This window comes from Deinococcus radiotolerans, assembly GCF_014647435.1.
In the GTDB taxonomy this organism is placed as follows: Bacteria; Deinococcota; Deinococci; order Deinococcales; family Deinococcaceae; genus Deinococcus; species Deinococcus radiotolerans.
The window spans coordinates 1-57,671 of record NZ_BMPE01000017.1; the positions used below are offsets into that span (position 1 = coordinate 1).

The window sequence follows — 57,671 nt, forward strand, 5'->3', positions numbered from 1 at the left end:
CAGTGTGCTCGTCCCTCTCTTCGAAAGGGTCAGATTCTGGAAGTCATCTCTGGAGCACTACCCCTGAAGCACTGCGCGCAGTGCCGGGGCTACATCTGTTTCCACGTTCAATGGCATCAGACATCTATCCCACGGCCGGCCCAGAAGAGCGTCAAGTCGAGTAAGAGGACGGGAAAAGCGGTGATGCAGCGTCATGCCAGCTTGCTGCCCGGTCTCCCCTTTTCACCTTCCCGATTCATCTGCCTCTCTCTACTGGGGACCATTGCCAGTAGGTCAGCGAATACCGTGTCAGGTCACAAGTGATTCAGTTACCTCACTCGCTCTGATGTGATGATTTTTTAAGAATTTAAAAGAATTAAAAAATATGATTGATCATCATCAAGCGGCCAACATGGTCACGTCCCAGACGCGTTTTTTTGGGTTCATCCCTCAGAAACTACGGGTATTCCACCCCGCTTTCCCTCAGAAACTACGGGTATTCCACCCCGCTTTCCCTCAGAAACTACGGGAGAGGAGCATGCCTTACCCCTCGGAAACTACGGGTATTCCGCCCCGCTTTCCCTCAGAAACTACGGGCGTGTCTAGGTGTCCATTCTCCCCTTGTACCTCAGAAACTACGGGAAGGAAAAGCCCAAAGCGATTCTCTTCCCTCAGAAACTACGGGATGGGCGATTGGGGCATCGAAATGGCGTTTCAGACGCCATAAAACGTCTGATCCCCTCAGAAACTACGGGAAAGTCAGCAGGAGCGTCAGGGCATCCCCTCAGAAACTACGGGAAGGAGCGCGGCATCTGTGTACCCCCTACTCACCCTCATCCGATCGCCTCACTGTGGCGCGATCAACAATCGAAGGTCAGCAATTGCGTCCTCGATCGCCAGTCCACCAGCGTGCAAACGCCGCGTCATCTCCCGAACTACTTGGCGCCCATCCACGCGGCCATCCCGGAGTGCCGCCTCCAGCAGACCGCGCTCGTGCGGACTGAGGCGCTTCATGACGCCCAGTACTGACAACTGCCGGTAGACCCACTCGTACAGCTCCGGGCCGGTCAGACCCTCCACGTGCGCCTGAACCTGGGCTTCAAAGACTTCGATGTCTTCTTCAACTTTGCCGTGCCGTTTGCCCGGATGACCTACGTCCCCCTTGGACACTGGTGCGGACGGCTTCGAGGTGGATGAAGTATAACCAGGCAGATTCGCGAAATCCTCGGGACGCTGCACCATCGAGACGAGCAGACCACCGCGGTTGTGAATCGGCCGCTGCGTGGTCATCACGTAATGATCAAATCGCCGTGCCGCCTCCTCAATCCGGTCCGGGAAGACCAGCGTCAGTCGCACGGCCACGCCCTGCTTCACGCCACGGTCCACCAGCAACTGCACCAACGCCGGGTGTTCAGATTCAGGAGGCGGACCGAACACATACCGGATTAGCTTGTCCTTGCCCCTGCCGGTGATTTCCACCTGCCGCACGTAATTGTTCGCCAGCAATTCCTCATGGGCGGGACGAAGGGTCCGTTCAACGTTGTCCGGCCGGTCGCTGACGATGCCCAGTCGGCTGGCCCAGCCCATCAGTGGAAACTGCAACTCCTTCACGAGACCGTTAGGTGCCGCGTCATCAAATTGCAGGGTATCCAGCTGCCGGTAGACTGCACGGACCAGTGGCTGGCTGAGGGTACGGTAGAACTTCAGGTCTAGGGGTTTGATGTAGCCCGACCGCAGGCTGTCCATGATGGGCGGCGCGAGCTGCACCGTGATCACACTGGTGTCCCGGATGCCCGCAGTGGACCGGTGGTAGGCCAGGTAACTCACCTGCGCGAACGACTGTGTGGTCCACCGCTGCGTTCCCTGCGCGTACCACCCTTCATCAATGGTGTACTGCGCCTTGTTGAGCCGCACTAAGCTCTCCTCCAGGGAACGGTAGTACTGCGCCGTGTCGGGAAAGCCAGCCGCTTTCAGAAGGCCGTAAGCCGACAGGGTAAACGGCCCGTCGGGGAGCCCTGCCTCAAAGCACAGGTTCAGCAGTCCCACCATAAAGTCGTTATCGAGTCCGTGTGGAACTACCTGCTGATCAATCGTCGAGCACGTAATGATGACGGGTCGGCCGTCCGGAGTCACGATGTTCTTCTGCCAAGTGCGCAGGCTTGCCGGTACAGTTTTCTGCCCACTGATCAGTGACAGCCGCCCGAGGTTTAACTCGTCGTACCCGCTGCCGTTGTCGATCATCACAGGCTCGCGGCTGACCTTCTTGCGGGGGGGCATGACCCTGATTCTACGGGACGGTCGAGCTGCGCACAGCGTCCGCGACACGGCTCAGTGTGTTTGTAGGAGCCCAGCCCGAATGCGGCTTCGCTGAGAGCTGAAATGGAAATCCAGTTCGTTCGCGCAGCCTGTCCAGGGAAGCAACGGATGATGCTCTCGTCGTCGATTACCACAAGTATGTTCAAGCAGCGTATGGGTGCGCGAGCCTGACCTTTCAGTTAAGCCAAGCAGGGGCTGGATGTGTCCCCCCACGTCGGCTATACATTGAAATTGCCAAGTCCGGCACACCTCAGAGCAGTCTGAAGCGGTTTGCTCCATCTTAACCGCCATGACCCATGACCCCATCGCGCAGCGTCTAAACGACGTCTCCAAGAAGGCTAGAGCAGACGTTTCACCTCTCTCATGAGAGCGGGCCAGGGCGCTTCCTACGCTGAACTCAGGGGCCGGGTAAACGTTTCCGTCCCTCTTAAATGACACCGAACGCGCGTATTGACTGGAGTCAATCATTCCTGCCCAGAGATCAACCCCAGTAAGACAGAAGAGTACCTCGGTGCAAAACGCACTTGGATACGGCGATCTGAGTGGACGAAGACAACCTCGGGGGCTCGCTGGCTTGGGATTGGTCAAACTGCTCTATGCCTCAAGTGATGTCCTGACGCGGGGCAGCCATGAACTGCGCACTGGCTGTGGGACCCAGATTCAAGTCGAACTTTTTGGGTCGTCCAGCCTCTATGGCGGATGCTTGTTGCCCGGCGTATGCAGGTAAAACGTGGGTCGGTTCTCCGACCACTGCCATGGGCTGAATGTTATTTGATGAAATAACCATAGGATCTGGAGCGATAGAGATAAGCCTTGAGCTTGTGAGTCGAAGGCCCAATCGGCTGCTGATGTCGTGACAGGCACCCTGCCAATCATTCAGTATTCCCAGCCATAACCCCTCAGAAACTACGGGTACGTGTCCGGTCAAATAGCTCATCCAGGGAGTCGATGGTTGTACACGCATACTCTCTGGTAGATAGCGTTAGACCCCTTGCCCGGCTTGCTTTGACCCCCGCTTTGTGACACCCGAACTGCCAGTTCAACCTCAGCTAAGTCGGAAAACAATCGCGCGCGGCACAAGATTGTCGGTCGAGAGATTCAGAAACCGATATTAACCATGGTGATGCCAAGGCGTAATGCAGTAGTCCAGTCGAGGAGTTTGCATGGTCGGCATTATCCTCTGAAATTGAGCGGGGCACACTCATACGGCTGCTTCGGCCCGTCTGAGGGCTTATCTCGAGGATTGCGCTGAGCCGTGGTAACGATCTGAACGTACTCGACGGCCCGGCGAGCATGAATGATTCGGACGCTGAGGACGCAGTGCCACAGCCGGCCAGTTGAGACCAGCGCCAGCCTGTCGTCTTCCGTCTTGAGGCAGACGAACCAGAAAATGGCCGACTCATCATTACGGTGCGGTCGAAGCTGACCTTCAGTCAAAAGCTCGTCATCATCCGTGGCCATACATGATCCAATTGAACGCCGACCCGCTTGAGCGCCTACTCAGGGCCCCGTCGAGATCCTCAATGGTGCAGATCCTGTGTCAGCAACTGTACGAAAGCAATATATCAATTTTGTCAAGCGGCTGATACGTATATCGCGCTCGTTGCGCAGGTCCTGAAGAGCAAGGTGGTTGAGCTGACATCGGCGACACGGTCATAGGCTGTAACTGAGGCTGCTCAGGAGGTACTGCTGGCAGGGGGCGTACTGGGCTATCGCAGCCCAACAGCCTACCTACATTCAGGTGCCAGAACCGAGCACATGGAACTTGGCCATACTGTCGTACTGCCGCTTAGAGAAACCCGATTGCACATGCTCCCCGTGCTCGGGTCGGTTCTGGCAGCTCAGCCGGTCAGACGGGACTCAAATCGCCAACGGTCTGCTCCAGCCCACCTTGTGCCCTGACGGTGATCCGCAAGCAAGGCGAACTCAGCATCAAACTGCCCTCCATACGGAAGTGTCCTGCCAACTGTCCTGGGCCAACCGGACAATAACTGCATGAATCCGCTTCGTGTTCGGTTTCGCCCACGCACTCTGACTCTCAGTAGCATCCTCATGCTCCTGCCCACTGCGACCGCGCAGTCATCATGGCCGCCCGCCCTTCAGACCGGGCAGGTCTGGACGGTGTCGGCCGCCGGTGAAACCTGGACCGCCACGGCCGGCGCAGTGGACGCCGACGGTGACCGTGAACTGCAGGTCAGCACGCCGCGCGGCGCGTCCAAAGGCTGGTTCATCCTGAACAGCGCCAAGACGGTCCTGTCTCTGCTCACCCTTCAGGGTCCCGACAGCTACTGGGCGTGCCGGCTGGACCAGGGGTCCGGCCCTCTCTACAAGGGCAGCCTGTCGTTCTACGCGAAGCGGGACGGCCCGGCTGAGGCGCGCGGCACCTGCACGGCGCAACTGCGGGTCGCGGGCGTCAACCCGTCGTCCCGGTGGCCGTATCCGCTGGCAGCAGGTCAGGTCTGGAGTGTCCGGACCCCATCGGGTACCGTGACAGCCACCCTCGAGAACAACGCAGGCAACTGGAGTGGCGTGGTCTCCCGCACGCCTCCGGTAGTGATGGGCGTCACGGCGCAGACCGAGGATCTGAGTTTCATGATCGTGTCGTCCACGTCTGAGCAGGTCTGCGTAATCGAACAGGGCGGCGCGGGCGGCGCCGTCCTCACGGGCACGGCGTACGACATGAACAGTGAAGTGGCGCTGGGAGGCTGCAGCGCCACCCTCGGCCCCGCCGCCGCGCTGGCGGGCGTGCGGGCCGCCGTTCGTCCGGTCTGGCCGGTGGCGCCGCAGACGGGTGACCAGTGGACAATCACGACCCCGCACGGCACCTGGACGAGCACCGTCAGGCCCTCGGAGGGCATCTGGATGGGCCGCGCGGCTGGGCCGGCCGCTGGCGACGTGGGCATCCAGATCGGGAAGACGACCGTGGTGGCCGGCGTCTTCGCGGATGACGGCCGGGTGTTCGCCTGCCGGGTGGATCAGCTGGGGATCGGACCGGCCAGCTTCACTGGCACCGCCCTGTACAGCCCCAACGGCACGGCGACGCCGACCGAGGCCGGGACGTGCACCATCACCCAGCACCGCTGAGGCCCGGGCACAGCGGGAGACTGGTGAGCGGGTCCGGCTCGCCAGCCTCCCGCTGTGCCCGGCGCAGTTCGGCTGGGACCTCACCGACCGCAGCCAGGAAGGCCTGCCGGGCGCGGGTGAGGCAGCGGACATGCTCACGCAGGTCACCACACGTGCGGTACACCTGCAACAAGGCCACAGTGGCCTCCAGGTCCAGTGGGTCCTGTGCCACGCACCGGGCCAGGTGAGGGGCGGCGGCCGGTGCGTCCGTCAGCGCGAGGGTCAGGGCGGCGTCCCGCCACTGCACGTTCAGCGCGTCTCGCAGGGCCGCCGCGGCGTCCAGGTCCACGTCCGCCAGGAAGGGCGCGGTGACCTGCTGCGCGGCCTCGCAGTACCGACCGGCGTGCAGGGCGGCCAGGAAGTCGTCCACGTCCGCGTGCACCGCCTGAAGGCCGTAGCGGCCCTGCGGGTCCCGTGTGATGAGCGCGGCGCCCTGCAGGGTGTCGCGCAGGCGCGTCAGGGTCTTCTGGAAGTTGTACTCCGCGCTGCGTTGGTCGGCGTCCGGCCAGAGGGCCAGCATCAATGCGTCCCGGCTCAGCGTCCCGCTGCCTTCACCGTAGTGTGCGCAGACCAGATGCGCGAGCAGTTCCTTCACCTTCCGCGCTTTCCACGGCCGGACACTGCCGGCCTGCTCCAGGTGCAGCGGACCGAACAGTCTCAGCCGGGCCGCCGGTGGGGGCGCGTCGGGTACCGCGCTGAGTGCCGCCGTCTCCGCCGGGAAGAGGGTGCGCACGAACTGCAGGTGGCCGCGTCCGTCCGTTGCCAGCAGTGACCTCTGCCCGTCGGCCCACACCCTCTGCGCGCTGTCCCGCCCGGCGCGGCGCTGCAGCACCGCGTCCGTCAGCTGAAGTTCCGCCTGCACGCTGATCAGGTGCCCCGCCGCCGCGAGCGTGCGCGCGTCGTCGAGCGCGCGCTCCGCGGCCCCCTCATCACCGGTCATCAGGTACGCCTGCGCCCGCACCAGCGCGGAGCGGGCGCAGGTCCCCGCGCCGTCCTCGGGGCGCGTCCGTTCAGTTTCCCGCAGCGCGGCGTCTGGTTCGCCCAGCAGCAGGTGGACCCTGGCCCGTGAGCTGGGATGCTCGCAGTAATAGTCGTGATCGGTTTCCCCCAGCATCTGGCGGGCTTCGTCGAGTCGCCCTTGAAAGGCGAGCGCTTCGGCGAAATCAGTGGCGTTGGCACTGCCGACACTCGGCCAGAGTTCCGCAGAACGCTGCATCAGCGTCAGGGCCTGCGCGGGGTCACCGCGCCACAGGCGGCAGATGCCGACGTTCCACATCAGGGCGCCGTGCACGCGGGCGTTGCCGCTCTGCTCCGCGCGGCGCAGCTGCGTCCAACTGCTGGCTTCCGCTTCCGGGTACTCGCCGCGCATCAGGTGGATGTACGCGAGGTTGCCTTCCACCAGCATCAGCCGTGACGTCATGGCGTGACGCACCACGAGTTCGCGCGCGGCTGTCAGGTGCGCGGCCGCCTCGTCCCACAGAGCGAAGTGAATGGCGCTACCGCCCGCACTGTTCAGGGCCCAGAATCCCTGCTCCGCGTCCCGTGGGTCCAGACTCTCGAACAGCTGCCCCGCCTGCCCCACGTGGACCGCCTCGCGGGCCAGCCGGAGCGTGCCGGCGTAATCGCCCCGCCGGTGACGCGCGAGGGCCGTCAACTCCAGCAGCAGCATGTGCCGCCCCACGCGGCCCTCGCCGAGGCTGGCGAGAGCCTGCGTCAGGCCGCGTTCGGCCTCGTCCAACTGCCCGTCGTGAATCATCGCGCGGAACAGCACGTCCTCCAGCAGTTCTTCCTCCAGCGTGGCGGGTGGCACGCGCGTGAGGGCGTCACGGGCGAACGCCTGCGCCGCCGCGAGCTGGCCCAACTCCATCAGGGCCTGCGCCCGCGCGGCGTACAGCCGCGGCGTCCACGCCGCCGGCGCAAGCGTGTCCGTGAGGTCCAGCACCTCCTGCAGGGCACCGCTGAACGAGAGGGCGCGAATCAGGGCGGCCGTGACGTCCGGATCGCCGGGTTCCGCAGCCAGCAGCGCGCGCGCTTCCTGAATCACGTCGCTGTGCGCGCCCCGGGCGGCCGCCGCGTGCACCGCCTGCCGCGTGAGCTGCGCGGCGTCCGGCGTCTCGGCCCGCCGGGCGTGCCGGGCGCGCGCCACGGCCTCCAGGTGCGCCAGGCCAGCGGCGCGGCGGTGCAACTCGGTGACCTCCGGCCAGGGCAGGTCCGCCTGCATGAGCGGCCCATACAGCGGGTGCCCCCAGGTGTACGTAGGGGCGCCGCCCCCCGGTGCCAGGCGGACGAAGTCCCGGTGTTGGAGCCACGCGGCCGCGGCGTGGAACACCTCGGCGTTCACCTGCGCCACCGCCTGCCACGTTCGTTCATCGGCCGTGTCCAGCACCGCCAGGGCCGCCAGGAGGCGCCCCGGTCCGGACGCCGCCGGCACGCTCTGCAATCGACTCAGGATGGCGGCGGTCAGGGCCGTGGGCACCGCGCCCTCAGGCGGCGGAGTGAACTTCCAGCCGGACGCGCCCCGCCGCAGGGCGCCCACATCCCACAGGAGCCGCAGCACCTCAAGGATGGTCAGCGGGTGTCCGCCGGTGCGGTCCAGGAGCCATGCGGTGAGCGGTTCTGGCACGTGCCCGGCCAGATGCGACTCGGCCAGCGCCTCGATGCCCGCTCGGTCAGTCGGGCAGAGCACCTCGCGCCGGCACGGCGCGCCCCGGATCATCTGCGAGGTGTGCTCCACGGCGCGCTGCAGGTCCTGAGCGGCAGGGTGTTCCGGCAGCGGCCGGGTCGTGAGGACCAGCAGTGCGGGGCGCGCGCCGAGCAGCAGGCGCGACCAGAGGGCCTGCACGAACGCCTGCGCCTGCCCGCTGTACCTGTGCACGTCCTCCAGCAGCAGAAGCAGCGGCGCGGCGGTGGTGACCGTGTCACTCAGCGCGCGGGCGATCACCACGTCCGGCGCTTCCCGGCTGGGGCGCCCCACCACGTTCGGCCACGGGTGTTCCGGCAGAAAAGGGCGCCCCGCCGCGATGAGCGCCGCGTCCCGCGATTCCAGCAGCCCCAGCTGCCCCTGAAGCACCTCACGCAGGGGGTCCGAGCGGACGATCAGGACCGTGCCGGTGTCCACAGCGGCCGCGCGGGCGAGGTCCCGCAGCAGGTGCGATTTCCCCAATCCAGCCGCACCTTCGAGCAGCACCAACTCCGGGCCACCGCGCCTTGATGCCTGCCACGCCTCACGCAGGCTTTCAGCTGTCTGGGAATGAATGTGCATTCGCCCTCTCATGACCGCGGAGTCTTACTGCGGGCATCCGGTGTGTAGTTACGGCCATGATGCAACTCTCTGTACACATCAGCCTGCCAGGTTGAGTCGGCGCCTTCGTTCGGGGCCCCTTCAGCCAGCGAGGCGTATGGTCTGAGGTTGGTGCATTGATGACATGGATCAAGAGGGGCGAGGCATCCGGCAGACCGTTGTGCTGAACCGTCCATTCCGCAAGAGGGGAAGAGCGGCCGTCGCTCAGTAGTGCGACACCAGCCAAACTACCTCCTGCGTCCCCTCCTGGTTCTGGTCGGTCAAGAGCTTCTGCTGAGTGAGGCGGGTGAGGTACTCCTGCACTCAGACCAGGTAGACGAGTGGTGCCGTTGGCCTGCGCACATGAGGTTGCCCACTCGTGGAATAGGGAAGTGTGAGGTAATCCTCCGCATATGGCGGGCTCTTGTGGAATGTGGAGGACTAGGGTTTAGGGGTTCAGTTTGTTCCTTATAGAGTCGGGCATCTTTGACAGCCAGCCATCAAGCTCCTTCTGTTCCGCAGCGGAGAGGCTTTTGAGCCACCGCGTGCTGGCGAGGTGGCGGGCCACCTGGTGCGTGGGTGTCAGTGCTGATGCCCGCTGTTGGAGTGTGCGGATTTCTTCGCGCAATTGCGCGCGTGTGATCCCGGTCCGGGCCAGGGCGATGAGGCCAGGATGGTGTTCCGCGCTGACCTGAGCGATCTGCTGCGCGGCTGTGTACGCGAGTCCCTGCCGGACGGCATCCAGGAGGAGCGGTGACCATTTCAGGATTTTGAGTTTGTTGCGTGCGAAGGACGTCCACTGCTCCCCGAGGGTGCTGAACAGGGTGTCGAGGGCCACATGGTCGGGCCCAGGCGCTTCACGGAGCATCTGCATGAGCCGCGTCCGCGTTTCTGCCAGGGGAACATTCAGCACCTGAGAGACGAGCTCCAGTTTCGCGTCGACCTCGTCCAGGGTGTTCAGGTCGTCGCGCTGCAGGTTCTCGATCAGGGCTAGGCGGCGGGCCTCCTGATCATCCATTTCCCGGATGACGACCGGAATCTCCTGAAGTTCAGCGAGCTGGGCGGCACGCCAGCGCCGCTCGCCGGCCACGATCTCATACTGTTGTCCGACCGGTCGCACGAGGATGGGTTGCAGCACGCCGTGCTCGCGCACACTCTGGGCCAGAGAGTCAAGGGCGTCCTGATCAAACGCACGCCGGGGCTGCGTGGCCCCGACCGTCAGCTGGCTGACTGGCAGGTGCCGGTCTGGTAGTGCGCGCTGCGTCAGGTCCGGCACGTCTGTCCCAAGGAGCCCCTCAAGGTCGCGGCGGCGCTCCGGTCGTGGACGGCGCGTCATGCTTTCACCTGGTACGGCAGGTTCAGGGCGGCGGCCACGTCTGACGTGACCTGCTGAATATCCCGGTGGACCGGGCTGCCCGGGGCGTACGCGCCGACAGGGGCCCCCTGCGCGGTCGAGTCCAGCCACACCGCTTCCCGCTGGGGGATGGGAGCGGCCAGTGGAGAGAGGGTTTTTTGCAGGTCGGCCAGTACTTCCCGGTCATGCAGGCGGCGACCGTCGTAGAAGGTCGGAACGTACAGAGCGACGGTGAGGTCGGGCCGCACCTCCTGGTACTCGGTGAAGGCGCCGTGCAGTCCGGGCATGGCGTCCAGCCCCTTCTGCCGCGTGGGAATCGGAACGACCATGTGGTCGGCTGCCAGGGCCCCGAGAATGGAGAGTTGCCCCAGACTCGGCGGACTGTCGATCAAGACGACGTCGTACTGGGTCTGGACTTCGTGGAGGGCCCGCCTGAGGCGCATCTGTGCGCCGACGCGGCCCATCATCTGACCTTCAGCGACCGCCAGGCTGACGTGCGAGGGAATCAGCCCGAGGCCATGCACGTGTATGGGTGGGGGCAGGGGGAGGCCATCAACGGCGACGGGATACACCGTCTGCTGGCGTTGGACGCCATCCACGCCCAGCCAGCCCGTGAGGTTTGCCTGGGGATCGAGATCAATAAGGAGCACCCGCTGCCCTCCCTGCGCGAGTTCATAGCCGACATCCCGGACGAGGCTGGTCTTGCCGGCGCCTCCCGCATGATTGAACACGGTCACTGTCTTCACGCCGCCAGCTTATCCCCTCAGGGCCCTGCGTGTTATTTGATGAAATAACAGAGCGACCTGAGCGATCGGGTAACCGAATCGGATGAGCATCGCAGACGCTATATTTTGTTAGGCTGTTGACCGGTGTGGCGGGAAAGCCCAACCGTTGACCCAAATCGCCGATGACATTCCCCTCAGAAACTACGGGTCCTTTTACCCTAGTCCTTTGACTCCACAGAGACAGCCGAATGCCAGGTGAGCGGCTGATGCTGCCCCATCCCAACGGTGGCCAGCCCGCCCACGAGACCGTAGGGTGGACGAGGGCGTCCTCAAAACTCACCACCGGAGAGCCCGTGCTGTGCACCCCACTTGGCTACAGCCTGAGAGTCTTGAAGGCTGCAACGGGGCCGCCATCGTCCACCAGATGTGAGCCGCTATGCCCTCAATCAAAGAGTGCTGCTCAGACGCACGGCCCGTTTGGAATGTCCGCGTACGAGTCCGCGTCGACCAGACGGCGGCCCAGGCTCCTTGATTGGATTGAGCTGAAAAACAAAGATTGATCACTCCGTCTCAAGCTCAACAATGGTGGGCGGAGCCGAGGTCTGCGGGCGCAGACGGTATGGTAAGGCCATGTCGTCGCCGTCTGGCTCCGCCCGGGAGCCGTCCGTTTCTCTGGCCGAAATCCTGCAGCAGACCACTAACATGCTCGTCACCCTGGGCACCGCTTCGGAAATCGCCAGCACGGTGGTGGCTGCGGCGCTTCAGGTCACAGGCGTGCGGGCAGGGGAGATCCTGATGGCTGGAAGCGGTGGGCCAGTCGAGACCGCGGGCGTACAGGAAGATGATCCACCCGGGTTCTCTGACCTGAGCTCCCTGTCTGAGGCCTACCCGTTGACCCCCGAGCAGGTGGACCTGAGGAACGCCCAGTCCACTGATGAACGGCGTGAGGTCCAGCTGACGTTCCCGCTTCCTGCCCGCCCTGATGGTGACGACCTGCGTCCGTCCGTGCTGCCGATGACCCTGAGCGGTCAGTCGTTCGGCGTCCTGATTCTTCACCTCAGTGCGGAGCAGTCCATGACGCCTGAGGAGGGGCGCTTCCTGCGCACGCTGGCGGATGTGGGAGCGCTCGCCCTCGGACGGTTCAGCGCAGCGGGGGAGACCCACGAGCTGGAGGTGCCGTCCGCGCTGAACGTCGAGCAGACTCGGCAACTCGAGGAGGAGCGGGCCGCGCACGCTGCCTTCGTCGCATTCACGGAAGCGGTGGGCAGTGAAACTGACCTCGCCACCCTCGTCGGGCGGGCCATCACGCTGCTGCACGAAACCTGTGACGTGGAAGCCGCCTACTTCGAGCGGAGCGGGGAACTGTTCAGTGCCACAGCCTGGAGTCCATCGGCTGATCCTGGCCTGCTGCCCCACCTGCAACGAGGCTTTCCACTGGAGCATTCCGGCATTGCCCGCGGCCTTCAGCAAGGCACCGCCACGTACATTGATCACTGGCGTGACACGGGCCTCCTCATTGAGGCGTCCGGGATCTATCAGGCCGTCGCGGGGTACCCCTACTTCGTGGATGGCACACTGGACACCGTCCTGATGATCGGTTCGCAGACCGAGGTGGTCTGGGATGAGCGGCGCAAAGGCATCTTCCGCGCGGTGGGCCGCAGCCTCGACCTTGCGCTCGACCGGGCGCGGCAGACGCGGCTCGTGACGGCCCAGCGTGACGCGCTGGACATCCGCACGCAGGAGCTGGCCGAGAGCGCCGCGGAACTCCAGGCGTTTTCGTATTCCGTGTCGCACGACCTGCGCACGCCAGTGCGGCACATCACCGGCTTTTTGGAACTGGCCCGCAAGACGCTGGGGGACCGTCTGGACGCCCGCAGCGCCCGCTACCTCGGTATGGTCGAGCAGTCTGGACGGCAGATGAACACCCTGATTGATGGGCTGCTGGACCTGTCGCGCGCCGCGCAGCAGACCCTCACGCCGGGCGTGGTTGACCTGAACAGCGTCGTGGCACGCATCCAGATGACGCTGCTGCCGGACCTGCTGTCCCGCGACGTCGAGTGGACCGTGGCGGACCTGCCGGCCGTGTGGGGCGATGAACGGGCGCTCAGTCAGGTGCTGACGCAGTTGACGGAAAACGCGCTGAAGTTCACGCAGCACCGGGAGCCGGCCCGCATTGAGATTTGGGCGGAGGTGCAGGGCGGCGGCTGGAAGGTCTGCGTGAGAGACAATGGGCTGGGCTTCGATCCCCGGTACCAGGATCGGCTCTTCCAGCTGTTCCAGCGGCTTCACCGCGCCGACGAGGTGCCGGGCACCGGGGTCGGACTGGCCAGCGTGCGGCGCCTGGTGCTCAAGCATGGTGGTCAGGTGTTCGCCGAGGGACAACCTGGGGAGGGGGCCACCTTTGGCTTCACCCTGCCCCGCGGCCGGGTGTCCTGAGCGGCCCGGGTATCGGATAGACGGCGCGAGTGACAGGGCACGTGACGGGCGGCGCGCACTGCCGAATCCAGTCGTAGCTCACCTGGGTCCGCAGGCGGTGCCGCGAACCCTCGATCAGGGACTCCGCGCAGTGGTGACGGAACGATCTGGCCGGGGTGCACGTCAGGTCTTTGAGGCTCGAGTCGCTGTGCAGGGACTTCCATCAGCTGACGGTCGCCGCAGTGGCCTGCTAAGGGGTCAGGAGCCGGAGGTCTAAGCGGTAGATCCTCTTGGTCGCTTCAGTTTGTGCAGCACTGACGATCTGATGTCACACGTCGGCCAGCGATGAACCCTTCGACCAGTGGGAAGAGAATGGGGGAGAGCGGCGTGACAGAGGGGGCTGGGGGGCCGGCACAGCAGGCCGGGGGCAGGGAGCGCGTCATCAGGTTGCTCCTGTTGCGACCTGAGATTCGGTCACGGTGAGGGGACCAACGTGATCCCGGGTCAGCGCGGCGGGGTCCGTCGGGATCTCAGGAGGCCACTGGCGATCAGGCTCAGGAGGCCCAGCGCGCCCGCAACGAAGGAGGCGCGGATCATCCAGGGTGGCGGTGAACTGGCGTTCCGCCGGAACTTCACCGCCGCGGCCGTGGTCAGCGCGCCTCCCTCACTAGGCAGCGTGAGGTCCACGGCGTACCGTCCGGGCGCCGGCACATTGAAGGTGCCCAACGAGGATGATTTCGCCGCAGCTGTGCGCAGAGCCGTGCTGCCGGACGACTTGAAGCGGAGGTGCGCCGAGTTCCGCAGCACGGGTGTGCCGTTGAGGCTGATCTGCACGGTGTAGTCACCCGTCTGCCGGACCCGGGCAGTCCTCCGGTCGCTGCCGGTGAACACCACGCGGACTGGGTTCATGTCCGGTGTCAGCTGCACCTCGAAGTGGCTGGCGGCACCTGCGGTGAGGCTGGTGGCGCGGTAGATGGCCAGGGGGTGGCCGCTCCCGTACTCCCAGAAGACGGCCCCCGCGATGCCCAGGACGAAGAGCAGGCCGCCACAGAGAGCCGCGAGGTTCATGCACTCAGCATAGGAGTCTGCGCCGCGTGGGTGGGTAGGGAAGGGGGAGCGGGGTCGGGCCGGGGGCTGAGACGCCCATGCAGGCAATTCCGAACCAAGTTGGGCGAATCACTGGTGCTGGTCCCTGGGGGTCTTGTGACAACCTCTCTGTAGTGTTATGGTTTCCCATAACAAGAACAAAGGGTGTTATGCCCAGCTGGGAGGGAGTGCTATGAAGCGACTGACCCGTGTGACCCTGACTCTCGCGGCCGCGCTGGTGTGCGGCCAGGCCCTGGCGGTGACCCGCGGCGGACAGCTCGTGTACGGCCGCTACGCCGACTCGCTGTTCCTGGATCCCGTCCTGAACGACGCCAACCTGGACATCTGGATCCTCACGAACCTCTACGACACCCTGCTGCAACCCACCGCCGACGGCAAGGGCGTGCAGCCCGGCCTGGCCAGCCGCTACACCGTCTCCAAGGACGGGAAGGTCATGACCCTGACCCTGCGCTCTGGCCTGAAGTTTGCCGACGGCAGCGCCCTGACCGCGCAGGACGTGAAGTGGTCCCTTGACCGCGCCCGCCAGCCCGACGCAGGCGCCTGGAGCAGCTCCCTGGCCAGCATCACCAGCGTCACCGCCAGCGGCTCGACGGTCACCCTGAACCTGAAAACTCCCGACCCCACCCTGCCCGCCGCCCTGGCGACCTTCAACGCGGCCATCATGCCGCAGAAGCTGTTTACGGCCGCGCCCGGCAAGAACGACGCCGAGAAAGCCAAGGCCTTCGCGGAAAAACCCATCGGCTCGGGCCCCTTCGTGCTGAGTGAATGGAAGCGCGGCTCGTACATGGTCCTCAAGCGCAACCCCTACTACTGGAAGAAGGGCGAGGACGGCAAGGCGCTGCCCTACCTCGACAGCGTGCGCTTCGAGATCATCCCGGACGACAACACCCGCATCCTGAAACTCCAGGCCGGTGAGCTGCAGGGCGCGGAATTCATTCCGCTCAGCCGCGTGGCGGAGCTCAGGGGCAACCCCCGCCTAAACATGACGCTGTTCCCCTCCACCAAGGTGAACAGCATCCTGATGAACAACCGCCCCACCCTCAAGGACGGCACCGTCAACCCACTCAGTGACGTCAAGGTCCGCCAGGCGCTGAACTACGCCACGAACAAGCAGGCGCTCATCCAGGTGGTCACGTACGGCACGGGCAAGGAAATGAAGTCGTACATGTCCTCCACCACGCCCCTGTTCGACGCGTCGGCTAAGGGGTACCCGTACGACCTCGCCAAGGCCAAGGCGCTGCTGGCCTCCTCGAAATTCAAGAGCGGGTTTGACGTGACGGTCCTGGCGACCAGCGGCAGCGCCGACGACCTTGCGCTCCTGACCGCACTGCAGCAGATGTGGGGCGCGATCGGCGTGCGCCTGAAGATCGAGCAGCTCGACGCGGCCACCAAGACCGCCCGCTACCGCGCCAACGACTTCCAGATGCGCACGGCCGCCTGGACGAACGACATCAACGACCCCTCGCAGATCACGAGCTACTACGCGCTGTTCAGCAACATCGAATCCGTGCACACCGGCTTCAAGAGCAGCGAGGTGGACAAACTGTTCGCGCAGAGCCAGCAGGAGACCAGCCGCGTCAAGCGCGCCTCGCAGTACCGCGCCATTCAGAACATCTACCTAAACGCCGCGCCGATCATCTACCTGTACGAGACGCCCTACCCGGTCGCGCTGGCCAAGAACGTGCGCGGCTTCGTGCAGATCCCGCTGGGCAACAACATCTTCGCGGGCGCGTCCCTGGAGAAGTAAGCCGGGATTCTGACGCCGGGCGCCGCCTCCAGGCCACTCGGGAGGCGGCGCGTCACGTGACGAGAGGGGGAGGGGTATGCACAGCCATTACGTCCTGAAGCGTCTGCTTCAGATTATTCCGACCTTCCTGGCGGTCATGCTGGTGGTGTTCCTGCTCGTGCGGCTCCTGCCGGGCGATCCCGCCAGCGCGATCCTCGGGGACCGCGCCACGGCGGACATCGTGGAGCGCACCAACCGGCAGCTGGGCCTCGATCAGCCGCTGCCCACGCAGTTCGCGCTGTTCGTCTGGAACCTGCTGCAGGGCAACCTGGGCGACAGCATCTCGCTGAAGGTGCCGGTGCTGCGCCTGATCGGCGAGCGCCTGCCGGTCACGCTGTTCCTGACCGTCTACGCCGCCGCGCTGGGCCTGCTGCTGGCCGTGCCGCTGGCGGTGCTGGCCGCCGTGCGCCGCAACACCTGGGTGGACGCCCTGATCCGCGGCGTGTTCCAGGTGGGCCTCTCGCTGCCGGTGTTCTACGTGGCGCTGCAACTGCTGACGCTACTGGGCGCGCGCCTCGGCTGGTTCCCGATCGGCGGGTACGGCAGCGGCACCCTCGGGCACCTGTACCACCTGTTCCTGCCGGCCCTGACGCTCGGGCTGAACCTCGCGGCCGTCCTGGTGCGGACCCTGCGCAACAGCGTCATTGAGGTCATCACGGCCGAGTACGTGGAGTTCGCGCGCGCCAAGGGCCTGCGGCCGCGCCTGATCATGACCCGGCACGTGCTGCGCAACGCCCTGATTCCCACCGTCACCCTGCTCGGCCTGAACATTGGCGCCCTGATCGGCGGGGCCGTCATCACCGAGACGGTGTTCGCCATTCCCGGCGTCGGCCGCCTGATGGTCGACGCGATCTTCGGCCGCGACTACCCCGTCATTCAGGGCCTGACCCTGACGTTCGCGGTGATCGTGTCCCTGGTGTTCCTGATGACCGACCTGATTCACGCCCGCCTCGACCCGCGCACGGAGCTCTCGTGACGGCCACCCTGACGCCCGCCGCTCCGGCCGCTCCGCGTGTCCGGCGGCGCTGGCCCAAACCTACCCTCCTGATCGGCCTGGGGCTGCTGGCCCTGCTGCTCATCGCGGCGCTCTTCCCGGCGCAGCTTTCACCGTTCAGTCCCACCGAGTTCGACTACAACGCCATCCTGCACGGTCCCACCGCGAAGCACCCCTTCGGCACCGACAACTTCGGGCGGGACGTGCTCAGCCGCGTGATCTACGGCACGCGCATCGACCTGCAGATCGCGCTGTTCACCACGCTGTTCCCGTTCATCTTCGGGACGCTGCTGGGCGCCGTCACCGGGTACGCCGGGCGCTGGAGCGACGCGCTGGTCGGCCGCGTGGCGGACCTCGTGGTGGTCTTCCCGTTCCTGGTGCTGGTCATCGCGATCGTGGCCGTGCTCGGGCCGGGCCTGACCAACCTGTACGTCGCGGTCAGCGCGGTGGGCTGGGTCAGCTACTGGCGCCTCACCCGCGGCGAGGTCCTCACACAGAAGAAAGCTGAGTACGCGCAGGCCGGCCGGGTGCTGGGCTACAGCCCCACGCGCATCCTGCTGCGCCACCTGCTGCCCAACGCCGTCACGCCCGCCATCGTGTACCTGATGACCGACATGAGCCTGGGCATCCTGCTGGGCGCCTCGCTGGGCTACCTGGGCCTGGGCGCGCAGCCCCCAACGCCCGAGTGGGGCGTGATGGTCGCCGACGGGAAGAACTTCATGGCGACCGCGTGGTGGATCAGCACCTTCCCCGGCCTGGCCCTGACCCTCGCGGGCGTCACCTTCAGCCTGATCGGGGACGGCCTGGCGGACCTCCTGAGGCCCCGCACGTGAGCGCGCCCACCCCCCTGTTGCAGGTGCGCGACCTGAACGTGCGCATCCCCACCCCGGCCGGCGCGCTGCACGTGGTGCGCGGCGTGAACTTCGACGTGCAGCCCGGCGAGGTGCTGGGCCTCGTCGGCGAGTCCGGCAGCGGCAAGAGCGTCACGTTGCGCGCCGTGATGGGCCTCTACCGGCGTCCCATCACGGTGAGCGGCTCGGTCGAGTTCGGCGGGCACAACCTCCTGCAGGCCAGCGAGGCGCAGTGGCAGGCCGTGCGCGGCGCGCAGATCGGCATGATCTTCCAGGAACCCATGTCCGCCCTGAACCCCGTGCTGACCGTGGGCACGCAGATCCTAGAGAACCTGCGCGCGCACCGCGGCCTGCGCGGCCGCGCCGCCCTGGACCGGGCGGCGGAACTGCTGGACCTCACGGGTATTCCCAGCCCACGGTCGCGCCTGAACGACTACCCGCACCAGTTCTCGGGCGGCATGCGCCAGCGCGCCATGATCGCCATTGCCCTGGCGTCCGAACCGCGGCTGCTGCTGGCGGACGAACCCACCACCGCGCTTGACGTGACCATCCAGGACCAGATCCTGCGGCTGCTGCTGCGCCTGCGAGAGGAACTGAACATGAGTGTCATCCTGGTCACGCATGACCTGGGCGTGATCGCGCAGACCTGCGATCGGGTCGCGGTGATGTACGGCGGGCGACTGATGGAGACCGCGCCGGTCGGGGCGCTGTTCCGCGAGCCGCTGCACGCCTACTCGCTGGGCCTGATGCAGAGCCTGCCCGGCAGCGGCGCCCGGCGCGCGCCCCTGCAGCCCATTCCGGGCGGCCCACCCAACCTGCTGGCCCTGCCGCCCGGCTGCGCGTTCAGTCCCCGCTGCGCGTACGCCACCGGCGCTTGCCTGGGCGACGAGCCGCCCCTGATGCCGGTCGCGCCGGGCCGGGCCAGTGCGTGCGTGCACGCGGCGGCGCTGCCCCACCTGACCGGGGAGGTGAGCGCGTGAGCGCCAAGCCCCTGATGGACGTGCGCGGCCTGAGCAAGGCCTTCCCCGCGCCGCAGGGCCTGTTGGCCCGCCTGCGCGGCGAGCCCAGGCGGGCCGTGCAAGCACTGAGTGACGTGAACCTCAGCGTGCAGCGCGGCGAGACGCTCGGCATCGTCGGCGAGAGCGGCTGCGGGAAATCCACCCTGGCCCGCTGCCTCGTGCGGCTCCAGGATGCCGACCAGGGCGAGGTGCAGTACGAGGGCCTTGATGTCCTGCGCCTGCGCGGACCTGAACTGCGCCGCTACAACCGCCGCGTGCAGATGATCTTCCAGGACCCCTACTCGAGCCTGAACCCCCGCATGACCGTCGGGCAGATGCTGCGCGAGGTGCTCAGCGTCCACCGCCTGCGCCCGAGTGCCGAGCAGGACGCGCGGATCCAGGAACTGCTCACGCTGGTGGGCCTGCCCCCGCAGGCCGCGGGGCGCTACCCGCACGAGTTCAGCGGCGGGCAGCGTCAGCGGGTCGGGATCGCGCGCGCCCTGGCGCTGGAACCAGACTGCCTGATCGCCGACGAACTCGTCTCCGCGCTTGACGTGAGCGTGCAGGCGCAGGTCGTGAACCTGCTGCTGGAACTCCAGGAGCGGCTGGGCCTGACGGTGCTGTTCGTCGCGCACGACCTGCGCCTCGTGCGGCACCTGTCGCACCGCGTGGCCGTGATGTACCTGGGCCGCGTGGTGGAGGTCGCGCCCACCGAGGACCTGTTCAGCGCGCCGAAACACCCCTACACGCAGGCGCTGCTCGCCGCGGCCCCCACGCTCGACCCGGCGCGCCGCGCGGACGCGCCCGCCATCACGGGCGAACTGCCTAGCCCGCTGAACGTCCCGAGCGGCTGCGCCTTCCGCACGCGCTGCCCGCACGCCTTTGACCGCTGCGCGGCCGAGCGGCCCCCCCTGCTGGACGTGGAGGGCGCGCAGGTGGCCTGCCACCTCTACAGCACGCCCGGCATCGCGGTGCCAGGATGAGCGTGATGACTGACCTGTCCACGCCCACCGACGCGTCCCTCACGGACTGGCCGTTCAGCCTCGACCGGACCCTCGGCGTGCCGCTCGGCGCGCAGCTGCGCGGGCAGATCGAGTACGGCATCGCCTGCGGGGAACTGCCGCGCGGCGTGCGCCTGCCCAGCGTGCGGGACCTCTCGCAGGGCCTGGGCGTGGCGCACGTGACGGTCGCGCAGGTGTACAAGGACCTGCTCGCGCAGGGCCTGATCGTCACCGCGCGCGGCCGGGGCACCTTCGTGGCCGAACTGCCCAGCACGCCGGCCGGGCCGGATCTGGGGCGGCTGCACCAGCTGCTCGGCGAGGCCCTGGTGCAGGCGGACCGCGAGGGGTACAGTGCCGCGCAGGTCCGCGGCGTGCTGAACCTGCTGCTCGCGCAGGCCGACCGCCCCGCCGAGGGCAGCGGCGTGACCGTGCTGCTCGTCGGCCTGTTCGCCGACGCCACGAGCAGCTACGCCGCCGGGCTGCTCGCCGCGCTGCGCCCCGGCGACCGCGTGCAGACCATCACCCTGAGTGAACTCCGCCAGGGGCAGGGCCTGACGCTGGCCCGGCAGGCGGACGTGGTGCTGGCCCTCGCGCACCGCCTCGCTGAAACCCAGGCGCTGCTGCCCGGCCTGGACGTCCTGCCCGTGGGGTTCATTCCGTCGCAGCCGACCCGCGCGGCCCTGGCGGCCCTGAGCCCCCTGACGACCCTGGCGGTCGTGGCGACCTTCGAGGAATTCCTCCCGACCTTCCTCAGCGGCGTCAAGCGCTTCGCGCCGCACGTGCAGGCGCTACGGGCCACGCACATCCAGGCCGAGAACCTGCAGGCCACCCTCGACCACTGCGACGTCGTCGTGTACGCCACAGGCTCGGAGGTCGTGCGCAGCCTCGCGGCGCACAAACCCATGCTCGAGTACCGCCACATCATCGACCCTCACGACATCGAGCGCCTGGTGGTGCCTGCCGCGCAGGCCCGGCGCAAGGACGGACCGTTATGACCCCGATCGAGCAGCTCAACTGGATGCAGGTTGACGCGTACCTCCAGACCGACGACCGCTGCGTGCTGCCGCTGGGCAGCACCGAACAGCACGCGTACCTGAGCCTGTGCGTGGACAACATCCTCCCCGAACGCCTCGCCCATGAAGCGGCCGCGCCACTGGGCGTGCCGGTCTTCCCGGTGCTGCCCTACGGAATCACCCCGTACTTCCGCGCGTACCCGGGCAGCGTCAGCCTGCGCGTGGGCACCTACCTGTCCGTGGTGCGCGACATTCTTGACGGGCTGCACGAGCAGGGGTTCCGCCGCATCCTGATCGTGAACGGGCACGGCGGGAACAGCCCCGCGCAGGGCTTCACGGGCGAGTGGATGGCCGACCACCCGGGCGCGCGCGTGAAGTTCCACAACTGGTGGAACGCCCCGCAGACCTGGGCGCAGGTGCAGGCCACCGACCCCAACGCCAGCCACGGCTCCTGGATGGAGAACTTCCCCTGGACGCGCCTGGAGGGCGTCACCGTGCCCGACGAGGAAAAGGCGGCCGTGGACCTGAACGTCCTGCGCCTGCTGGGCCCGCAGGAACTGCGGGATTACCTGGGGGAGGGCAACTACGGTGGGCGTTTCCAGCGGCCCGACACGGACATGCAGGCCATCTGGGACGTGGCCGTGCAGGAAACCCGCGCCCTGCTGACCGGCGGGTGGAGCCTGTGACGGGCGCGCAGCGCGTGCTCGTCTGGGGTGCGGGCGCGATCGGCGGCACCATCGGCGCGTACCTGCGCCGCGCCGGGCACGACGTGACCTTCGTGGACCGCGCCCCAGATCACGTACAGGCCATCACGGACCGCGGCCTGACCGTCACCGGGCCCTTCGGGGACTTCACCGTGGACGCCCCGGCCTTCACGCCGGACACCCTGAGCGGCACCTGGGACACGGTCCTGCTGTGCACCAAGGCGCAGGACACGGCCGCCGCTGGGGCGCAGCTCGCCCCGCACCTGAGTCCAGGCGGCGCGGTCGTCTCCGTGCAGAACGGCCTCAACCCCCTGATCCTGAACGGCGTGCTGGGCGAGGAGCGGGTGCTGGGCAGCTTCGTGAACTTCGGCGCCGACTACCTCGAGCCGGGCGTAGTCCACTACGGCGGGCGCGGCGCCGTCGTGATCGGCGAGCAGAGCGGCGCCCTGACGGACCGCGTCCAGGCGCTGCACGCCCTGCTGCGCACCTTCGACGAAGACGCGATCCTCAGCCGCAACGTGATGGGCTACCTGTGGGGCAAGCTCGCGTACGGCGCGCTGCTGTTCGCCACCGCCGTCACGAACGACAGCATCGCCGACGCCCTGGCCCGACCGGAGGACCGCGCCCTGTACACCGAACTGGGCCGCGAGGTCCTGCGCGTGACCGCCGCGCACGGCGTGACGCCCGAGGCGTTCAACGGCTTCGATCCGCAGGCCTTCCGGCCCGGCGCGAGCGACGCCGAGGCGCACGCCAGCTTGGATGATCTCGTGGCCTTCAACCGCCGCAGCGCCAAGACCCACAGCGGCATCTGGCGCGACCTCGCGGTGCGCAAGCGCCGCACCGAGGTGGACGCGCAGCTGGGCTGGGTGGTGCAGTTCGGCGCCGAGCACGGCGTCCCCACCCCGATCTGCACGCGGCTGGTGGCGCTCATCCACGAGATCGAGGATGGCCGCCGGCCCCTGAGCCGGGAGAACCTGGACGACCTGCGGGCCCAGCTGCCCGGGGTGACGGCGTGAACCTCCGCTTCGACGGGCAGACCGTGATCGTCACGGGCGCCGCGCACGGCTTCGGCCGCGCCATCGCGCACGCCTTCGCGCGGGACGGCGCGCAGGTGTACGCCTGCGACGTGCAGGACGAGGGCCTGGAAGTCACCGCGCGCCTCGCGGCGGAGGCCGGGACGCCTGTGCAGGTCCGCCGCGTGGACGTCACTGACCCGGCCGCCACGCAGGCCCTCATGGCCGGGGCCGCGCGCGACACCGGCCGGGTGGACGTGCTCGTGAACAACGCCGGGGGGGTGCTCGGGCAAGTGGGCCGCCCGCTGGAGGAGGTCAGCCCCGCCGACTGGCGCGCGATCTTCGCCGTGAACGTGGACGGCGCGTTCCTGTGCGCGCAGGCGGCCGCGCCGCACATGAAACGCCAGGGCCAGGGCCGGATCGTGAACATCTCCTCCGGCGCGGGGCTGGGCGTCAGCCTGACCGGCATCCAGGCGTACGCGAGCGCCAAGGCCGCGCAGATCGGCCTGACCCGGCAACTCGCGCATGAACTGGGCGCGTTCGGCATCACCGTGAACAACGTCGCGCCGGGCTTCGTGCGCAGCAACCCCACCACCGAACGCCAGTGGGAGAGCTACGGAGAGGCCGGTCAAGCGAAGCTCGTGCAGGGCCTGGCGCTGCGGCGCCTGGGTACGCCCGAGGACATCGCCGCGGCCGTGCAGTTCTTCGCGTCCGAGCAGGCCGGGTGGATCACTGGTCAGGTGCTCAGCGTGGACGGCGGCCGGTGACGGCCCCGCATCCCGGCCGGGCCGCGCCGGAGGCCGTGCTCGACCTGCTTATGCAGCGCGCCGGGGCGTCCCTGGACGACCTGCTGGCCTTCGCGGCCATCCCGAGTGTCAGCGCCCAGGCGACGCACGCCCCGGACATGCAGCGCGCCGCCGACTGGCTCAGCGGGCGCCTGCGGCAGGCCGGTCTGGAGGTGGTCGAGCAGTGGCCGACTGCCGGGCACCCCGCCGTGTACGCCGAGTGGCTGCACGCGCCCGGCGCGCCGACCATCCTGATCTACGGGCACTACGACGTGCAGCCGCCCGATCCGCTCGACCGTTGGCACAGCCCGCCCTTCACGCCCACCGTGCGGGAGGGGCGGGTCTACGGCCGGGGCGTCAGTGACGACAAGGGCCCCCTGCTGATCGCCGTGCAAGTCGCTGACGCGTACCTCAGCGCCGCCGGGCGCCTACCCGTCAACGTCAAGTTCCTCTTCGAAGGCGAGGAGGAGGTCGGCAGCGCCCACCTGCCCGCCCTGATCCGCGAGCGGCGCGCGCGGCTCACGGCGGACTTCGTCCTGAGTGCCGACGGCGGCATGTGGAGCGCCGAGACGCCCTCGCTGACTGTCCGCGCGCGCGGGCTGACCGCCCTGGAATTCACGGTGCGCGGGCCCGCCAAGGACCTGCACTCCGGCCGGCACGGCGGGAGCCTGCACAACCCCCTGCACGCCGCCGCCGCGCTCGTGGCCAGCCTGCACGGCCCGGACGGCCGGGTGGCGGTCGAGGGCTTCTACGACGGCGTGCAGGACCGCTCCGGCGCCGACCGCGCCGCCGTGCAGGCCCTGCCGTTCACGGACGAGGCATACCTCGAACAGACCGGCGCGCCCGCCCCGCACGGCGAGGCCGGGTACAGCACCCTGGAACGCCAGTGGGACCGCCCCAGCCTGGACCTGAACGGCCTCTGGGGCGGCTACACCGGTGAGGGCAGCAAGACCGTCCTGCCATCCGAGGCGCACGCCAAACTCACCGTCCGGCTCGTGCCCGGCCAGGAACCCGGGCCGACCGGCGACCGGATCGAGGCGCACCTGCGCCGCCACACCCCGCCCGGCGTGACCCTCGAGGTGCGCCGCAGTGACCACGGCGCCCGCGCGTACGCCCTCCCGGCCGACCACCCCGGGTACCGCGTGGCCCGCGCGGTCCTGGAGGCCGAGTACGGCCGCGCGCCCGTCGACGTCGGCATGGGCGGCAGCGTGCCAGTCCTGGAGACCTTCAAGGAGGACCTCGGGCTCGACACCGTGTTCTTCAGTTTCGCGGTGGGGGACGAGGACATCCACGCGCCCAACGAGTTCTTCCGCGTGCCCCGCCTGTACGAGGGGCAGCGCGCCTGGGCGCACTACTTCGCGGCGCTCGCGGCCCTGGACCGCCCGTGACCGACCTGCGGACCCTGCTGGCAGCGGACGACTTCACCTGCGCCCTCAGCGACGCGCTCGGCCGCCAGGGCGCCCTGAGCGCCGCCTTCCGGCCCGTGTGGCCCGGCGCGCGCCTGCTCGGCCCGGCCGTCACGGTCCGCACCTTCGGCACCGACCTCAGCGCCGTCTTTGACGCCATCCACGCCGCAGCCGCCGGGAGCGTCCTCGTCATTGACTCGCACGGCGTGACGCACTCGGCCTTCTGGGGCGAGCGGACCACCCGCGCGGCCCTGGCGCGGGGCGTGGCGGGCGCCGTGATCGACGGCGCCTGCCGGGACGTGCACGCCGTGCGCCGCCTGGGCTTTCCGGTGTTCAGCACGGCCGTCACCCCCAACGCGGGCCTGCCGGGCGGCCGGGGTGACGTGAACGTGCTCGTGGCGCCCGGTGGGCAGCCCGTCCATCCAGGCGACCTGATCGCCGCCGACGACAACGGCGTCGTGGTCATCCCGCAGGCCCATATCACCCCGGCGCTGACCCGCGCGCACGCGCTGATCGCCGCGGACGCCGCCGAGCGCACCTCAACTGACCCCGCCCCCGACGCTTCGCCCCGCTGAACCGCCCTCACCCCCGGAGACCCGCATGACTGACTTCGAGCACCTCAGCGCTGAACTCAACGACCTGCTGTGCGTCCTGAACCTCCTGAACTGGGACGCCCGCACCCAGATGCCCCCGGGTGGCAGCGTCACCCGCGCGCAGCAGGCCGCCACCCTGAGCCGCGTGGCGCAGGAGAAACTGCTCGCGCCCGAATTCGAACGCGCCGCGCGGGACGCCCTGCGGGCCCGCCCCGGTGACCGCGCCGCGGGGCAGGCCCTGGCCGCCGCTGCCGCGCTGCGGCGCGTGCCCGCCCCGCTCACGGGCGCCCTGGCGGCCCTGAAGGGCGAGGCGCAGGACGCGTGGGCCAGCGCCAAGGCCCGCAGCGACTTCAGCGCTTTCGCCCCCTACCTGGAGCGCATGGTGCAGCTCAGCCGCGACCTCGCCGACGCCCTGGGCTACGAGGACCACCCCTACGACGCGCTGCTGAACCTCTACGAGCCCGGCCTGACCACCGCGCAGCTCACGCCGCTGTTCGACCGCCTGCGCGCTCATCACGTGCCGCTGCTGCGCGCCATCCGGCAGCGTCCCGAGCCGCGCAGCGACTTTCTGACTCGCGCGTACCCGGTTGCCGAGCAGCGCGCCTTCTCCCTGGGCCTCGCGCAGGCCTTCGGGTATGACCTCAGCCGCGGCCGCCTCGACGAATCCGCCCACCCGTTCGAGATCAGCTTCACCCGGCAGGACGTGCGCATCACCACCCGGTATCAGGAGTCCTTCCTGCCCGGCGCGCTGTTCGGCACCCTGCACGAGACCGGGCACGCCCTGTACGAGCAGGGCGTCGCGCCCGAACTGACCCGCACCGCGCTCGCCAGTGACCTGCTCGGCCTCTACGCGGTCGGCGGGGCCAGCTTCGGCACCCACGAGAGTCAGTCGCGGCTGTGGGAAAACCGGGTGGGCCGCGCACAGGCGTTCTGGATGAGGCACTACCCGGCGCTCCAGGCGCACTTCCCGGACCAGCTGGCCGACGTCACCGCCGACGAGTTCTACCGCGCCGTGAACCGCGTGCGCCCCACGCTCATCCGCGTGGAAGCCGACGAACTCACCTATGACCTGCATATCATGCTGCGCGTCCACCTCGAAACGCAGCTCATCAGCGGCGACCTCAGCGTCCGTGACCTCCCGGACGCCTGGAACGCCCGCATGAAGACCGACCTGGGCCTCGACGTGCCCGACGACGCGCGCGGCGTGCTGCAGGACATCCACTGGTCCACCGGGTACTTCGGCTCGTTCCCCACCTATACGGTCGGTAACGTCATGGCCGCGCAGTTCTACCAGGCGGCGCAGGCCGCCCTGCCGGACCTCGACGCCGACCTGGCCGCGGGGGATTACGCGTCCCTCCACGCGTGGCTGACTGAGCAGATCTACCGCCACGGCCGCACCTTCACGCCCCACGAACTGCTCGTGCGGGTCACCGGCGAGGGCCTGAACGAAGCCCCCTACCTGACCTACCTCACCGACAAATTCACCGCACTGTACGATCTGCCGCGAGACTTCCAGCCCAGCGGGGAACCCCAGCTCACCTGAAGCGGCGCTGGTCAGGCCAACCGGGCCTGACCGGAAATCACCGGTCAAGCGCCCGTCAGCCGCGCCTGCGGGGCAACGCATCAGGCAGACCTGAAGCCCACGACCGGCGTCGCCTGAATTCGCGGTTCAATCAGCCCCAAACGCCCACCAGGCCGCCTTGTTCACCCCGGACCGCGCTGGAGGTTCGGGGCTGGTCCCATGCCTCCTGGGTAGGGTGATCTGGCTCCTGACCGTGACCATCTGGACCAGATCGGCTGTCCCGACCAGACCCAGCCGCTGCTGGCGGATGCAACCGGAGCGGGGCGCTGGCAGCACAGTCACATGCTCCGTGCAGTTCACATCAGGGCCGTTCCCGCATCTGCGGGAGACAGTTCCCGTCAGGGGGCGGCGCGTGGTGTGAATTTGATCGTCGCGGGGCGCCCTGCTTTGCGGGCGTACATGGCTTCATCTGCCCGGGCCAGCGCGTCCGGCCACGCTTCCAGCGGCGCCACGGTCGTCCAGCCGACACTGGCACTGAATCCGAGCGGGCCGCTGACCGGGCTCAGCGTCTTCGTGAGGTGTGCCAACTGCCCCTCGATGGTCTGCGGCGCGCCCGTGAGGAGCATGGCGAATTCGTCTCCTCCGATCCGGCCGGCGAGGTCGTCCGGGCCGGCCACCTGACCCAGCAGGCGGCCCAGGGCGGCGAGATGCATGTCCCCCGCGACGTGCCCGTGCTGGTCGTTGAGTTCCTTGAACCGGTCGACGTCAAGCACGATCAGCGTGGCGGCGCGACTGTCCAGGCGGCCCCGCCAGCGGCCGTACGCGCCTTCCAATCCGCGCCGGTTGAGCACGCCGGTCAGGGCGTCCCGGAAGGCGAGGTCCGCCAGGTCATCTTGCAGGGCCTGCATGTCCACCCGGCGCCGGTCGTCGTGCAGCAGCCAGAACGTGAACGCCCCGCCCACCGAGAGGACCAGCACGGCGGTGAACATCAGGACGTTGGGGAGCGTGAACGCGTACGTGAGGTCCGGGCGGGTGCCAGGCCCGAGCGTGAGGCTCCGGGGCAGCGTCAGCAGGAAGACCAGCGCGAACAGCCAGAGTTGCAGGGCGTAGCTGCCGCGCAGGAGCGGTTCGCGCCGCATCTGCTGCGCGATCAGCGTCAGGAGCGCCGCCAGGCATAGCGTGAGGTAGGTGCTGACCAGCAGGAAGCGTACGGTGATGTTGTCGTGCGCGGCCGTGAACCAGTACAGCGCGCCGAGCAGCAGCGGGACGCTCGCTCGGTGCAGGAGGAGCAGAGGGCGGGGCACGGACTGGGCTGCAAAGCGGTAATACGCGCCGACGAACAGCGCGGCCCCCACCATGACCAGCCCGTTGCCCGCCAGGATGGACGCGCGCTCAAGGTCGGGCGGACGGTACGAGCCGATCAGCATGCCCAGCACCATCAGGGTGTGCCCGGCGGCCCAGCCGCGCCAGCCCGGGTACGACGGCCGCCACCAGGCGATCAGGAGGGTCGCGAGGGCCACGACCAGCACGGTCACGCTGACGCTGGCTGCCAGAACGGGAAGAGGATTGAGCGGGAGTTCCAGCATGACAGCCGTCCTGAGGGATCCGGGGGAAAGGCCTCCCGAGTCCACTCATCAGAGTGCATGGGGCCTCACGGAAGCCTGACAGGCCACGTCATGAACCAGTCCGACCGGGCGGCGGAGGGGCCGGCGTGACCTTCCAGGCCTGCCGTGCTGGCGCGCGTGACTCGCGCGTGCCCACCAGCGGCCGGTGTCACCCTGAGGCGCAGCTCCGCTCAGGTGTCCGGCTCCGGCTCGGCTGTGCTGGACAGGACGCGCAGGGCGGTGCTCACGACGTCCGGGTCGAATTGCCGCCCGGCCTGGTCCCGTAGTTCCGTCACGGCTTCCAGGGCGGACCAGGCGGGCTTGTAGGGCCGGTCGCTGGTCAGGGCGTCGTAGACGTCGGCCACGCTGAAGATGCGTGCGCCCAGCGGGATGGCCGTCCCGGCGAGGCGGTCCGGGTATCCGGTCCCGTCCCAGCGTTCGTGGTGGTGGCGGACCACGGCCCGCGCAGCGGAGGGGACGGTCGGGATCCGGCGCACGAGCTCATCACCAAATTCCGCGTGCCGCTGCATCAGGTGCCACTCGGCCGGGTCCAGCCGCCCGGGTTTGAGCAGGATGGCGTCGGGAATGCCGAGCTTGCCGATGTCATGCAGGTACGCGCCCAGGCGGAGGTCTTCGCGCTGCTCGGGACTCAGGCCCAGGGCTTCGCCGATCCGCAGGGCGAGGGCCACGACGCGTTCCGTGTGCCCGGCCGTTTCGAAATCCCGCAGTTCCAGCGAGAGCCCCAGCGCCAGCAGCGCTCCTTCCCGCGTGGCCTCCAGGTCCGCGAGGTGTGCGCGGCGGTCGAGCACCTGACCGATCAGTTCCGCTGACCGGTTCAGCAGCGCTTCAGCCATGCGCCCTGTCGTTTCGGGCGGCGTGAACCACAGCAGCGCGAGGCGCCCGGCCGGGCGACCACGTTCATGGACGGGCGCCTCGATCAGGGCGTTCACGCCGGCCGCCAGCAGGGCGGGGGGCAGGCCAGAGGTGAGCCCCGAGCTGCTGGCGCGTTCTGCACCGCCGGAAGCGTGGCGCAGGGCCGCGAGGGCCAGTTCGCGGGGCGGCGTCTCGGCTGATCCGGTGGCCGCGTCCACGACGACCTCCACGTCCCGGTCCGGGCACAGGAAGACGGCCAGGTCGGCCTGCAGGACCGACCGGCTCAGGGTCAGGCACTCGCGCGCGACCGTGTCCACATCGGCGGCCAGGCCGACCTGTGAGGCGAGGTCGGCCAGTGCCCGCAGCGCCTCGGCCCGCTTCTGCTCTTCGGTGATCACGCGCAGCCGCTCGAAGGCGATCACGCCGGCCGACGCCAGCGCGCCGAGCAGGCTGGCGTCCAGCGGGCTGAACGACTGCGCGGCCGAACGCGCCACCAGCAGGGCGCCCACCGGCCGGTTCGAGAGGCTGATGAGCGGCGCGGCCATCACGCTGCCGTCGGCTGAGGTGCCGGCGCGGCGCAGCCACGCATCGTCCGTCAGCCGCTCGGTGCGCTGTACCTGACCGGTGTGCAGGGCCTGCCAGATCAGGCCCTCGCCCGCTGGCACGGTCTGGTGGGCCGCGCTGCCGAACAGACCGGCACTGGCGTCCAGGTGGGCCGCGTGCGTCTGCGGATCGTACCGGGCGAAGGCGGCGTGCTCGGTCCGGAAGAGCGCCAGGGTCTCGTTGATCAGCGTGCGTTCCAGGTCGTGCGGGTCGAGCACGAGGCTGAGTGCGGCGCTGGCGTGCGCCAGCACTTCGAGTTCCCGCGTCCGGTCCGCTGCGCGGGCGCGCCGGTCCCGCATGGTCAGGATGGCGGCCGCCTGCCGGCCGAACTCCTCCGCGATGTCGAGTTCGAACGCGTCGAACGCCTGCTCGGAGCGGAGGTTGTCCAGGTTAATCACCGCGACGACCGCGCCGGCAACGAGTACCGGCACGCACACGTTCGCCTGCAGGTGGGCGAGGTCCTGCTGGTGCTGGCCCGCCAGCCACGGCGCCTCGCGTTCACTCCATTCTGCGGGCAGGTGCGTCACGCGGCGCACGTCGGCCGCGCCCCGCACGACCCGCGCCTGCCCGGCCGGCCAGGTCCGCTCAGCGTCCGTCCAGCGGCGCATGTTCTCCAGAGAGTGCGAGGTGCCCAGCAGCGTCTCGGAGTACCCGACCTGGGCGCGCAGGACGAACCGCGAGCCCTCCAGAACGAACAGGGATCCGGCCTCCGCGCTGGGGACGGCCGTGACGGCCGCCTGCAAGAAGGCCTGCCAGCCTTCGGCGTCCAGCGCGCCGTCACTGGAGATCAGCGACGACGTCGCGCGCAGCGCCTGCCAGACCATCTCAGCGGTGAGAGGCGAGTCGCGCAGCAGGAGCCGCTCGCCCCTGAGGCCCCGCACCGTCCGGATGGCGGCTTTGTCCCGCAGCATCCGCTGATCGGCCAGCCGGAACAGGTCGTTGGGTGACCGGGCGTCCTGCGGGAACGACGCCGCGCCCGTGGACGCCCGCACGGCCGGGAAGCCCTGACGGTCCATGAACTGCCGGAGTTGCTCGCGGTGGCTGAGCAGCTCGTCGGTGCTCAGGAGCTCCGAGGTGACGAGTACGGTGAACTCGTCGCCTCCCTGCCGGAACACCTGCCCGGTCGGCCCGAACGTGTCCGTCAGTGCCCGGCCGAAACAGCGCAGCAGCTGGTCACCCTGCGCGTGCCCGGCCTGATCATTGACAACCTTGAGGTCATCGAGGTCCAGCACCAGCAGCTGGAAGGCGCGGCCCTCGGCCACGGCGGCCTCGAAGGTCTCCTCGAACGCCCGGCGGCTGGGCAGACCGGTCAGCACGTCCCGGTACGCCAGGTGTTCGAGTTCCGCCGTGCGCGCCTTGACCCGCCGCTCCAGGTCGTCGTTGGCGAGGCGCAGGGACTCCTCGGTGGCCTTGCGGGCCGTGATCTCCGTGAACGAGACGGCCAGACCGTCCTCGGTGGGCGCGGCCGAGAGGTCGTACCAGCGGCGCGTCACCGGGGAGTACACCTCGAACTGAGGCGTGCCGCGTTCCAGGGTCCGCCTCAGGTAGTCGGCGGTGTCGGGGTCCACCTGGCGCCGCAGGACGTCCCAGACGGACTGCCCGATCAGGTCACCCGGCCGGCGCTGGAGGAGTGAGGCCGCCACCGGATTGATGTACGTGAGGCGCCCGTCGTGGTCCAGCGCGACGAAGGCACTCGGCAGACTCTCCAGGATGCTGCTGGTGCGCCGCACCTGCCGTTCCAGTTCCTGCTCCAGTTCGCGCGCGAGCGTGACGTCCCGGCTGACGCCCAGGACGCCGAGCAGCTCGCCGTCAACCACGAACGGATGTTTGGTGGTCATCAGGACGCGGGTCTGCGAGGGAGAGCGCGTCTCGACCGTCACCGGCTCGAGCGTCCGCATGACCTCCTGATCCAGCGCCTGAATCTGCCGGGCCTCCGCCGGGAAGAGGTCCGCGTCGGTCGCGCCCACACCCGCCGCCTGCGGGCCCAGGAGTTGACGGGCGGCGGGGTTGAGCAGCTGATACCGCCCCTGGCGGTCTTTGAGGTAGATGGACTCGGACATGGTGTTCATGACCGCGTTCAGATGAGCCTGGCTGTGCAGCAGCCGGCGCTGCAAGGTCTGGTTGTCGCGCAGCACCAGCAGCTGCCGCACGGCGAACAGCACCGTCACGCCGATCAGCCACAGGTCGTCCGCGCGGGACGGCGCGTGCACGCTCAGCCGGAAGATCACGTACACCACGTACACGAACGCCAGGGCCGCGTGCGGGCTCAGCGCCCGGATGGTCCGCCGCTGCGCCGCCGCCTGAAGCCAGGGCCAGGGGTGCCTGTAACAGGCGCTCAGGGCGATCAGGGCCGCCGCGAGGCTCCACAGGCTGTCCAGGGGATGCCCCAGCCGGTACTGCCCGGTCGACAGCAGGACCGCCCAGAGGACGTCACCGCCCAGGAAGCTGAGGAGTGCGCCGATCAGGAGCAGCAGCTGCGCCGCGTTCAGCAGCAGGGGCCGCGTGAGGGCCAGGGCGGTCAGCAGCGCCGCCAGCAGCAGGTCGGTGGCCGGGAACGCCAGCGCCAGAATGAGCGCCACGGGCTGCCCTGCGTAACCCTGCGCGGTGGCCTGCCCGGTCAGCGTCCACAGCAGGTGCCCGACCATCAGCGTCATCAGCGCCGTGTCCAGTCCCACCCGGGCCGGACGGTCCGGAGGCGCAGACGTCCGCAGGAGGTGGCGCAGACCCAGCGCGAAACTCAGGGGTGCGGCGAGATAGAGGTAGGCCGCCGGGTGGGGAAAGCCCCGGACACCCAGCGCCGCGAGGACCGTGAACGTCACCTGACCGGCCCCCCAGGCACCCAGGCCCAGCGCCATCCAGGTCCAGAACCACGCCAGGTCAGGGGCACTCCGCCGGGCGCGCTGCCACACGATGACGGCTGCCAGGGCGTACACGGGCCAGTAGAAGAGCGGCGCGGCGCGCTCCCGCCAGCCTTCCGGCGGCGCGCCCAGCAGCGTCCAGAGCACATGCACACCCGTGATGGCCAGGAGCAGGCCCAGCAGGACTCCGCGGCCCGCGCCCGGTGCCTGCAGGTCAGGACCGGACGTGCTGGGCATCCTGCCAGGTCCGTGCCGTCGGCGTGAGGCCGCCTGTGATGCGCGGCGCCGGTCCTGCGCCCCGCGGCCCGGACGGAACGGAACGGCCACCGCACCGGGAGCAGGGCGGGCAGACTGCCGCAGGCCGGCGGGTCCAGGTGAGGCTGCGCGTTAGTGCGGTGGCCACGGTCACTGGCGCGCTCCCGCGGTGCAGGCCACGCAGCGCTCCACCGTGGGTCATCATGGCTCACTCTATCGCCGCAGCGGCAAGCGGGACAATGGCAACTGACCGGACGTCTGAATACCGAGAACCGGACCCTGCGGGCCTGCGGCCGGGACGACAGGGGCCCTCAGCGCCCACCTGATCAGGCACAGCATTTCTAAACGGCAGGTGATGTAGCGGTTTCGTTCGGAGGCGCGGTGGCCCGACCAGCGTGCAGGGTAGGACGCGCGTTCTGGCCGCCTGCACCGGCAGCAGGGGAGGTGCGCCTCAGCCGACCCGGCACCCTCCCCCTCCCCTCACGTCCGTTTCGGTTTGCGGTCGCGCTTGTCGTGGTACATGCGCTCATCCGCCAAGTTCAGCAGCACCGACGGTGACTGGCTCTCGTGACTGAAGGCCAGTCCGGCACTCGCGCCGCACGCCCGCAGTTCCGGGTGGCGCCGCACCCGCGCCGCGGCGTCCTGCACCCACGCCAGAATCTCAGGGGTCTGCGCCGGTTGAACCTCCGGCAGCAGCACCACGAATTCATCGCCACTGGGCCGGAACACCAGGTCATCCGAACGGACGCGCGCGCGGAGTTCGTGTCCGAATTCGCGCAGCAGCCGGTCACCCCAGTCGTGACCGAGGGCGTCATTCACCTCCTTCAGCCCGTCCAGGTCCATCATCAGCACGGCGAAGGCGTGATCGGCTGCGGTGGTCCACGCGTGCAGCGCACGGTCCATCGCGCGGCGGTTCCCGAGCCCGGTGAGGGGGTCGGTCAGGGCCACCTGTTCAAGCTGGCGCAGGGACTCCTGCCGTTCAAACGCCACCCGGACGGTGCGGGCGGCCGCGCCGATCAGCGCCTGATCCCGCGGCGGCCACCCCCGCAGTCCGCCGAAGCGGGTGATGACGAACAGGTACTGCGTGCCGCGCAGCGTGGCCACCGGGATCCACGCGACGCTGCGGAGGCCCGCCTCCACCAGGGCCGCAATGGCGTCCGGCTCCTGCGCGTAGTCCGGCACGTACCGCGCTCCTTCCCCAGCCGTGCGGCGTACGCCGGCCAGCAGCAGCTCCTGATCCGCCGGGCTCAGCTGCCGACGCAGCTGCTCGAGAAGCGCCGTGCGGTCCCAGGCGGTCACTGCCTCGACGCCCTCCCCGCGCAGCAGCAGCACGCTGCCCTGACTCAGTTCCAGGGTCGGGGCCAGGAGCTGTAAGGTCTGCAGCGCGATGTCGAGGGGACCGACGGCACTCTCGGCCAGGGCGAAACGGCCAGGAGCGTCTCGGCGTACGCGGCGTTGTTCTGCGCCTCCTGATGCAGTTCGGCCCGTTCGAGTGCGGCGCTGATGGACCGCGCGGCGGTGTCCAGCAGGACCTGTTCGCGCTCAGTCCACCCCTGCGCCCGGCTGCCGTGGAACGCGCACAGCACCTGCGTAACGTCACCGGTGGAGCGCAGCAGGGGAATGAGGGCCACGCTGCCCACGCCCAGCGCGGCGTAGTCCGGCCGGGCGGACTCGTCCATGTACACCGCCTGACCGTTCAACGTGTCCCAGATGCGCCCTTCTCCCTGCGGCACGCCCCTGCTGAGCTGCGCCCAGATCTCTGGCGGCACCGCACCGGACGTGAGGGTCGGGCGGAACGTGGACCCGTCCCGGACGTACAGCACCAGCCAGGCGAGATCAATCGCTTCCGAGAGCACCTGCAGGGCCCGCTCCGTCACCCCGTCCGGCGTCCGCTCCAGCTCCAGGCTATGCGAGAGCGCCGCCAGAATCCGGATGGCCTGCTCCGTCTCCTTGTGTGCCGACAGGTCCGTGATGGCGGCAATCGTGCCGGCCCACTGGGTGCCGCTCAGGCGGGGCGATCCGGTGATCAGCACGGGCACGGCGCGGCCATCGGCGCGTTTCAACCGGGTCTCGTAGGTGCTCGTTTCTCCCTCCTGACGCTGCGCCCGCACCGATCTGAGACGGTCGTGATCCCCCTCGAACGTCACGTCGAAGGGGGTCCGGCCCAGCAGGTTGTCCGGCGTGTCGTTCAGCAGGCGCGCGTAGGCCGGATTGACATACTCAAAGCGGCCCTGGGTGTCCGTGACCGACAGGCCCTGGCCCACGGTCGTCATGACCTGCAGGGCAAAATCGCGTTCCTGAACGAGTTCATCCTGGACCCGCTGGATCCGCTTCTCCAGGGGTCGGAACACCAGCAGGGTCAGGAACACCAGCAGGGACAGGACGATCACGGGCCGGTACCACGTGAACGTGGCGAGCCTGCGGGAGCGGGAGGCGCTGCTGCGCTCTACGGCGCGCTGGGTTTCCTGGAGCGCCGCCGCGAGCCCACCGGACGCCTGCTGGTCCATCCAGCGGGCGCTGGCCGCCCGTTCTGCCGCTGGTCCGTCCGCCGTGCGGGTCAACTGCGAGGCGACCGTCTGGTACGTGTGTAACTGCGCAGACAGGTTGGAATTGATGTCCGCCGCGTTCCCGCTGCGGGCCAGTCGAGCCAGGAGCCCTGCGGCGCTCTGGCGGCTGCCACTGAGGTCCGTCACGCTGCGCTGAAGCGCGGCGCGCGCCGCACGCTGGACGTCCGGCGCGTCAGCCGCGCTGAGATGCCACGCCTGCCGGGCCATCTGTTCGACCAGCAGCGCCTGGTGACTGATCGCGGTCGACAGCGCCACCTCCTGCTGGATCCGTTTCGTTTCCCGGGTGAGCATCATATTCGACGTCATGCCGACCCCGCCAACGACCGCCAGAACGCCGTATACCACGACACGGAGGTTCGGCGGGCTCGGCCGGCGGGGCATGCGTCATGGTAGTGGATGCATCCTCTCGGCGGCGACCACTCTGTGGATTCTAATGAAAGCTCAAGAGGAGTGGCCCCGGAGTGGGCTCACACGGTCGACCAATCCCACCACGTTGGGGGCCGAGGACGTCACGGCCGACCAGCGCTGGCGGCGCGGCGCTGTGTCTGCGGAGCACGGCGTGCTCTATGGCGTGTAGGCAAAGAGTGGAGGGAACCCTATTCCTCTGAGACATGATGTTCTCGACTCCACGCCTCGATGGCTGTGAGCGTGTCGTCAAAAACCACATCTGTGAACAGAATGCCCGACCACCGTGACTGACCGTCAAAGCAGACTGAAACGCCGTTGTTGGACAAACGCACTACATGGTTATGAGTCCCTGGACCGTCAACGAAATCAAATTCAAGAAGGGCGTGCTGGTCGTCGAAAACCAAGCGACAACGGTCAACGCTTAGCACCGTGACTGTGATGTCTTCGCGCTTGACGTCTTGGTGCAGTTGCCGCAGCTGTATGAGGTCACGGCGGTCACCAAACAGGTGCTCGATAGCGACCACCTGGCCTTCGGGCCGAAGGTTCACGAAAGTCGCTGGCCGCAACGCACCAATCTGAAATAGGCGATCCCCTTCTTTGCGGTCCACAGATGCCAAGACATCAAGACGGGGTATTGAGGGCGCGACGAACGCGCGGTAGTGCACACCCATCGACCAGCGCAACTCTGTCATTGCCTACCATTGTCCCGTAGGTCTTGACCTTTGCCTTCACGTCGTAGGCGCAGGGCACCCCCACGACTGGGCGGATGGGGACGTGACTCGGGTGCAGCAGGAAGCGGAAATGGGCCACGCGATCCTGCGCGTGGTCTGAACTGTGCTGGTGCGCGGCAGGGGCGTGCATACCGCAGTCCACCGAGGCCCGCCGGACCGCGCGTCGGGACGAAGACTGCCTGTTCCGTGATCCGTGTGCAGGGGCCGACGGATCACACCTGAATGTCAGTCAGGCCCTGTGGACGCTCAGCGAAGCGCTCGTATCGTAGGGGCGTCACGTCAATGAACGGCGTTTCTCCCACGGCTTCCTGCGCGATTACCCGCGCGACCGCTGCGGCGTGCATCACGCCATGCCCGGAGAACCCGCAGGCGTTCAGCCACCCCTCGGCCCCCGGCATGCGGCCCACGATGGCCTGATGGTCCGGCGTGACCTCGTAGTACCCCCACCAGCTGGCCTGCCGGTCAAGTGTGGCCGCCTCCAGCCACGGGAAGCGGGCCATGGCGGCTTCCAGGGTGGGTTCCAGCCACGTCCAGTTCAGGCCTTCCCGCCAGCCCACGTCTGCGGCGTCCGCCCGGCCCAGGATCAGGCGTTCGCCCTCGGAGCGCAGCCACACGCCGCTGCCCAGGTCGAAGATCATCGGCAGCGGCCGCGGGAGGTGCAGTGGGCCCGTGGCGTACACCATGCGCCGCGCGGGCCTCACGGGAATCTCCAGTCCGGCCAGCGCGCCAACCTCGCCGGACCACGCGCCGCTTGCATTGACGATCAGGGGCGCCTCGACCGACCTAGCCCGGGTGTCCAGCTGCCACACGCCGCCCGCGTGGCGGATGCCGATCACCGCGGTATCCAGCCTGAACTGCGCCCCGGCCTTCCGGGCGCGCTGCACGTAGGCCATCGTCAGGCCGTGGGCGTCCACGTGGCCGTCCGTGGCGCAGAACGTGCAGCCGCCCAGGCCGTCCGGGACGAACCCGGCGTGCACCTGCGCCTCCTCGGGCGTCAGTACCTCGGTCGGCACGCCCAGCCGGTGTTGCAGCGTCACGCCCTGCTGGTGGGCCGGCCACTGCGCGTCCGGGACGAGCAGCAGGTACCCGCCCGCGCGGTAGCCGGAGTCCGGCATCCCCGCGTACTCCTCGATGCTGAACTTCGACAGGAGGATGTTCGTTTCGGTCGTGAACTGCGCGCGCACCCCCGCGGCACTCTTCCCGGTGGAGCCGCCCGCGGGACTGGCCTGCTCCAGCACCACGGTCCGCAGGCCCCGCTGCGCGAGGCGCCACGCGCAGGCCGCGCCGATAATGCCCGCCCCGATGACGGCCACGTCCCACGAGGCGCGCTCACTCACGCGGGGTCCGCCTCGATCACCGGGAAGCCGGACACGGGGAAGGTATCCACGTTTGCGGAGCGCTGCTGCACCAGAACGCCGCCATCCACCGAGATGAACTGACCGGTGATGTACGCCGCGTCATCCGACGCGAGGAACAACGCTGCGCCCGTCATGTCCTCCGCCACGCCGTAGCGGCCCAGCGGCACGGTCTGCTCCCGCACGCGCAGGTCCGCCTCGGTCAGGCCGTACGTGTTGATGAAGCCCGGCACCACCCCGTTCACGCGAATGCCGTATGGCGCGAGGTCCAGCGCCATGGCGCGCGTCATGGCCTCGATGCCGCCCTTGGTCGCGTCGTACGCGACGTTCCCGCGGTGCGCGCGGGTCGCGCCGCCCGAGGAGGTGCTGATGATCACGCCCCGGCGCCGCCGGGCCATGACGCGCGCGGCGCGGTGCGAACACAGGAACACGCTCCTGAGGTTCACCTGAATGATCCGGTCCCACCAGCCCTCATCCGCCTCCAGGAAGTGCCGGGTGGTGTCGATCAGGCCCGCGTTGTTGTACAGCACGTCCACGGGCCCGAAGGTCTCCTCGGTTCGCGTGAACATGGCGTCCACCTGGGCGGCGTCCGAAACGTCAGCTGGCACAGCCAGGGCCCGGCCGCCCGACGCCCCGATGCTGGCCACCACCGACTGCACGGCCTCAGCCTTCACGTCATTGACCGCGACCAGGGCACCTTCGCGGGCGAACCGTTCCGCCACGGCGCGGCCGATCCCGCCGCCCGCCCCCGTTACCAGAACGACGCGACCTTCAAAACGCTGGGCATTACTGTGTGTCATGACATCTCCTTGAACGGCAGGTGGACCTGGACGGAGGGGTGGCTCAGGCTGAACCGGGTCGTTCGGCGCCGCCTGTGGCTTCAGTGCTGCGGGCGACCTGAGGTGCTGCCCGGGTGGTCCGGTGCCCTCAATTGTCCCCGGTGTGCCCGCAGGTGTCTTGACTGTTTCGCCAGTCTTCACTGCGGAAATCGGCACAGCTCAGTATGGCGATCACGGGACCACAGGGAGGGCCGCCCCGCGAGCCGCCGACCCTCTGGCCGCGGCGGCAGGTGGGCAGGACCCGGCTCGGCAGGCCCTCCGCCTGTGCTGAATTCCGCAGCCTGGCGGGCCGGATCCCTCAAGACACCCCCGCTGGCGGGTGAAAGAATGCCCGCAGGCCGACGGGACGCATAGCCGACCGGACAGCCCCACACCGACCCTGCTGTCCCCCCTTCGCCTCACAGGAGCCGCCATGCCTCACGCCCTGATCGTCCACGCTCACCCGGAGCCCGACTCCTTCTGCTCCGCCCAGATGCGGGAAGCCGCGCGGGCCCTCCAGGCGCAGGGCTACACGGTCGAGATCAGCGACCTCTACGCCATGAACTGGAACCCGGCCCTCGGCCCGGACGACTTCAAGCACGAGCTGACCGGGCATTTCAAGCCGCAGGCCGAGCAGATCAGGGCCGTCCAGCAGGGCACCTTCGCGCCGGACGTGGCCACCGAGATCGAGAAGGTCCTGCGGGCCGACCTGCTGGTGTTCTCCTTCCCGATGTGGTGGTTCTCGCTGCCCGCCCTCCTGAAAGGCTGGGTGGACCGCGTCTTCGCGATGGGCGTCGCGTACGGTGGCCGCGTCGGCCGCTTCGAGACGGGCGGCTTCCGGGGCCGGCGCGCCCTGCTGCTCTTCACCACCGGCAGCACGGAGGACATGTTCGGCCCGGGCGCGCGGGACGGCGAGATGGACGTCATCCTGTTTCACATCCAGCACGGCATGTTCCACTTCGTCGGGTATACCGTGCTGGCGCCCATCGTGAGTTTCAGTCCGGTCCGTCACACTCCGGAGGAACGCGGCGCGCAGCTCCGGCAGGTGCACGAGGCCTTCTCGACCCTGAACGGCCGGCCTGTCCTGACCTGGACGACGGGGTCCGCGGCGCCCACCCCCTGAACGCCACCCGTCCGGTCAGACTGCGGCGGGTGACAGGCCTGTCGCCGCGCCTGCCTATGCGCCCGGCGCGCTGTGGCACAGTGAACGCATGGACGACCCCAGGGAGTGGCTGCGCCCCGCGCCCGATGGCAGCTGGCCGCTGGAGGCCCTGCTGGACGGCGCGCCCGACCTGATCTTCTTCGTCAAGGACCTCCACGGGCGGTACGTCAGCGTCAACGACACCTTGCGTCGCCGCAGCGGCGCCCCGCACAAACAGGCCGTGCTGGGCCGCACCGCTGCCGAGGTCTTCACCGGCGACCCCGGGCGCCGGTTCAACGAGCAGGACGTGCAGGCCGTGCGCGACGGCCGGGAACTCCGGGACGTTCTGGAAATGTACTTCGGTCCGCAGGGCGAACCGAACTGGTGCCTGACGCACAAGATTCCCCTGCACGACAGCGCCGGGAACGTGGTGGGCCTGATCGGCATGTCCCGCGACGTGCCCGCAGGCATCGAGCGGCACGAGGACTTCGCGCGGGTCGCGCAGGCCCTGCGGTACATGCACGGGCATTTCGGCCAGCCGCTCCGCATGCCGGCCCTGGCGGCGCGCGCCGGTCTATCAGCGGACAGTTTCGAGCGGCTGATGCGCCGCGTGTGCCACATGACGCCCCAGCAGGTGCTGATCAGGATCCGGCTGGACGCCGCGCTGCGCCTGCTGCGCGACCCGGCCCACTCCATCTCCGACATCGCGCACACCTGCGGCTACAGCGACCACAGCGCCTTCACCCGAAAATTCCGCGCCGTCACCGGAATCAGCCCGCAACGCTACCGGGAACGGATGCTCAAGCCCCAGCCGCCTCCAGGGTCTGGTGGGGCAGACACGGACGACCGCCCGGGCGTCCCGGCTGCGCCTCCCTGAGTTCAAACAGGCGAGCCCGCGCGGCAGACCCGGACCGCAGGGCCCGACGGACACACCTGACTCCGTGCGTGCGGAAAGACGGTCACAATGGACCGGCTTCAGGCGTGGCCACACTGACCCGGCAGCATCCGGCGCGCTCTGTGACGGCGGAGGCCGGGTGCTGGTTTCGCGGGGTGCCTGCCAGTCAGCTCGTCGGTGCTGGTGCAGTGTCAAGGCGTTGACAGTGGGCGGCCCGTCTGCCGATGGGTGGGTGATCTCACCACCGTGCCAACACTTAGACCATGTGCCCGGGAGGGCCTTCTCCCTGCGCCTCTGTCCGGCGGTGGCTGAGAGTCAAGCAGGGCTGAGCCGCCTCAGGGCTGTACCTGATCCCTGACCATCAGAACACGGCAGCGGGCAGCGTCTGCGGTGAGGTCAGCGTGTAATCCCGCACGGTGCCGTCGGTGTTCACGCTGTTGATGGTCTGCACCACCGCGTTCCAGCCGGGCTTCAGGTTCAGGTTGGCCTTGATGACGTACGTGGGGCAGGCCAGCGTTCCGGTGACAGTGAAGGCCGTAGAGGCGTAAAAACGCTGGATGAAGTAATCGCCCGCTTTCGTGGTTCCGGTGAAGCCGGGGTTGTTCTGCACGAGTCCTCGGGTGATCACGGTGTTGGTGGTCGCGTTGTCCAGCAGGTAGTACTTGAAGCCGTAGTGCGTTGCGGACGCGACGCTCTGCGTGAAGAAGCCCGTGCAGCCTTCCCGGGGTGTCGTCTGGAACCGCACCATGTACGGGGCGACCTGCGCGCCGGTGGGGAGGGACAGCGTGAAGCGGCCCTGACCGTCAACAGCGGCCGTACTCAGGGTGACAGCGTCTGCGACGTCAGCCGTGGGGTAGGCGACCACGCTGATGCGCCCCTGGGTGCCGGCGCTCCAACCGACGATCTGATCCGTGATGACGTTGGCGGTCACGGCCGGGTCAGGGGTGGCCGGCGGGTCGACCTGCACCTGCGTCCCGCCCGTACAGGCCGCCAGCAGGAGGGGAAGAGTCACGACAGCGGCGCAGAGAGAAGATTTCACGCATGTCAGCATAGGGGCACTCTGCCAGAGGCGCCTGCTGGATGTGACCGGGCCCAGACCACGCCCCCAGAGGGGGGAACGCCGTCTGGCATCAGTGCCCAGAACCACGGACGCTCCAGCTTCGAGTCGTCCGTGGGCCTGATCAGGCTCGTGACGTGCTGATCAAGGAGGCGGCCAGCCAGTGGACGGAAACTGACCTCCACACGGAACGGCCCTCCCAACGCATGACCTGCGGCCTCACCCTGGTCAACTTCGTTCACGGCCGATCACGCGGTCCTGTACGCTGGGCGCATCCTGCTCAACCTCGGAGGTTCCCATGAAACAGACAGATCGCGCCGCTTCCCCTGTGCCGTTCATTCCCGTCACCTGGAACCGTTCCTGAAGCAGCTGAGCGCCAGCCGGGTGACCTGCTCCTGAGGTCACACTTTCATGACATACATCACCGAATCACCCACGCTGGACACCCTGCCCGACATTTACGCCCTTCATGCTGACCTGGCCGAGCGAAACCGCCTGTTGTCCGTTCTACGTGAGAACCTGGCTGCGGGCCGCAATCGCCTGGAGAATCTGCTGATCCTCCGCTCGGACCGTGGCATCGAGGGCACCGCCTTGGTATCTCCCGCGGTGCAGGTGCCCTATTTCCCTCGCCTGCGCCCGGATGTCACCGAAGAGGCCATGACCCTCCTGGCGCGCACCCTGCGGGACCGGGCCGAGTCGGAGCGGCGGCTGATCCTGCAAAACGACCTCGCGCCGCTGCACCGTGAGGCGGTCGAAGCGGCCGGCTGGCAGTACAGCAGCACGGAAGTCGCGTACGACACGGACCTGACCGCCCGGACGTACGCGCTCGACCCACGCGCGCAGGAGGGCGACGAATCAATGTTGCTTCGGCCCGACGTGCAGGCTCTCATTCACGCGCTCGGAAGCCAGCTCCAGCAGTTCAGCGGCGGATTCCGCGACGGGTGGACGGTGGTGGCCCTGCCCGGTGATGAGGTCGGGGAGCCCCTCCTGGCGCTCGGCGCGTACGGTCCAGCCAAACCAGGGTACGGGGGCGTGGACATGATCGGCGTCCACCCGCAGGCGCGCGGTCAGGGCCTCGGCACGCGGCTGAACGCCCACCTGCTGGCGCGCCTTGCGGAACGGTTCACCCAGCATGGCGGGCTGACCTCGGCGGACAATCACGCGATGCGCCGAATTCTCCAGAAGAATGGGAGCCGCCACACCGCCACCCAGATGTACTTCCAGTAGAACGCCCAATTGGAGAGGCAGGCTGAATCCTGGCCCTGACGGCGGATGGACGCGCGCCGAATGGGCCATCCGACCAGAGGCCAGAGGCCGGACTGGGGACGCTCGGTGGAGGGGCGCCCCCTGCCGGGCGTCTCCTGAGTGGTGATTGTGCGTCGGCGGCGTACCGCCTGGGCTGGCCGTCAGGCGGACCCGCGATGAGAACGGCGCTCTGGCCGCCGATTCATGACCGGACCGAATAGCCTTCAGATTGAAACTGTGAATTTGTCGGAAGACCGGGTGGCTTCTGTGCCGGGAGTCAGTTCATGCTGCGCCGCCCGGCTCATCCTGGCCTGTTGGGAAGAGCCGGTAGACGCCTAAGGATTCAGCGGCCCACACGTTGCAACATTCTCCTGGACCTGCTCAGCTAATGAACGGCGTGGTCAGCTCCGAGGTCCAGGATCGTCCTGATGTTCTGTCACGCGACTCCAGGCTGGTCACGCCTATGTTGAAGTTGATGGCATAAAGACGACCGTAAGACGAGCAGCTTTACTGTAAGCGTGTGACCTCGGCTGCTTCCTCTGACCTTCAGCCGAATGACGCGCGGCTCCGTGAGCTTCTGGCTGTGGCCGATCCGATGGTCGTGTCGGACGCGGTGCAGGCCGAGTCACTCCTGCGTGAAGCCTACGCTCTGGCCCTGCACGTGGGTGACGTACGCTCGCAGGCGCTCGCCCTGACACTGCTGGGCGCCACGTTCTATTTCCGCTCGCAGTACCACCAGGCTCTGGCCGTGCTGACCCAGGCGCAGGAAGCGGCGGACCTCGCGCAGGACAGCGCTCTCCAGTCGCGGGTGGCGAACAACATGGGCATCTGCGCCGTGGCGCTGGGCCGGTACGCGGACGGTATCCACTGGTACCAGCGCAGCCTGGACGTCGCGCAGGCGCATGGGGATGATGCGGGCCGGGCCCGCACGCTGAGCAACGTGGGCCTCATTCACGTGGAACTGGGCGACTACGAGCTTGCACTCGAAATCTTCGAGCAGGTCATGAGCCTGACGCATTCCGCTGAGGAGCGCCACTCTCCGAGCATGTCCTCCAACGCCATCAACATGGTGTACTCGTACTACCACGTGGGCAAACCGCAGGAGGCGCTCTCACTGGCGCTGGAGCACCTGCCGGTGGTGCAGGCCCTGGGCATCCGGCAGCATGAGGTGGTGCTGCGCGCCTGGATGGTGCCCTGCCTGGTCGCGACCGGTCAGACGGCCGAAGCGGCGCGGCAGGCCGAGGCCCTGCTGCCCCTCGCGGAGCAGGTGAACGATCACGAGCAGCTCGCCAACGTCCGGATGTTCTATGGACAGGCGCTGGCTCAGATGGGGCAGCTGGACGCCGCGTACGAGCAGCTGCAACTGGCGCTCGGGGAGGCCCGCCGCCACGAGATCCGCACGCCTGAACGCCTGGCGCTGCTGCACCTCAGTCGCGTGCACGCCGACCGGGGCGAGTGGCAGCAGGCGTACGAAACACTCCAGTCGCACGAGGAACTCAGCCGGTCCCTGCAGGCGCAGACGGTCGAGCGCAAAGCGAAGGTGCTGAGCGCGCAGATGCAACTTGAAATTCTGCGCCGTGAAGCAGAAGTGGAGCGCCGCCGCAACACCGAGCTGACGCAGGCCAACGTGGCCTTGCAGGCCGCTCAGGACACGCTGCAGTACCGCGCGACACACGACGCCCTGACCGGCCTGGTCAACCGGGCGCACTTCCAGGCGGAGGTGGCGCAGGCGCTGGATGCGGAGGAGTCCACCCGGTTCGGGATTCTGTTTCTCGATCTGGACCGCTTCAAGGAAGTCAACGATACGCTGGGCCACGACGTCGGGGATGAACTACTCCAGGCTGTCGCCCGGCGCCTGACGCAGTCGGTCCGCGCCGGTGACCTGGTGGCGCGCATGGGCGGCGACGAGTTCACGGTGATCCTCCGGAACCTGCGCAGCGATCAGGACATCGACCGTGTCGCCCAGAAAATTCTCAACCAGTTGGTTCAGCCCGTTCAGGTCAAGGGCCACACCCTGCACGTGACGGCCTCCATCGGTGCCGCCGTCGCCCCGCGCGACGGGCAGGACGTCACCACCCTCCAGCGGCACGCCGACATCGCCATGTACCGCGCCAAGCAGGCAGGCAAGAACGGCGTGCGCCTCTACCACCCGGCCATGGGTGAGGCCGCGGCTGAACGCGTGGACCTGGAACGCGACCTCCGGCAGGCTCTGGACGGCCAGCAGTTCACCCTGTATTACCAGGGCCAGTTTGATGGCGCCACCGGCGCGCTTCAGGGTTTTGAGGCGCTGGTCCGCTGGCAGCATGCCACCCAGGGCCTGCTTCTGCCGGGCAAGTTCATCGGCATGGCTGAGGAGACGCAGCTGATTCTGCCGCTCGGCGCGTGGGTGCTGCAGGAAGCCTGCCGGCAGGCCGCCGCGTGGCACGCCGTTACTCCGGGGCTGACCATCAGCGTGAACGTCAGCGCGGTGCAATTCGAGCATCCGGGCTTCAGCGCAGCCGTGCGTGAGGCCCTGGAACGCTCTGGCCTCCCACCCGGGTGCCTGATTCTGGAACTGACGGAAAGTGCCGTGCTGCGCGATCCGGCGGCGGCGGCGGCGCAGCTGACGCACCTTAAGCGCCTTGGCGTCCGCGTGGCGCTGGATGATTTCGGAACGGGGCAGAGCAGCCTCAGCCTGCTCCACAGCCTGCCCATCGACGAGCTGAAGATTGACCGGTCTTTCGTTCAGTCCGCGAACCGCGTGCTGCTGGAAGTCATGCTGCACCTCGCGCAGGGCCTGAACCTGCGGGTGGTTGCCGAAGGCGTGGAAACTGCGGATCAGCAGGCGCTGCTGCGGACGCTGGGTTGCGACAGCCTGCAGGGGTACCTCCTGGCGCGTCCAGGGCCAGCGGAGGACGCGCGGTCCCTGCTGACCCTGTAGTAGTGCGGGGCGTGCGGGGCGACGTCTTGAAGGCGCAGGGCATAACCGACTGGATCGTAACGGGCCCATAAGCTCCGAACCGATTCGGGGCCCGTCAGGTCTGGTGGCCTGGGTGAGCAACATCGCTGTGCCGGAGACGGCCGCCCGTCCGCGTTGCACGACGGCCCGTGACCGCTTCAGGTGACCTTCACCCAATTCGAGCATCGTTCCTCACCGGTGCGTGGGCGCTCGTCACGGCGTTGACACGCCCCACTTCGGCGCGCGCGGCAGAGTGGAACGGTTCCGCCAGCGCGGCGGACACGTTGACAGGGGACGCACCCGAGGAGGGACTGAAATCCCGCAAGGCAACAATGGAAACGGTGGAAACTACGGGAACGGAAGCGGCAATGAGGGTCGCGGGTTCGCTGGTATGGACCCGGAACGTCAGCGCGAAATCGCTTCGGAAGGCGGCCGGGCCGCCCAGGAGAGCGGGAGCGCCCACCAGCTCACGCAGGAAGAAGCCAGCGAAGGCGGCCGCGCCGCACACGAAAGTGGGAACGCCCACGAGTTCACCAGTGAAGAAGCCCGCGAGGCAGGCCGGAAGGGGGGCGAGGCGTCCCACAGCGGAGGCAACCAGGGCGGCAGCGGGAGCCAACGTGGAGGCTCTAGTGAGCAGCACGCCGAAGCAGGGCGTCAGAGTCACAAGAACGACTAAGCAGTAGAGCGCGCGCCGGAGCAGTCAGCCCGGAGGGACGGGAGCACGGCGCGCGGTGAAGGGAGGCGTCCACCTTCTGAAAAACGGGCGCGCGAGCGGGTAAGACGAGGACCAGACGCCGGTGCAAGTCCGGACACCCGCACCCCAAGGGGCGTCAGGAAGGCGCCCCGTTTTCGGTCAGCAGGACCATGGAGGCAGCGCCGCGCTTTAAGGCAGCTCAAGCGGCGCTGCGATTCAGGCCAACCGGCGTGCCCTCTGCGGCCAGGCCATTGAGGATCCAGTTGTCGTGCTGCAGGTCACGTCTGTGATCAGTCCGGTTTCTCCTCCGTGAGGTCTACCCGGGTGGACCACTGAAGTGGCGTGCTGAACGGGTTGAGCAGCGGGTCCACCGTCATCTCCCGCGCCGTGCGGTTCCCCTGCGTGCTGCTGGCCAGGCGGGCCAGATCCGCTTTGGGTGTCCGGTCCTCGTACAGCAGGCCATTCTTCTCCTGGAACGTATCGGTCAGTTGCGTGTAGCAGAAACCGGACAGGCCGTGACAGTCGTAGATGGCGGCCATCAGGTCCGCGTAGTCGTTCTGAAAGTCCTGCTCGCTGCGGGACTGACTGTAGCCCCAGCCGACCTGCTGGTCCGGAATGTACGCAATCCCGCCGAACTCGGACAGCATGACCGGCTGCTCGGCCGGCTGGAACCCACTCAGCGTCAGGAACCGGTCCGCGGGCTGCTGAAGGGACAGGGTGGCGCGGGTCATGTCCAGGCTGCCGTACCTCTGCCGGAGGGCGGCCGTGTCGTACGCGTAATCATGAATGGTCAGGATGTCGGTGGCCACGTGCTCCCACCCGTCATTCCCGATCACGGGCCGCGACGGGTCCAGCGTCTTCGTCAGGGCGTACAGCGCCCGCACGTAGTCCCGGTGCGAGGGATTGGTGGGCAGGTCCGGCACGCCCCAGGACTCGTTCAGCGGCACCCACGCCACAATGCACGGGTGGGACCGGTCGCGGGCCACGACCTCCTGCCACTCCCGGGTGAGGCGCTCAACGGCCTGCGGCGTGAACCGGTAGGCGCTGGGCATCTCCTCCCACACGAGCACGCCCATCACGTCGCACCAGTACAGCCAGCGCGGCTGCTCGATCTTCTGGTGCTTGCGCACCCCGTTGAAGCCGAGCTGACGCGTGAGTTCCACGTCGCGCCGCAACTCCGCGTCGGTGGCGGTCATCAGGCCCTCAGGCCAGTAGCCCTGATCCAGCACCATCTTCAGGTAGTACGGGCGGCCGTTGAGCAGGAACCGGTTCCCGGCCACCTGGACGGACCGGAGCGCGGCGTAACTGTAGACCCGGTCCACGACCTCCGTGTCCCGCATCAGTTCCAGGCAGGCGTTCAGCAGCTGAGGATGCCGGGGACTCCAGAGGAGCTCGTTGCGGAAGTCATCAATGCCAGGATCGGACAGCGCAATCTGCCGGTGCACTTCCAGGCTGTGCAGGGCGTACCGGTCATCGACCAGCAGCGCCTCATCCCGCCACAGCCGCACGCGCAGGGCCAGGCCGGGCGTGACCGCCCCTTCCAGGTGCAGGTGAAGGCCCAGCTGCCACTGGTCCATGTCACTGGACCACGTCAGCAGGCCAATGGAGGTGTCCGGCACGGCCTCCAGCCACACGGTCTGCCAGATGCCGGTGGTCCGGGGGTACCAGATGGAATGCGGTTCACGCTGCCAGTCCTGCTTCCCACGGGGCTTGGCCAGGTCATGCGGATTGTCCTGCGCGCGCACGACCACCTCGACCGTTTCACTCCTGGTGGCGTGACGGGTAATGTCCGCTGTGAACGGCGTGTGGCCCCCTTCGTGCGTCGCGACGAGGTGACCATCCACCCAGACGGTCGCCCGGTAGTCCACAGCTCCGAAGTGCAGCAGCAGCCGTCCCTGGCGTTCCTCGGGTGTGAGGTCAATGCGTCGGGAGTACCAGACGGCCGCGTGGAACTGCTGATCGTGAATGCCGCTACGTGGACTTTCCGGGGCGTACGGCACCCGGATCTCACGGTCGAACGCGACCTCATCTGGATGCTCCCAGGCGTCCGCGTCATCAAAGGAGAAGCGCCAGGGACCGCTGAGGTCGCGCCAGTTGTCGCGTTCCAGAAGTGGGGTGGGATGGCTGCTGTGACGCACACGACCTCCAGGGTAGGACCGGGGGAGGGGCCGCACGTGCGGCGTGGGTGTGTTGAGGACGCGCGGGGGCTGTACCGGCGTGCGCCTGCTGTCTCTGCACGCGCGCCTCTGAACTGACCGTGAGGTGCGGTGGGCCGCGTGGGTCAAGGGAAGCACGTGTCACCGGAGGTGAGTGGGCCACTGGTCAATCCGGCCGTTTGGCTCAGTGGTTGGCCGAGGGACGTAACGCGTCCTCGGGACTGACGTTCAACTCTAGATCAGATGGGTTGTGGTGACGTTGGGTGAGGGTTCACGCGCTTCCACTACCACCGGAGCTTTACCTCAAATGAACTTCATCTGACCCGGTCCACGCTGAGTGTCCGGTCAAGCGGCACACTTGAATGAGCCCCGAATCCACCCCCACCGGTGGTTTCACGGGGGACCGGGGCAGAACTGCGGCGCAGGGAGCCTGACGTCCGGCGGACAGGAGAGGGGAGACGACGTCTGACCCTGTCCAAGCTGAAGAGGATGGGCTGGGAGCTTCTTCTGCCTGAGCTGGGAAGGGGCCGCAGCGTGACCTGCGGGCGACGACTGCGTCAGGGGCGTGCCGTGGGGGTAAAGATTGGCTGGGAACACAACCAATCCAGACCTGACGCTGACCGCGCTGAGCCTGGCGCACGGGGCTGGTCCCCAAAAGGGTGAAATGGGCAGGTCCCCGGCGCTGGTCACAGCCGGGGCCTGTCTGGGTGCGTTCTGCTTATCTGGGCCGCAGTTCCAGGAAGTATTTGTTCTGCGCGCTGTTGCTGACCGTGCCGGTGTACGGGGCCTCGCCGCCTGTGGGGTTCAGGTGTGAGTAGGCGCCGACCTGCAGATAGTACGTGCCGGTGCTGGGCAGCGTCATGGACAGGATGTTGGTGGTGATATTGGGCTTGAGGGGTTTTCCGAGGGTGTCTTTGAGGGTCACGCCGGCCGCGTCCCGGATGTACACGGTGCCCCACAGGGCGCCCAGGGGTTCATTGTCGTGCAGGACAATGTCGAGTTTCTGTCCGAGGCCACCCTCAGTGGCCCCAGCGGGACGGACTTCGACCTGTACCTGCAGAAGTACAACGGCAGCACGTGGGCGGACGTCGCCGCCAGCGAGAATGGCACCAGCAGTGAAAGCATCAACTACGCGGCAGCGAGTGGCACGTACCGCTGGGAGGTCTACGCTTACAGCGGCAGCGGCTCTTACACACTCACCGAAACCCGGTAGTCCCAATCCCAATGGATTCGTAAGGGGTGACCAACAGGTCGGGCACCTTGATGGACTCCAGCTCATCTGGCGCAGCAGGCTGATCAAAGAGTCTGCTGCCCTGTTTCATGACAGCCAGGCAGGAGAATGGCCACCTAATGTCGCACTTCACGGCAGTCACGTGAACGGTGAGCAGGGAGTCAGTTCCTGCTCAGTGGTTCTGCACTGCTCTCCCAACCAGGACCGACCGCCTGCGGGTAAGACTTCCGCGTGGAAGGAGGTCTACCCTGAGTGCAGGATCATCGCGCTGGGCACGTCGAGGAATCAGATCCCAGTGAACAACTGAGAGGCCAGTGCGGGTCCTGGCGTGAAGACAAGCGCGATGTTCAGGTGAGGCCGAACATTCGGTTGAGATGGTCGCAACTGGCAGACTGCTGAGCTCTGGCGTCACCACGCTGGCCTCGGCTGTTCGTCTGCCTGACACGGCTCGAGAAACCGAACGGGCTGCCTAGCGAGTTTCAGCCTTCCAAATGGGACGTTTGAAGCTCGACAGCATAAGACCTGAACAGATGTACACCTGAGAAGTGAATACACGTTCATGGAATTCTTAGAGAGCCCCTGATTCACCGCTCACCTCTCATCATGACTTTGACACGCAACAGCCTCCACCAGCCGACAGAGTGAACCTGTTGCGACCCAAAGGCGCACAAACCATCTGCAAGGAGGTGCCTGCGTGACCAAAGAAAAGGATGGAAATCACCAGAGGAGCGAGCGGGGTTTTGCGGGCATGGATCCAGCACGTCGACGAGAGATTGCTTCCCAGGGTGGCCGGGCTGCACATGCCAGCGGCCACGCCCACCAGTTCACGAGTGAAGAGGCCCGCGAAGCAGGCCGGAAGGGAGGACGCGCACCCCGCAAGACAGGAACGGCTGCCTCACGGACGACGGAGGCACAGCAGCAAGGCCACCGAGCTGGAGACTAAAGTAGACCGGCCATCGGTGCACCTGAGATGCCCTGTGCTCCCAGTCAACAGGTCCACTGGCGCTGTCAGCACAAAGATGGGCTTCAAGTCCGGCCTCCGGGTGGCTGTTCAGGGCAGGTCAGGAGATTGAGCTTCTTCAGACTGGCGGCGCTCGCCGCACAGTGAAGAAATTTGGGGTAGTGCTGCGCGTAAGTCTGCCTCGGGCAGGCTGTCCGTTATGGGCACCAGAACCACCAGCAGGTCCACACGCTCAAGACATGCACAGCCGTTCCATGACCGCCGCGCTGGTCGGAGTGCTGGTGGCGCCACACGCTAGTCCTGGCGTTTGGCGGGCCCGTTAGGCCAGCCTACAGGCGTGCCTTGACGTTCTGGGTGGTCTCAGGGACCTGGACGGGCGCACACTCATCCCATCCAGCGTGCGCGTGCATGACGGGGCAATCACCGCGCAGATTCTGGCCGTCCACTCGTCATGGGCTGGATTCAACCAGGGCGAGCGCGTCATGCTGTCGTGCACGGTGCGGGGTTCGCAGGTGCGGGTTCACGCTGACAGGCGCTGACATGGTCCCCCAGGAGTGGACGCGGTGAGGTGCACTGACTGGAGCGGTACCGCCCGCTGTCAGAGCCGCAATTTCACACTGCGCAGTGGCTGAGGCCAGAGACTTAATTAAAGTGAAACTGCCCGTCAGTCCTGGTCAACGGCTCCGCAAATGTGTGTCAGAACGTCACGCGCTGGGAGGACTGTCAGCGGTGGCCGTTCAGGAGGCGCGCGGCGTAGGTCGTGCGGCCTGGCCCCGCTGGGGTGTCCTGCCGCTCAATCAGGGAGAAGACGCCGGTCTCTGACTGCACGGTCAGAGGCAACGCGGCGGCGACCACTTCGGGAACGTCACGGAGTTCCAGTAGTAAGGACGTGTCGCCCTGCCAGGTGGTCGAAACGACGCTGTGGGGCGGGAGAATGACTGGTTCCTCAAAGGTGACGTTCACGGTGAGGTGCAGGGTGGTCGCCAGGCGCTGGAGGTCCGCCACGCTGTGTCCGGTATAGAAGGGATTGGCGAGCCGGGCAAGGTCGGCGTCTCCGAGGCCAGCGCGCCGGGCCACCTCGCGGTAGCTGAGCCGGCTGTGATCGATGGCCCGCGCGACCTGCAGGCTGACCGGGTTGAGGGGCGCAGGCGTCACGAACTGCACCTCCACGTCCCGGTCGTCGTAGGCGGCACGCACGGGGGGTGGGAGATCCTGGAAGCCCATGTAGACCGGGCGCGGCACGGGTGCGCCACTGGTCATCAGGTGCAGGGCCACGGCCTGCTCGAGCGTGGACGCCAGATCGGTTGCAGGGGTGTTGGCCAGGACCGTGAGATCCGGGATGAGGCCGGCGGCGCCGCTGGGCGTCTGGGTGATCAGCGCCAGGTACGTTGGGAAGGGCGCGCCTGGGCGAGTGGCGGGAACGTGGCCCTGCCGCCGCTCCTGCACGGCGGCGAGTTGTGCGGGGTCGCACACGTGCGACGGGTCTCCGGAAAGGGTGATGACGCTGCCGTCCGGGTGGCGCCAGTGCCGGTGGGACAGGCCGATCCTGGCCGCGTAGGTCCAACCTTGCGCGGCCAGGATCGCTTCAAGCTGCCTGATTTTGATGGGTTCGTTCACCGCCCCGCATGGTAGCAGCGGTACGCCAACCTTCAGTTCACTGCGCGACGTTTATGCGGACTGGGGGTGTGGCTGCGGGCCGCGCCGAGTGGCGACGCGGAGGTCAGAAGGCGGGAACGACGGCTCCCTTGTAGGTGTTCAGGATGAAGGTGCGGGTGGCGGGGCTGCGCAGCGCGGCCACGAGCTTCAGGTAGTCGGGGTTTTTCAGCATGGCGGGTTTGACGGCCAGCAGGTTCGCGTAGGGACTGCTGGCGCCTTCCAGCGTCAGGGCGTCTTTGAGTGGGTTGAGTCCGGCGTCCAGCGCGTAGTTGGTGTTGATGATGGCGGCGTCCACGTCCGCCAGCGTGCGGGGAAGCTGCGCGGCGTCCAGCTCGCGGAACTTCAGGCGTTTGACGTTGCTGTTGATGTCCAGGACGGTGGCTGTCGTGCCCGCGCCTGCCTTGAGGCGGATCAGACCGGCGCGTTCCAGTAGTTTCAGGGCGCGGCCACTGTTGCTGGGGTCGTTTGGGATGGCGATGGTCGCGCCCGTCTTCAGCTCCCGCAGGGTCTTCACGCGGCGGGAGTACAGACCCATGGGTTCGACGTGCACGGTCGCGCCCGCCACGAGGCCCAGGGGGCGGTCTTTCTGGAACGCGCTCAGGTAGGGAGCGTGCTGGAAGAAATTCACGTCAATGCTGCCATCGGCGAGGGCCAGGTTTGGCTGCACGTAGTCGTTGAATTCGCGGATGATCAGCGTGACGCCCTGCCTGGCCAGGATCGGCTTGACGAAGTTGAGGATGTCCGCGTGAGGGACGGGGCTGGCACCAACCCGGAGGGTGCCGGCAGCAGCGGTCGTGGTGAGCAGCAGGGCGGACAGAAGCAGTGGGGTACGCATGGTCAGGTCTCCTTGAGGTAGGACCGAGGTTGGAAAGTCTGGGACACGCTCTTGCGGTCGCTCGGCGCGGCAGCGCCAGCAGCGAGCAGGAGCGGACGCCCAGGTGGGTGGCGGATGGTCAGCGGTGGTCGCTGCGGGCCGCGGCGCGGTCGCCCGCCCACTGCGTGCCCTGCACGAGCAGCAGGAGCGCGGCGACCGTGCTGAGCAGCACGGCCGTGTCGAAGCGCTGGTAGCCGTACCGGATGGCGAGGTCGCCCAGGCCGCCGCCGCCAATCGCGCCGGCCATGGCGCTGAAGCCGATGAGGCTGACGACCATTACCGTGAACGCGTGAATCAGGGCGGGCCGCGCCTCGGGAAGCAGGACCTTGAAGACGGTCTGGGCGGTGCTCGCGCCCATGGCACGCGCCGCGTCCACCACGCCGCTCGGGACGTCCTTCAGGGCGCCGTCCACCAGCCGGGCCACAAAAGGGATGGCCGCGACGGTCAGCGGGACGATGGCCGCGGTGGAACCAATGCTGGTGCCGGTCAACAGGCGGGTAAAGGGAATCAGGAGCACCAGCAGAATAATGAACGGCAGGCTGCGGCCGACGTTGACTGCCGCGTCAAGCAGGCGGAATAGTGGGCGCCGCGGGTGCAGGCCACCAGGCCGGGTCAGGGTGAGCAGCACCCCCAGGACCGTACCGAGTACCTGCGCGGCCAGTGCGGACGGCACGACCATCCACAGGGTGTCCAGCGTCCCCTGCCACAACAGGGGCCACAGGGCGTCCCCCGTCATGCCGGCACCGCCCCGGGCCACTGCGCGGATACCATTGCGGGCGCGGCGAGCCAGACGTCCACGCCCTGCGGATGCGGCTCGGCCTGCACAATGCGCGCACCCGCCCGGGCCAGGGTGGCCAATGTGCCCGCATTCAGGTCCGGCAGGGTCACGCGCCGCAGCGTCTCGCCGGCCAGGAGCGTCACCTGCGGCCGGTGAGCGTCCAGCAGCGCGCGGGTGGCGGCGTGCTGCGGGTCGCGCAGGACCTCGGCCGTCGCACCAGCCTCGACGAGCTGGCCGCCTTCCAGTACGGCCACGTGAGTGGTGACGGCCCGCACGACCTCCAACTGGTGCGTGACGATCACCAGCGTGAGGTCCCGCTCGCGCTGCAGATCCAGCAGGAGCGTCAGAATACCGGCGCTCGTTTCCGGATCGAGGGCGCTGGTGGCCTCGTCAGCCAGCAGCAGGTCCGGTTCGGTCACCAGCGCGCGCGCGATCCCGACCCGCTGCTTCTGCCCGCCGCTGAGCTGCGCGGGGTACCGGTCCGCGTACTCGCTCAGGCCCACGAGCCGCAGGTGCTCCTGGGCCAGGGCGTCACGGCGGGCGCGGGGCACACCGCGCAGCTCCAGCGGCAGGGTGACGTTGCGCAGCACCGTGCGCTGCGCGAGGAGATTGAACTGCTGGAACACCAGTCCGGTGCGCGCCTGATGACCGGCGCGCGTGGCCGGGCCAAGGACCTCACCGCGCACGCGAAGTTCGCCGGTGTCGGGCGTATCAAGGCCGCTGAGGAGGCGCACCAGGGTGCTCTTGCCAGCGCCACTGCGGCCAATGATGCCCATGCGGCTGCCGCGTGGGACGCGCAGCGTCAGGTTGTCCAGGGCCGGGCGAGGCTGGCGAGGGTAGGTTTTATAGACGTTCTGGAAGGCCAGGACGTCCGGAGTGTGCGGGTCAGGCACAGGTGACCTCCGGTCGGGATGGGCGGAGGGAACGGCCGTCCCCTTCCTGGGCTTTCGCTTGGGAAGGGGACGGCAATCGTGCGCTGAACCTGCAGTGAGGCACCCTTCCTTTACCCGTTCTGCGGCCCGAGATCATCGTTGGGGCGCGCAGGGCTGGAGAGCACCCGCCGTAATGAGGGCTGGTTGCTGCGGCGGTCCGGGGTCCAGTGACCTCACGCCGACTCTGGATAAAGGTGGCTTCCGTGAAGCCGGAGCAGACTCTAGATCAGCAGATCAATCTTGTCAACTAACGGGCATACGACGAGTCTCCTGAACGTGCATGCGTGCGTCTCACGCTACGGGCTGTGGCTCACCTGCCGGTCCGGGCAGAGCGGAGCGCGATCACCTCGCTAGGCCATGCAGCCGGACCCTTACTTCACCCAACCACTGTTCAGCGTGTCCACCCTGTGTCATGACCCGAGAAGGCTCTGAGATCAGCCGCTCCAGTAAAAAGTGGTGCCAGGATCAGCGAAGCAGCCGTGGAACCACGCAGTGCCGGTGCAGGCGCCCATGCGCAGGTGTGCAGCACGATTTCCGCTTGTGCCTCTTCAGATGGTCAGGGGCACACTTGAGTCCTGATCGCCCATACCCCTGGACTGGCCCCGACCGTGTCCGAGCCGCTCAAGCGGACCGACTGACTTTCCCGCTGCTACTACCCCTTCGGGAAGCGCAGGTAAAACGTGGCGCCGTCCCCGACGTGACTTTCCGCCCACACCTCACCGCCGTGCCGCTCAATGATGCGTTTCACGTTCATCAGGCCCAGGCCGATACCCTGAAATTCCTTCTCGTGGTGCAGCCGCTGAAAGGCCCCGAACAGCCGGTGGACGTAGCGTGAATCGAACCCCACCCCGTCATCCTGCACGAACACCACCCAGCTCCCCTCCTCCTCGCGCGCCCCGACCTCAATGCGGGCCATTGCCCGCCCCCCGGTGTACTTGATGGCGTTGCTCAGGAGATTCTCGAAAGCCAGCCGCAGCAGTTCCGCGTCGCCCTGAACCACGGGCAGGTCACCCGCCACCCAGTCAATCTCCCGACCCTGCGTTTCTGGCGTCAGGTTCGCCCAGGCGCGCAGCACCACCTGCGCCAGGTTGACTGGACGGATGTGGAGTGCGGTGTGCGACGCCCGTGACAGGCCCAGCAACTCGTCAATCATGCTGGCGAGCCTCGTGGCGGACGCGTCAAGGACGTCCAGAACCTGCTGGTCATCCGTGGTCAGGCGCTGAGCGGCCCGGCGCCGCAACACCTTCAGAAACCCCTGCAGGTGCCGGACCGGTGCCCGCAGGTCGTGCGACACCGCACCGATAAACGCGTCAAGTTCGCTGTTCTCGTGCCGCAGGTCGGCCGTCTGAGAGCGCACCCCTTGCGCTACTTCAGCGTCCAGGTCGTCAGAGCGGATCTCCATGAGTTTGCGTTCGGTGATGTTCTCGTGCAGCACCGTTGCGTACCGCTGCTGGCCGCTCAGGAAGGGCCGCACGTGCACGCAGTACCACCGTTGCTCCTGCGGACTGTGACACGGGTACTCCAGGGAGAAGTCCGGCACGTCACCAGCCAGCACCGCCCGCAGGCCCAGAGCGACGGGCGGACCCTCGTCCGAACAGGGCCCCTGCGCCTGCTCACAGGCGGCCAGGTAGTTGGCGCCCACCCCGCACGTCTGCGGGTCACCTGCATTGGCCTGCATGAACGACACCCACGCCCCGTTGACAGCCCGGATGATACCCTGCTCATCCACAATCGCCACCGTATCTGGCAGGGCGTCAAGGGCCGCCTGCACGGCCTGGGCGGGGAGATCAATGGTGGTGGGCGTCGGTCGGGTCATGGCGTCTCTGACTTCATTGCACCACAGTCAGGCGCACGGTACGTAGGAGGCATATTGGTCAAGCAGTTATGTGTGAGTGGTCGCACGCGTGCGCCCCGCAAACACAGCGCTAAGAGGCCACTCCCAGACCACCGCGTCGAGCCATTCGAGGTGTCGATGCTCTTTGTCGCACTCCTCTGGTCCCGTGTAAAGCACGACACCCCAGGTAGTAGGCGGCTCAACGCCTCCAATGCGTCCTCGTGACTTGAGGGCAGCAGGAA

Annotated in this window: 40 protein-coding genes and 1 pseudogene; 21 read left to right on the forward strand and 20 right to left on the reverse strand. The window is 67.8% G+C overall.

The window, feature by feature from the left end:
- Positions 1 to 825: 825 nt before the first annotated feature.
- Complete coding sequence (locus tag IEY63_RS17750; RefSeq protein ID WP_189070330.1) at positions 826 to 2,256, reverse strand: replication initiator protein A; 1,431 nt, start codon at positions 2,254 to 2,256, stop codon at positions 826 to 828.
- Between the two features lie 2,091 nt (positions 2,257 to 4,347).
- On the opposite strand from IEY63_RS17750, the gene IEY63_RS17755 reads away from it, so the two are divergent.
- On the forward strand, positions 4,348 to 5,379 hold the full coding sequence (locus IEY63_RS17755) for a hypothetical protein (RefSeq protein ID WP_189070331.1): 1,032 nt from the start codon (positions 4,348 to 4,350) through the stop codon (positions 5,377 to 5,379).
- Here the strand turns inward: IEY63_RS17755 and IEY63_RS17760 are convergent.
- The 3 genes from IEY63_RS17760 to IEY63_RS17770 form a co-directional block, all read right to left on the reverse strand.
- Positions 5,363 to 8,680 (reverse strand): ATP-binding protein, encoded by a 3,318-nt coding sequence (locus IEY63_RS17760; protein ID WP_189070332.1) that lies wholly within the window; start codon positions 8,678 to 8,680, stop codon positions 5,363 to 5,365. The two genes, IEY63_RS17755 and IEY63_RS17760, sit on opposite strands and share 17 nt — an antisense overlap.
- 466 nt (positions 8,681 to 9,146) lie before the next feature.
- Entirely contained in the window at positions 9,147 to 10,034 is an 888-nt protein-coding gene (locus tag IEY63_RS17765) for a ParB N-terminal domain-containing protein (RefSeq protein WP_189070333.1), read from the reverse strand.
- A complete protein-coding gene (locus IEY63_RS17770) occupies positions 10,031 to 10,798 on the reverse strand; it encodes a ParA family protein (RefSeq protein ID WP_189070334.1) in 768 nt (255 codons plus the stop codon). The genes IEY63_RS17765 and IEY63_RS17770 overlap by 4 nt, the downstream gene beginning before the upstream one ends.
- A gap of 681 nt (positions 10,799 to 11,479) precedes the next feature.
- Between IEY63_RS17770 and IEY63_RS17775 the strand changes: the two genes are divergently transcribed.
- Positions 11,480 to 13,213: a sensor histidine kinase gene (locus IEY63_RS17775; protein WP_189070335.1), complete on the forward strand. Its 1,734-nt coding sequence runs from the start codon at positions 11,480 to 11,482 to the stop codon at positions 13,211 to 13,213.
- 483 nt (positions 13,214 to 13,696) lie between these two features.
- Here the strand turns inward: IEY63_RS17775 and IEY63_RS17780 are convergent, their stop codons facing one another.
- On the reverse strand, positions 13,697 to 14,260 hold the full coding sequence (locus IEY63_RS17780) for a hypothetical protein (protein ID WP_189070336.1): 564 nt from the start codon (positions 14,258 to 14,260) through the stop codon (positions 13,697 to 13,699).
- Between the two features lie 211 nt (positions 14,261 to 14,471).
- Between IEY63_RS17780 and IEY63_RS17785 the strand changes: the two genes are divergently transcribed.
- The 12 genes from IEY63_RS17785 (at position 14,472) to IEY63_RS17840 (ending at position 26,986) form a co-directional block, all read left to right on the forward strand.
- Positions 14,472 to 16,046 (forward strand): ABC transporter substrate-binding protein, encoded by a 1,575-nt coding sequence (locus tag IEY63_RS17785; RefSeq protein ID WP_189070337.1) that lies wholly within the window; start codon positions 14,472 to 14,474, stop codon positions 16,044 to 16,046.
- Between the two features lie 76 nt (positions 16,047 to 16,122).
- Positions 16,123 to 17,061, forward strand: a complete 939-nt coding sequence (locus IEY63_RS17790) for an ABC transporter permease (RefSeq protein WP_189070338.1) — start codon at positions 16,123 to 16,125, stop codon at positions 17,059 to 17,061.
- On the forward strand, positions 17,058 to 17,912 hold the full coding sequence (locus IEY63_RS17795; protein ID WP_229784796.1) for an ABC transporter permease: 855 nt from the start codon (positions 17,058 to 17,060) through the stop codon (positions 17,910 to 17,912). The genes IEY63_RS17790 and IEY63_RS17795 overlap by 4 nt, the downstream gene beginning before the upstream one ends.
- Positions 17,909 to 18,910, forward strand: a complete 1,002-nt coding sequence (locus IEY63_RS17800; RefSeq protein ID WP_229784797.1) for an ABC transporter ATP-binding protein — start codon at positions 17,909 to 17,911, stop codon at positions 18,908 to 18,910. The genes IEY63_RS17795 and IEY63_RS17800 overlap by 4 nt, the downstream gene beginning before the upstream one ends.
- A 14-nt stretch (positions 18,911 to 18,924) precedes the next feature.
- A complete protein-coding gene (locus IEY63_RS17805) occupies positions 18,925 to 19,911 on the forward strand; it encodes an ABC transporter ATP-binding protein (protein WP_189070367.1) in 987 nt (328 codons plus the stop codon).
- A gap of 5 nt (positions 19,912 to 19,916) precedes the next feature.
- Positions 19,917 to 20,924: a GntR family transcriptional regulator gene (locus IEY63_RS17810; protein WP_189070339.1), complete on the forward strand. Its 1,008-nt coding sequence runs from the start codon at positions 19,917 to 19,919 to the stop codon at positions 20,922 to 20,924.
- Positions 20,921 to 21,628, forward strand: coding sequence for a creatininase family protein (locus tag IEY63_RS17815; RefSeq protein ID WP_189070340.1), 708 nt, complete (start codon positions 20,921 to 20,923; stop codon positions 21,626 to 21,628). Before IEY63_RS17810 ends, IEY63_RS17815 begins: the two co-directional genes overlap by 4 nt.
- Positions 21,625 to 22,662 carry a ketopantoate reductase family protein gene (locus tag IEY63_RS17820; protein WP_189070341.1) on the forward strand — a complete coding sequence of 346 codons (1,038 nt, stop codon included), beginning with the start codon at positions 21,625 to 21,627 and terminating at the stop codon, positions 22,660 to 22,662. The genes IEY63_RS17815 and IEY63_RS17820 overlap by 4 nt, the downstream gene beginning before the upstream one ends.
- Positions 22,659 to 23,426 carry an SDR family NAD(P)-dependent oxidoreductase gene (locus tag IEY63_RS17825; protein ID WP_189070342.1) on the forward strand — a complete coding sequence of 256 codons (768 nt, stop codon included), beginning with the start codon at positions 22,659 to 22,661 and terminating at the stop codon, positions 23,424 to 23,426. Before IEY63_RS17820 ends, IEY63_RS17825 begins: the two co-directional genes overlap by 4 nt.
- A gap of 35 nt (positions 23,427 to 23,461) precedes the next feature.
- A complete protein-coding gene (locus IEY63_RS17830) occupies positions 23,462 to 24,832 on the forward strand; it encodes a dipeptidase (protein WP_229784799.1) in 1,371 nt (456 codons plus the stop codon).
- Entirely contained in the window at positions 24,829 to 25,425 is a 597-nt protein-coding gene (locus IEY63_RS17835) for an RraA family protein (protein WP_189070343.1), read from the forward strand. The genes IEY63_RS17830 and IEY63_RS17835 overlap by 4 nt, the downstream gene beginning before the upstream one ends.
- A 25-nt stretch (positions 25,426 to 25,450) precedes the next feature.
- On the forward strand, positions 25,451 to 26,986 hold the full coding sequence (locus IEY63_RS17840) for a carboxypeptidase M32 (RefSeq protein ID WP_189070344.1): 1,536 nt from the start codon (positions 25,451 to 25,453) through the stop codon (positions 26,984 to 26,986).
- Between the two features lie 377 nt (positions 26,987 to 27,363).
- Here IEY63_RS17840 and IEY63_RS17845 read toward each other — a convergent pair whose 3' ends face one another.
- The 7 genes from IEY63_RS17845 to IEY63_RS17875 all read right to left on the reverse strand — a co-directional run bounded on the left by IEY63_RS17845 (position 27,364) and on the right by IEY63_RS17875 (position 39,019).
- Positions 27,364 to 28,551 carry a GGDEF domain-containing protein gene (locus IEY63_RS17845; protein WP_189070345.1) on the reverse strand — a complete coding sequence of 396 codons (1,188 nt, stop codon included), beginning with the start codon at positions 28,549 to 28,551 and terminating at the stop codon, positions 27,364 to 27,366.
- A 209-nt stretch (positions 28,552 to 28,760) separates the two neighbouring features.
- Positions 28,761 to 33,140, reverse strand: a complete 4,380-nt coding sequence (locus IEY63_RS17850) for an HD domain-containing phosphohydrolase (protein WP_189070346.1) — start codon at positions 33,138 to 33,140, stop codon at positions 28,761 to 28,763.
- A gap of 498 nt (positions 33,141 to 33,638) precedes the next feature.
- Positions 33,639 to 34,490 carry a GGDEF domain-containing protein gene (locus IEY63_RS17855; RefSeq protein ID WP_189070347.1) on the reverse strand — a complete coding sequence of 284 codons (852 nt, stop codon included), beginning with the start codon at positions 34,488 to 34,490 and terminating at the stop codon, positions 33,639 to 33,641.
- An 11-nt stretch (positions 34,491 to 34,501) separates the two neighbouring features.
- The gene (locus tag IEY63_RS17860) at positions 34,502 to 36,031 is read right to left on the reverse strand and encodes a PAS domain S-box protein (protein WP_189070348.1); all 1,530 of its coding nucleotides are present in this window, start codon (positions 36,029 to 36,031) and stop codon (positions 34,502 to 34,504) included.
- A gap of 290 nt (positions 36,032 to 36,321) precedes the next feature.
- Entirely contained in the window at positions 36,322 to 36,825 is a 504-nt protein-coding gene (locus tag IEY63_RS17865; protein ID WP_189070349.1) for a hypothetical protein, read from the reverse strand.
- Between the two features lie 251 nt (positions 36,826 to 37,076).
- On the reverse strand, positions 37,077 to 38,201 hold the full coding sequence (locus tag IEY63_RS17870) for an NAD(P)/FAD-dependent oxidoreductase (protein ID WP_189070350.1): 1,125 nt from the start codon (positions 38,199 to 38,201) through the stop codon (positions 37,077 to 37,079).
- Positions 38,198 to 39,019 (reverse strand): SDR family NAD(P)-dependent oxidoreductase, encoded by an 822-nt coding sequence (locus IEY63_RS17875; protein ID WP_189070351.1) that lies wholly within the window; start codon positions 39,017 to 39,019, stop codon positions 38,198 to 38,200. Before IEY63_RS17875 ends, IEY63_RS17870 begins: the two co-directional genes overlap by 4 nt.
- Before the next feature lie 451 nt (positions 39,020 to 39,470).
- Between IEY63_RS17875 and IEY63_RS17880 the strand changes: the two genes are divergently transcribed.
- Positions 39,471 to 40,160: an NAD(P)H-dependent oxidoreductase gene (locus tag IEY63_RS17880; protein WP_189070352.1), complete on the forward strand. Its 690-nt coding sequence runs from the start codon at positions 39,471 to 39,473 to the stop codon at positions 40,158 to 40,160.
- Between the two features lie 88 nt (positions 40,161 to 40,248).
- The gene (locus IEY63_RS17885; RefSeq protein ID WP_189070353.1) at positions 40,249 to 41,055 is read left to right on the forward strand and encodes an AraC family transcriptional regulator; all 807 of its coding nucleotides are present in this window, start codon (positions 40,249 to 40,251) and stop codon (positions 41,053 to 41,055) included.
- 379 nt (positions 41,056 to 41,434) lie between these two features.
- On the opposite strand, the gene IEY63_RS17890 is transcribed toward IEY63_RS17885, so the two are convergent.
- On the reverse strand, positions 41,435 to 42,112 hold the full coding sequence (locus tag IEY63_RS17890; RefSeq protein ID WP_189070354.1) for a hypothetical protein: 678 nt from the start codon (positions 42,110 to 42,112) through the stop codon (positions 41,435 to 41,437).
- Between the two features lie 429 nt (positions 42,113 to 42,541).
- On the opposite strand from IEY63_RS17890, the gene IEY63_RS17895 reads away from it, so the two are divergent.
- From IEY63_RS17895 to IEY63_RS17905, 3 genes are all read left to right on the forward strand, one after another.
- On the forward strand, positions 42,542 to 43,357 hold the full coding sequence (locus tag IEY63_RS17895) for a GNAT family N-acetyltransferase (RefSeq protein ID WP_189070355.1): 816 nt from the start codon (positions 42,542 to 42,544) through the stop codon (positions 43,355 to 43,357).
- A 538-nt stretch (positions 43,358 to 43,895) separates the two neighbouring features.
- A complete protein-coding gene (locus IEY63_RS17900; RefSeq protein WP_229784800.1) occupies positions 43,896 to 46,295 on the forward strand; it encodes an EAL domain-containing protein in 2,400 nt (799 codons plus the stop codon).
- A 409-nt stretch (positions 46,296 to 46,704) separates the two neighbouring features.
- Positions 46,705 to 46,989, forward strand: a complete 285-nt coding sequence (locus IEY63_RS17905; protein ID WP_189070356.1) for a KGG domain-containing protein — start codon at positions 46,705 to 46,707, stop codon at positions 46,987 to 46,989.
- 308 nt (positions 46,990 to 47,297) lie between these two features.
- Here the strand turns inward: IEY63_RS17905 and IEY63_RS17910 are convergent, their stop codons facing one another.
- Both IEY63_RS17910 and IEY63_RS17915 read right to left on the reverse strand, forming a co-directional pair.
- On the reverse strand, positions 47,298 to 49,145 hold the full coding sequence (locus tag IEY63_RS17910) for a glycoside hydrolase family 2 protein (RefSeq protein WP_189070357.1): 1,848 nt from the start codon (positions 49,143 to 49,145) through the stop codon (positions 47,298 to 47,300).
- A gap of 736 nt (positions 49,146 to 49,881) precedes the next feature.
- On the reverse strand, positions 49,882 to 50,112 hold the full coding sequence (locus IEY63_RS17915) for a hypothetical protein (RefSeq protein ID WP_189070358.1): 231 nt from the start codon (positions 50,110 to 50,112) through the stop codon (positions 49,882 to 49,884).
- Between the two features lie 66 nt (positions 50,113 to 50,178).
- Between IEY63_RS17915 and IEY63_RS17920 the strand changes: the two are divergent.
- Both IEY63_RS17920 and IEY63_RS17925 read left to right on the forward strand, forming a co-directional pair.
- A pseudogene (locus IEY63_RS17920) lies at positions 50,179 to 50,376 on the forward strand (pre-peptidase C-terminal domain-containing protein); the annotation flags it as partial.
- 712 nt (positions 50,377 to 51,088) lie between these two features.
- Positions 51,089 to 51,337, forward strand: a complete 249-nt coding sequence (locus tag IEY63_RS17925) for a KGG domain-containing protein (protein ID WP_268239677.1) — start codon at positions 51,089 to 51,091, stop codon at positions 51,335 to 51,337.
- 741 nt (positions 51,338 to 52,078) lie between these two features.
- Here IEY63_RS17925 and IEY63_RS17930 read toward each other — a convergent pair.
- The 5 genes from IEY63_RS17930 to IEY63_RS17950 all read right to left on the reverse strand — a co-directional run bounded on the left by IEY63_RS17930 (position 52,079) and on the right by IEY63_RS17950 (position 57,411).
- A complete protein-coding gene (locus tag IEY63_RS17930; RefSeq protein WP_189070359.1) occupies positions 52,079 to 52,972 on the reverse strand; it encodes a type II toxin-antitoxin system HicA family toxin in 894 nt (297 codons plus the stop codon).
- Between the two features lie 103 nt (positions 52,973 to 53,075).
- Entirely contained in the window at positions 53,076 to 53,846 is a 771-nt protein-coding gene (locus IEY63_RS17935; RefSeq protein WP_189070360.1) for a MetQ/NlpA family ABC transporter substrate-binding protein, read from the reverse strand.
- Between the two features lie 118 nt (positions 53,847 to 53,964).
- A complete protein-coding gene (locus IEY63_RS17940; protein WP_189070361.1) occupies positions 53,965 to 54,621 on the reverse strand; it encodes a methionine ABC transporter permease in 657 nt (218 codons plus the stop codon).
- Entirely contained in the window at positions 54,618 to 55,556 is a 939-nt protein-coding gene (locus IEY63_RS17945) for a methionine ABC transporter ATP-binding protein (RefSeq protein ID WP_189070362.1), read from the reverse strand. The genes IEY63_RS17940 and IEY63_RS17945 overlap by 4 nt, the downstream gene beginning before the upstream one ends.
- Positions 55,557 to 56,247: 691 nt before the next feature.
- Entirely contained in the window at positions 56,248 to 57,411 is a 1,164-nt protein-coding gene (locus IEY63_RS17950) for a PAS domain-containing sensor histidine kinase (RefSeq protein WP_189070363.1), read from the reverse strand.
- Positions 57,412 to 57,671 lie beyond the last annotated feature (260 nt).

What these genes read in the sequence shown, in the direction of transcription:
- IEY63_RS17810 (WP_189070339.1), top strand. Translation starts at nt 19,917, where the DNA reads ATGACTGACCTGTCCACGCCCACCGACGCGTCCCTCACGGACTGGCCG.
- IEY63_RS17760 (WP_189070332.1), bottom strand. Translation starts at nt 8,680, where the DNA reads ATGCACATTCATTCCCAGACAGCTGAAAGCCTGCGTGAGGCGTGGCAG.
- IEY63_RS17790 (WP_189070338.1), top strand. Translation starts at nt 16,123, where the DNA reads ATGCACAGCCATTACGTCCTGAAGCGTCTGCTTCAGATTATTCCGACC.
- IEY63_RS17765 (WP_189070333.1), bottom strand. Translation starts at nt 10,034, where the DNA reads ATGACGCGCCGTCCACGACCGGAGCGCCGCCGCGACCTTGAGGGGCTC.
- IEY63_RS17805 (WP_189070367.1), top strand. Translation starts at nt 18,925, where the DNA reads ATGGACGTGCGCGGCCTGAGCAAGGCCTTCCCCGCGCCGCAGGGCCTG.
- IEY63_RS17750 (WP_189070330.1), bottom strand. Translation starts at nt 2,256, where the DNA reads ATGCCCCCCCGCAAGAAGGTCAGCCGCGAGCCTGTGATGATCGACAAC.
- IEY63_RS17840 (WP_189070344.1), top strand. Translation starts at nt 25,451, where the DNA reads ATGACTGACTTCGAGCACCTCAGCGCTGAACTCAACGACCTGCTGTGC.
- IEY63_RS17845 (WP_189070345.1), bottom strand. Translation starts at nt 28,551, where the DNA reads ATGCTGGAACTCCCGCTCAATCCTCTTCCCGTTCTGGCAGCCAGCGTC.
- IEY63_RS17880 (WP_189070352.1), top strand. Translation starts at nt 39,471, where the DNA reads ATGCCTCACGCCCTGATCGTCCACGCTCACCCGGAGCCCGACTCCTTC.
- IEY63_RS17950 (WP_189070363.1), bottom strand. Translation starts at nt 57,411, where the DNA reads ATGACCCGACCGACGCCCACCACCATTGATCTCCCCGCCCAGGCCGTG.
- IEY63_RS17935 (WP_189070360.1), bottom strand. Translation starts at nt 53,846, where the DNA reads ATGCGTACCCCACTGCTTCTGTCCGCCCTGCTGCTCACCACGACCGCT.
- IEY63_RS17780 (WP_189070336.1), bottom strand. Translation starts at nt 14,260, where the DNA reads ATGAACCTCGCGGCTCTCTGTGGCGGCCTGCTCTTCGTCCTGGGCATC.
- IEY63_RS17860 (WP_189070348.1), bottom strand. Translation starts at nt 36,031, where the DNA reads ATGACGTCGAATATGATGCTCACCCGGGAAACGAAACGGATCCAGCAG.
- IEY63_RS17895 (WP_189070355.1), top strand. Translation starts at nt 42,542, where the DNA reads ATGACATACATCACCGAATCACCCACGCTGGACACCCTGCCCGACATT.
- IEY63_RS17940 (WP_189070361.1), bottom strand. Translation starts at nt 54,621, where the DNA reads ATGACGGGGGACGCCCTGTGGCCCCTGTTGTGGCAGGGGACGCTGGAC.
- IEY63_RS17850 (WP_189070346.1), bottom strand. Translation starts at nt 33,140, where the DNA reads ATGCCCAGCACGTCCGGTCCTGACCTGCAGGCACCGGGCGCGGGCCGC.
- IEY63_RS17815 (WP_189070340.1), top strand. Translation starts at nt 20,921, where the DNA reads ATGACCCCGATCGAGCAGCTCAACTGGATGCAGGTTGACGCGTACCTC.
- IEY63_RS17785 (WP_189070337.1), top strand. Translation starts at nt 14,472, where the DNA reads ATGAAGCGACTGACCCGTGTGACCCTGACTCTCGCGGCCGCGCTGGTG.
- IEY63_RS17755 (WP_189070331.1), top strand. Translation starts at nt 4,348, where the DNA reads ATGCTCCTGCCCACTGCGACCGCGCAGTCATCATGGCCGCCCGCCCTT.
- IEY63_RS17875 (WP_189070351.1), bottom strand. Translation starts at nt 39,019, where the DNA reads ATGACACACAGTAATGCCCAGCGTTTTGAAGGTCGCGTCGTTCTGGTA.
- IEY63_RS17885 (WP_189070353.1), top strand. Translation starts at nt 40,249, where the DNA reads ATGGACGACCCCAGGGAGTGGCTGCGCCCCGCGCCCGATGGCAGCTGG.
- IEY63_RS17905 (WP_189070356.1), top strand. Translation starts at nt 46,705, where the DNA reads ATGGACCCGGAACGTCAGCGCGAAATCGCTTCGGAAGGCGGCCGGGCC.
- IEY63_RS17865 (WP_189070349.1), bottom strand. Translation starts at nt 36,825, where the DNA reads ATGACAGAGTTGCGCTGGTCGATGGGTGTGCACTACCGCGCGTTCGTC.
- IEY63_RS17775 (WP_189070335.1), top strand. Translation starts at nt 11,480, where the DNA reads ATGCTCGTCACCCTGGGCACCGCTTCGGAAATCGCCAGCACGGTGGTG.